The sequence below is a fragment of the Agarilytica rhodophyticola genome (genome assembly GCF_002157225.2).
GTDB classification, from domain to species: domain Bacteria; phylum Pseudomonadota; class Gammaproteobacteria; order Pseudomonadales; family Cellvibrionaceae; genus Agarilytica; species Agarilytica rhodophyticola.
Genome location: NZ_CP020038.1, coordinates 1764729 through 1821298, shown reverse-complemented (window position 1 = coordinate 1821298; position 56570 = coordinate 1764729). Strand labels below are relative to the sequence as shown.

At 40.0% G+C, this 56570-nt stretch carries 68 protein-coding genes and 2 pseudogenes (1 of these 70 only partly in view); 26 read left to right on the top strand and 44 right to left on the bottom strand.

All coding sequences use genetic code 11. The annotated features are described in order from the left end of the window. From BVC89_RS07690 to BVC89_RS07585, 22 genes are all read right to left on the bottom strand, one after another. On the bottom strand, positions 1–521 hold the 5' end (the start) of the coding sequence (locus BVC89_RS07690; protein WP_086930628.1) for a phage tail sheath C-terminal domain-containing protein. 634 nt of this gene lie to the left of the window's left edge; the window shows 521 of its 1155 coding nt (coding positions 1–521); its start codon is at positions 519–521; its stop codon lies off the left edge, out of view. 129 nt (positions 522–650) lie between these two features. Continuing rightward, positions 651–1007: a hypothetical protein gene (locus tag BVC89_RS07685; protein WP_086930627.1), complete on the bottom strand. Its 357-nt coding sequence runs from the start codon at positions 1005–1007 to the stop codon at positions 651–653. Positions 1008–1013: 6 nt separating this feature from the next. After that, on the bottom strand, positions 1014–2180 hold the full coding sequence (locus BVC89_RS07680; RefSeq protein ID WP_086930626.1) for a phage tail-collar fiber domain-containing protein: 1167 nt from the start codon (positions 2178–2180) through the stop codon (positions 1014–1016). A 109-nt stretch (positions 2181–2289) separates the two neighbouring features. Continuing rightward, positions 2290–2922: a phage tail protein I gene (locus BVC89_RS07675; protein WP_086930625.1), complete on the bottom strand. Its 633-nt coding sequence runs from the start codon at positions 2920–2922 to the stop codon at positions 2290–2292. A 24-nt stretch (positions 2923–2946) separates the two neighbouring features. Then, the gene (locus tag BVC89_RS07670) at positions 2947–3843 is read right to left on the bottom strand and encodes a baseplate assembly protein (protein ID WP_086930624.1); all 897 of its coding nucleotides are present in this window, start codon (positions 3841–3843) and stop codon (positions 2947–2949) included. Positions 3844–3846: 3 nt separating this feature from the next. Further along, positions 3847–4173, bottom strand: coding sequence for a GPW/gp25 family protein (locus tag BVC89_RS07665; RefSeq protein WP_245929359.1), 327 nt, complete (start codon positions 4171–4173; stop codon positions 3847–3849). A 14-nt stretch (positions 4174–4187) separates the two neighbouring features. Beyond that, a complete protein-coding gene (locus tag BVC89_RS07660; RefSeq protein ID WP_086930622.1) occupies positions 4188–4472 on the bottom strand; it encodes a hypothetical protein in 285 nt (94 codons plus the stop codon). Positions 4473–4510: 38 nt separating this feature from the next. Continuing rightward, a complete protein-coding gene (locus BVC89_RS07655; protein WP_086930621.1) occupies positions 4511–4885 on the bottom strand; it encodes a hypothetical protein in 375 nt (124 codons plus the stop codon). A 2-nt stretch (positions 4886–4887) separates the two neighbouring features. After that, positions 4888–5592, bottom strand: a complete 705-nt coding sequence (locus BVC89_RS07650) for a hypothetical protein (RefSeq protein WP_086930620.1) — start codon at positions 5590–5592, stop codon at positions 4888–4890. Between the two features lie 294 nt (positions 5593–5886). Further along, positions 5887–6468, bottom strand: a complete 582-nt coding sequence (locus BVC89_RS07645; protein WP_086930619.1) for a phage baseplate assembly protein V — start codon at positions 6466–6468, stop codon at positions 5887–5889. Then, entirely contained in the window at positions 6465–6950 is a 486-nt protein-coding gene (locus tag BVC89_RS07640) for a hypothetical protein (RefSeq protein ID WP_086930618.1), read from the bottom strand. The genes BVC89_RS07645 and BVC89_RS07640 overlap by 4 nt, the downstream gene beginning before the upstream one ends. An 8-nt stretch (positions 6951–6958) precedes the next feature. Beyond that, on the bottom strand, positions 6959–7492 hold the full coding sequence (locus tag BVC89_RS07635) for a phage tail protein (RefSeq protein ID WP_086930617.1): 534 nt from the start codon (positions 7490–7492) through the stop codon (positions 6959–6961). 58 nt (positions 7493–7550) lie between these two features. Further along, entirely contained in the window at positions 7551–7865 is a 315-nt protein-coding gene (locus BVC89_RS07630) for a head-tail joining protein (protein WP_086930616.1), read from the bottom strand. A gap of 42 nt (positions 7866–7907) precedes the next feature. Beyond that, positions 7908–8354, bottom strand: a complete 447-nt coding sequence (locus tag BVC89_RS07625; protein ID WP_086930615.1) for a hypothetical protein — start codon at positions 8352–8354, stop codon at positions 7908–7910. A gap of 16 nt (positions 8355–8370) precedes the next feature. Next, positions 8371–9402, bottom strand: coding sequence for a major capsid protein (locus BVC89_RS07620; protein ID WP_086930614.1), 1032 nt, complete (start codon positions 9400–9402; stop codon positions 8371–8373). 417 nt (positions 9403–9819) lie between these two features. Then, a complete protein-coding gene (locus BVC89_RS07615; protein WP_158657838.1) occupies positions 9820–10155 on the bottom strand; it encodes an RING finger domain-containing protein in 336 nt (111 codons plus the stop codon). 295 nt (positions 10156–10450) lie between these two features. Next, positions 10451–10837 carry a head decoration protein gene (locus BVC89_RS07610; protein WP_086930612.1) on the bottom strand — a complete coding sequence of 129 codons (387 nt, stop codon included), beginning with the start codon at positions 10835–10837 and terminating at the stop codon, positions 10451–10453. After that, complete coding sequence (locus BVC89_RS07605) at positions 10834–12132, bottom strand: S49 family peptidase (RefSeq protein WP_086930611.1); 1299 nt, start codon at positions 12130–12132, stop codon at positions 10834–10836. The genes BVC89_RS07610 and BVC89_RS07605 overlap by 4 nt, the downstream gene beginning before the upstream one ends. Then, positions 12116–13723: a phage portal protein gene (locus BVC89_RS07600; protein WP_086930610.1), complete on the bottom strand. Its 1608-nt coding sequence runs from the start codon at positions 13721–13723 to the stop codon at positions 12116–12118. Before BVC89_RS07600 ends, BVC89_RS07605 begins: the two co-directional genes overlap by 17 nt. A 48-nt stretch (positions 13724–13771) precedes the next feature. Further along, on the bottom strand, positions 13772–13999 hold the full coding sequence (gene gpW / locus BVC89_RS07595; RefSeq protein WP_086930609.1) for a gpW family head-tail joining protein: 228 nt from the start codon (positions 13997–13999) through the stop codon (positions 13772–13774). A 39-nt stretch (positions 14000–14038) separates the two neighbouring features. Beyond that, positions 14039–16024 (bottom strand): phage terminase large subunit family protein, encoded by a 1986-nt coding sequence (locus BVC89_RS07590; protein ID WP_086930608.1) that lies wholly within the window; start codon positions 16022–16024, stop codon positions 14039–14041. Beyond that, the gene (locus BVC89_RS07585; RefSeq protein ID WP_086930607.1) at positions 16014–16577 is read right to left on the bottom strand and encodes an elements of external origin; all 564 of its coding nucleotides are present in this window, start codon (positions 16575–16577) and stop codon (positions 16014–16016) included. Before BVC89_RS07585 ends, BVC89_RS07590 begins: the two co-directional genes overlap by 11 nt. 149 nt (positions 16578–16726) lie before the next feature. Between BVC89_RS07585 and BVC89_RS07580 the strand changes: the two genes are divergently transcribed. The 9 genes from BVC89_RS07580 to BVC89_RS07540 all read left to right on the top strand — a co-directional run bounded on the left by BVC89_RS07580 (position 16727) and on the right by BVC89_RS07540 (position 20982). Next, complete coding sequence (locus BVC89_RS07580) at positions 16727–16966, top strand: hypothetical protein (RefSeq protein WP_086930606.1); 240 nt, start codon at positions 16727–16729, stop codon at positions 16964–16966. A gap of 99 nt (positions 16967–17065) precedes the next feature. After that, positions 17066–17491, top strand: coding sequence for a DUF3489 domain-containing protein (locus BVC89_RS07575; RefSeq protein WP_158657837.1), 426 nt, complete (start codon positions 17066–17068; stop codon positions 17489–17491). Between the two features lie 124 nt (positions 17492–17615). Beyond that, a complete protein-coding gene (locus tag BVC89_RS07570) occupies positions 17616–17969 on the top strand; it encodes a hypothetical protein (RefSeq protein ID WP_158657836.1) in 354 nt (117 codons plus the stop codon). A gap of 104 nt (positions 17970–18073) precedes the next feature. Continuing rightward, on the top strand, positions 18074–18424 hold the full coding sequence (locus BVC89_RS07565) for a hypothetical protein (RefSeq protein ID WP_086930603.1): 351 nt from the start codon (positions 18074–18076) through the stop codon (positions 18422–18424). A gap of 213 nt (positions 18425–18637) precedes the next feature. Next, positions 18638–19009, top strand: coding sequence for a hypothetical protein (locus tag BVC89_RS07560; protein WP_086930602.1), 372 nt, complete (start codon positions 18638–18640; stop codon positions 19007–19009). A 165-nt stretch (positions 19010–19174) separates the two neighbouring features. Beyond that, on the top strand, positions 19175–19516 hold the full coding sequence (locus tag BVC89_RS07555; RefSeq protein ID WP_086930601.1) for a hypothetical protein: 342 nt from the start codon (positions 19175–19177) through the stop codon (positions 19514–19516). A gap of 82 nt (positions 19517–19598) precedes the next feature. Then, the gene (locus BVC89_RS07550; RefSeq protein ID WP_086930600.1) at positions 19599–19853 is read left to right on the top strand and encodes a hypothetical protein; all 255 of its coding nucleotides are present in this window, start codon (positions 19599–19601) and stop codon (positions 19851–19853) included. Between the two features lie 117 nt (positions 19854–19970). Beyond that, a complete protein-coding gene (locus tag BVC89_RS07545; protein WP_086930599.1) occupies positions 19971–20471 on the top strand; it encodes a hypothetical protein in 501 nt (166 codons plus the stop codon). A gap of 232 nt (positions 20472–20703) precedes the next feature. Further along, on the top strand, positions 20704–20982 hold the full coding sequence (locus BVC89_RS07540) for a hypothetical protein (protein WP_086930598.1): 279 nt from the start codon (positions 20704–20706) through the stop codon (positions 20980–20982). A 3-nt stretch (positions 20983–20985) separates the two neighbouring features. Here the strand turns inward: BVC89_RS07540 and BVC89_RS07535 are convergent, their stop codons facing one another. The 11 genes from BVC89_RS07535 to BVC89_RS07480 form a co-directional block, all read right to left on the bottom strand. Beyond that, positions 20986–22236: a site-specific DNA-methyltransferase gene (locus tag BVC89_RS07535; protein WP_086930597.1), complete on the bottom strand. Its 1251-nt coding sequence runs from the start codon at positions 22234–22236 to the stop codon at positions 20986–20988. An 842-nt stretch (positions 22237–23078) separates the two neighbouring features. Beyond that, complete coding sequence (locus BVC89_RS07530) at positions 23079–23438, bottom strand: hypothetical protein (RefSeq protein ID WP_216825107.1); 360 nt, start codon at positions 23436–23438, stop codon at positions 23079–23081. A 160-nt stretch (positions 23439–23598) separates the two neighbouring features. Further along, positions 23599–24009, bottom strand: a complete 411-nt coding sequence (locus BVC89_RS07525) for a DUF6362 family protein (RefSeq protein WP_086930596.1) — start codon at positions 24007–24009, stop codon at positions 23599–23601. Next, positions 24009–24479 (bottom strand): crossover junction endodeoxyribonuclease RuvC, encoded by a 471-nt coding sequence (locus BVC89_RS07520; protein ID WP_086934550.1) that lies wholly within the window; start codon positions 24477–24479, stop codon positions 24009–24011. Before BVC89_RS07520 ends, BVC89_RS07525 begins: the two co-directional genes overlap by 1 nt. Before the next feature lie 573 nt (positions 24480–25052). Then, entirely contained in the window at positions 25053–27239 is a 2187-nt protein-coding gene (locus tag BVC89_RS07510) for an AAA family ATPase (RefSeq protein WP_086930594.1), read from the bottom strand. 28 nt (positions 27240–27267) lie between these two features. Next, positions 27268–27612: a DUF6511 domain-containing protein gene (locus tag BVC89_RS07505; RefSeq protein WP_086930593.1), complete on the bottom strand. Its 345-nt coding sequence runs from the start codon at positions 27610–27612 to the stop codon at positions 27268–27270. Beyond that, positions 27613–30096, bottom strand: a complete 2484-nt coding sequence (locus BVC89_RS07500; protein WP_086930592.1) for a DEAD/DEAH box helicase family protein — start codon at positions 30094–30096, stop codon at positions 27613–27615. A gap of 27 nt (positions 30097–30123) precedes the next feature. After that, the gene (locus BVC89_RS07495; protein WP_086930591.1) at positions 30124–30843 is read right to left on the bottom strand and encodes a hypothetical protein; all 720 of its coding nucleotides are present in this window, start codon (positions 30841–30843) and stop codon (positions 30124–30126) included. Positions 30844–30867: 24 nt separating this feature from the next. Then, complete coding sequence (locus BVC89_RS07490) at positions 30868–31761, bottom strand: ATP-binding protein (RefSeq protein WP_086930590.1); 894 nt, start codon at positions 31759–31761, stop codon at positions 30868–30870. Then, complete coding sequence (locus BVC89_RS07485) at positions 31761–31973, bottom strand: MerR family transcriptional regulator (RefSeq protein ID WP_086930589.1); 213 nt, start codon at positions 31971–31973, stop codon at positions 31761–31763. The genes BVC89_RS07490 and BVC89_RS07485 overlap by 1 nt, the downstream gene beginning before the upstream one ends. Before the next feature lie 229 nt (positions 31974–32202). Then, positions 32203–33336, bottom strand: coding sequence for a hypothetical protein (locus tag BVC89_RS07480; RefSeq protein WP_086930588.1), 1134 nt, complete (start codon positions 33334–33336; stop codon positions 32203–32205). 334 nt (positions 33337–33670) lie between these two features. Here BVC89_RS07480 and BVC89_RS29625 point away from each other — a divergent pair, with 334 nt between their 5' ends. The 4 genes from BVC89_RS29625 (at position 33671) to BVC89_RS07465 (ending at position 36193) form a co-directional block, all read left to right on the top strand. Beyond that, positions 33671–33835 carry a hypothetical protein gene (locus BVC89_RS29625; RefSeq protein ID WP_158657835.1) on the top strand — a complete coding sequence of 55 codons (165 nt, stop codon included), beginning with the start codon at positions 33671–33673 and terminating at the stop codon, positions 33833–33835. An 80-nt stretch (positions 33836–33915) separates the two neighbouring features. Then, entirely contained in the window at positions 33916–34398 is a 483-nt protein-coding gene (locus BVC89_RS07475) for a DUF2924 domain-containing protein (RefSeq protein WP_158657834.1), read from the top strand. 15 nt (positions 34399–34413) lie between these two features. Next, positions 34414–35772 carry a recombinase family protein gene (locus BVC89_RS07470; protein ID WP_086930587.1) on the top strand — a complete coding sequence of 453 codons (1359 nt, stop codon included), beginning with the start codon at positions 34414–34416 and terminating at the stop codon, positions 35770–35772. Beyond that, on the top strand, positions 35765–36193 hold the full coding sequence (locus BVC89_RS07465; protein WP_086930586.1) for a hypothetical protein: 429 nt from the start codon (positions 35765–35767) through the stop codon (positions 36191–36193). The genes BVC89_RS07470 and BVC89_RS07465 overlap by 8 nt, the downstream gene beginning before the upstream one ends. Before the next feature lie 226 nt (positions 36194–36419). On the opposite strand, the gene BVC89_RS07460 is transcribed toward BVC89_RS07465, so the two are convergent. The 8 genes from BVC89_RS07460 to BVC89_RS07420 form a co-directional block, all read right to left on the bottom strand. Then, positions 36420–37010 (bottom strand): IPT/TIG domain-containing protein, encoded by a 591-nt coding sequence (locus BVC89_RS07460; RefSeq protein WP_086930585.1) that lies wholly within the window; start codon positions 37008–37010, stop codon positions 36420–36422. Between the two features lie 58 nt (positions 37011–37068). Then, positions 37069–37302 (bottom strand): hypothetical protein, encoded by a 234-nt coding sequence (locus tag BVC89_RS07455; RefSeq protein WP_086930584.1) that lies wholly within the window; start codon positions 37300–37302, stop codon positions 37069–37071. A 329-nt stretch (positions 37303–37631) separates the two neighbouring features. Continuing rightward, positions 37632–37955, bottom strand: coding sequence for a hypothetical protein (locus tag BVC89_RS07450; protein ID WP_158657833.1), 324 nt, complete (start codon positions 37953–37955; stop codon positions 37632–37634). A gap of 69 nt (positions 37956–38024) precedes the next feature. Next, entirely contained in the window at positions 38025–39689 is a 1665-nt protein-coding gene (locus BVC89_RS07445) for an AIPR family protein (RefSeq protein ID WP_086930582.1), read from the bottom strand. Positions 39690–40067: 378 nt separating this feature from the next. Continuing rightward, positions 40068–40619, bottom strand: a complete 552-nt coding sequence (locus tag BVC89_RS07435; RefSeq protein WP_086930580.1) for a YfbU family protein — start codon at positions 40617–40619, stop codon at positions 40068–40070. A gap of 11 nt (positions 40620–40630) precedes the next feature. Next, entirely contained in the window at positions 40631–41143 is a 513-nt protein-coding gene (locus BVC89_RS07430) for a hypothetical protein (RefSeq protein ID WP_086930579.1), read from the bottom strand. Between the two features lie 408 nt (positions 41144–41551). After that, positions 41552–42238: a DNA-processing protein DprA gene (locus BVC89_RS07425; RefSeq protein ID WP_158657832.1), complete on the bottom strand. Its 687-nt coding sequence runs from the start codon at positions 42236–42238 to the stop codon at positions 41552–41554. Between the two features lie 11 nt (positions 42239–42249). After that, positions 42250–42798 carry a phosphoribosyltransferase gene (locus tag BVC89_RS07420; RefSeq protein WP_086930577.1) on the bottom strand — a complete coding sequence of 183 codons (549 nt, stop codon included), beginning with the start codon at positions 42796–42798 and terminating at the stop codon, positions 42250–42252. Positions 42799–43016: 218 nt separating this feature from the next. On the opposite strand from BVC89_RS07420, the gene BVC89_RS07415 reads away from it, so the two are divergent. From BVC89_RS07415 to BVC89_RS07385, 7 genes are all read left to right on the top strand, one after another. After that, positions 43017–43517 carry a hypothetical protein gene (locus BVC89_RS07415; RefSeq protein WP_086930576.1) on the top strand — a complete coding sequence of 167 codons (501 nt, stop codon included), beginning with the start codon at positions 43017–43019 and terminating at the stop codon, positions 43515–43517. A gap of 131 nt (positions 43518–43648) precedes the next feature. Further along, positions 43649–44530 carry a hypothetical protein gene (locus BVC89_RS07410; RefSeq protein ID WP_086930575.1) on the top strand — a complete coding sequence of 294 codons (882 nt, stop codon included), beginning with the start codon at positions 43649–43651 and terminating at the stop codon, positions 44528–44530. A 273-nt stretch (positions 44531–44803) separates the two neighbouring features. Continuing rightward, a complete protein-coding gene (locus tag BVC89_RS07405) occupies positions 44804–45037 on the top strand; it encodes a hypothetical protein (RefSeq protein ID WP_086930574.1) in 234 nt (77 codons plus the stop codon). Positions 45038–45122: 85 nt separating this feature from the next. Then, entirely contained in the window at positions 45123–45572 is a 450-nt protein-coding gene (locus BVC89_RS07400) for a hypothetical protein (RefSeq protein ID WP_086930573.1), read from the top strand. Beyond that, positions 45565–45918 carry a hypothetical protein gene (locus BVC89_RS07395; protein WP_216825106.1) on the top strand — a complete coding sequence of 118 codons (354 nt, stop codon included), beginning with the start codon at positions 45565–45567 and terminating at the stop codon, positions 45916–45918. The genes BVC89_RS07400 and BVC89_RS07395 overlap by 8 nt, the downstream gene beginning before the upstream one ends. 310 nt (positions 45919–46228) lie before the next feature. Next, on the top strand, positions 46229–46510 hold the full coding sequence (locus BVC89_RS30280) for an ECs_2282 family putative zinc-binding protein (RefSeq protein WP_086930572.1): 282 nt from the start codon (positions 46229–46231) through the stop codon (positions 46508–46510). Next, on the top strand, positions 46510–46983 hold the full coding sequence (locus BVC89_RS07385; RefSeq protein ID WP_086930571.1) for a hypothetical protein: 474 nt from the start codon (positions 46510–46512) through the stop codon (positions 46981–46983). Before BVC89_RS30280 ends, BVC89_RS07385 begins: the two co-directional genes overlap by 1 nt. A 537-nt stretch (positions 46984–47520) precedes the next feature. Here BVC89_RS07385 and BVC89_RS07380 read toward each other — a convergent pair. Genes BVC89_RS07380 through BVC89_RS07370 form a run of 3 tightly spaced genes read right to left on the bottom strand, consistent with a single transcriptional unit; the run spans position 47521 to position 49272 of the window. Continuing rightward, complete coding sequence (locus tag BVC89_RS07380) at positions 47521–48126, bottom strand: DUF4326 domain-containing protein (RefSeq protein WP_086930570.1); 606 nt, start codon at positions 48124–48126, stop codon at positions 47521–47523. Further along, positions 48126–48578, bottom strand: coding sequence for a DUF488 domain-containing protein (locus BVC89_RS07375; RefSeq protein ID WP_245929358.1), 453 nt, complete (start codon positions 48576–48578; stop codon positions 48126–48128). Before BVC89_RS07375 ends, BVC89_RS07380 begins: the two co-directional genes overlap by 1 nt. Further along, positions 48571–49272, bottom strand: a complete 702-nt coding sequence (locus BVC89_RS07370; RefSeq protein ID WP_086930569.1) for a dual OB domain-containing protein — start codon at positions 49270–49272, stop codon at positions 48571–48573. Before BVC89_RS07370 ends, BVC89_RS07375 begins: the two co-directional genes overlap by 8 nt. A 1168-nt stretch (positions 49273–50440) precedes the next feature. Between BVC89_RS07370 and BVC89_RS29620 the strand changes: the two genes are divergently transcribed. From BVC89_RS29620 to BVC89_RS07345, 6 genes and pseudogenes are all read left to right on the top strand, one after another. Further along, on the top strand, positions 50441–50602 hold the full coding sequence (locus tag BVC89_RS29620) for a hypothetical protein (protein WP_158657831.1): 162 nt from the start codon (positions 50441–50443) through the stop codon (positions 50600–50602). Between the two features lie 30 nt (positions 50603–50632). Next, positions 50633–50926: a DUF2924 domain-containing protein gene (locus BVC89_RS07365; protein ID WP_086930568.1), complete on the top strand. Its 294-nt coding sequence runs from the start codon at positions 50633–50635 to the stop codon at positions 50924–50926. A 585-nt stretch (positions 50927–51511) separates the two neighbouring features. Next, positions 51512–52119, top strand: a pseudogene (locus BVC89_RS07360) (IS6 family transposase). 158 nt (positions 52120–52277) lie between these two features. Beyond that, positions 52278–53726 (top strand): serine hydrolase domain-containing protein, encoded by a 1449-nt coding sequence (locus BVC89_RS07355; RefSeq protein ID WP_086930567.1) that lies wholly within the window; start codon positions 52278–52280, stop codon positions 53724–53726. A gap of 101 nt (positions 53727–53827) precedes the next feature. Further along, positions 53828–54119 (top strand): annotated as a pseudogene (locus BVC89_RS29615) (IS6 family transposase); the annotation flags it as partial. Between the two features lie 1245 nt (positions 54120–55364). Further along, the gene (locus BVC89_RS07345; protein WP_158657830.1) at positions 55365–56066 is read left to right on the top strand and encodes a hypothetical protein; all 702 of its coding nucleotides are present in this window, start codon (positions 55365–55367) and stop codon (positions 56064–56066) included. Positions 56067–56570: the final 504 nt, after the last annotated feature.

The following is a 56570-nucleotide window of genomic DNA, read 5'->3' as shown; positions in this document are numbered from 1 at the left end:
GGACTACCAAATAAATTTCTATAGTCAATAACATCGGTATCCGTAGTATTAGGGCCATCAGCAATGACTACAGCGCGTAAACGCTCTGCCACAGTTAATAGTGATTCTACATTCGTTTGAATATGCGTAAATTCAGGCGCGACTAAAATTCTTGGTGTAATACTAAGTTCACTTTCTGAGGATAAAAACGCAGATACACCAATATATTGGCCCGTAGTATCATCCACACCGTCAGGTAAGGTGGGCGGTGATCCTGCCGTAGACTCAGGAACACGTATCACCACAATCATTGCGCCTGTTTGGTCAAAGATATCATCGATAGCAGCAGGTAAAGTACCTGTAGTCCCTAGCCCTATAGTATCGCCTCTGCGGCCTGCGATGAGCTTAGGTGTATGTAAGGGCCATCGTTCGTCAGCGTCAGGCGCTGTACCAATTAAGCCAATAATAGAAGAGCGTGCGGTACGTATAGGCCGTGGCCCTGTATCAATCTCTACGACCTCCACACCATGTAAAAAAGGCATTGTTAAGCCTCCCTAGTAAAATAGAAATAACTATAAAAATAAATAATGGGTTAAAAATAAGACGATGGATGTAAAAGAACAAAAGGTATAAAAGAACTAAAAACTATCTAAGGTCTGTGAATCTCACAACTAAGGGGTGATGGAATGAAGGACTGATAATTCTTGTTTGCGACTATTTACCCAGTCTTCACAATGCTCAATAAAAGCATTCATTTTTTGAACGTCAGAATCGCTCCCTTTACGTAGGAGGCTCACTTGTTTTGTGAGTGGGTAATACTTTTTGATATGTTGTTCACATAAGCGAATTCTCACATCTTTATTTTTGATGTCTTGCTTATCATTTGCCGGAACAACCTTACCCTTAATATAATAATCCCCGGGTATGATATGCTTATCGCCCTCGTATTCTACCCACGTATTACTAGAGGAACATTGATGGCTATGTATACCTTCAATCCTATTATCGTTGTTAATTTCTAACCACATGTGTATTTATCGTCTCCATATTGCTAAATAATTAATATAAGAACCAGCGCCCGCGCCGTCCGCTCGGTTTTCTGAGTTCGCACAGATTACACGCATACTGTCTCGCCGTTGTGTCCAGCGGCACCATAAAATGTCATTGCCGTCGACGGTTCCCCCGAATAAGATAATGCCGATACTGGCTATAAATCCTTGTAGATTTGCCATCGTAAATCCGGCAGGTGGGAATACATCCGCAAAATTAGCATTAAAGTTATTTAAATCGTTTGGGTCTCCTGATTTTCTGGCAATAGTCCTCACAAACCCTTGTGTCATGATCGTATCCGAGCGTTGTAAATATCGACTGTCATGATGGTGATTAATAAGGCTATAGCGCTGGTTGTTGCGGCTATCGTGATTATGATTGATATCACTGTATTGGTTATTATGATTGTGCCCTATACGACTATAACGTCCATCATTACGTGTATCGTGATTATGATTAATGGCACTGTATTGAGTATTGTGGTTGTGATTAATTAGACTGTACTGCCCGTTATGATTATGACTAAGGGCACTGTAGCGTTGATCATTTCGCGTATCGTGATTGTGATCGATGGAGCTATAAATAGTATTGTGATTATGGTTACTTAACGCATAACGGGCATCACCATGTGCTCTGGTAACAGCAGGAGACATAACAACCGTCTCTAATGTTCCGGCAATCGCTTCTGCTTGCGTCGCAAAACGTACTACGCCAATCACCGTCTCCGTAGCTGGGGGTAAATTAATGCCCCCCGTGCCTACCACTTCCACACTATCTTCAGGGAGTGCAGACAACACAAAATCAAGCGCTAACAAAAGATCCACATCGGCAGCTTTAAACGCTAACGCTTGCGTGGGATGGCTCCATACGGCTAATACAGTGCCATCATCTAAAATAAAGGCGATTTCTCTCACCCAATATTCCACAGCCCCATTTTCAATAGCTGTCACATGAATTTGTGTCGGGCTAATGCGGCTACCGTTACTTATCGGTACGCGTGTGCGTTCATTTTGTAAAGCCGTTGCGGTGTTATCGGGCTGCCAGCCGGTATCGCCGAAAGCGACATGCGTTAGCCTAGCGGATAGTCCATCATTAGTAGCATTAAATACAGCGCTTAATCCGGCAGTCGTAATAATAGGAATTAAATTCATACAGTGAAAATCTTGAAAGTAAAAAAGAAGAATAAAAAAGAAAAAGGAGTAAAATAAGAAAGAGTAAGATAATAAAAAATAAATAAAAGTTATCAGTAGTAGATAGAAGTTAACTGTCTAGCTTTACACGCACAATAGATACAATATTCGTTGCAAGTATTGTATTTGTTTGTGTGATTAATGACGTTTCAACAATGGGTATTAATGTTATGCGTTTATATATTGTTGTTGACGATACCGCCGCTAGACCAAGGTTTAATTCAAACCGAGCGGCAACTCTAAAATCGTAATGGCTTCTAACAGGTTTTACATTATCGATAGCCCTAATAACATTGTTATAAAGAACTGGATCTAAAATGACGTCTCTATCTGGTGCTGTATTATCATTCACATAAGCAGTGACGTTAAATGTGTGCGATGGCGAATTCGTTTCAAACCATTCCTGTATCTCAACAATAATACCAATATCATTAAGCACACGTTTTAAGGCACCCAGTGTCCCTTTTTTTCTATGCACCGAGACACTATTAGCAATAACCGTTCTTTTTACTGACTCCGGCCAATCACTATCCCAGGTATCGACAGAAAATGTCCATGCGAGCCAGGGTAATAGTGGCTCGGGACATAAATTAGGGTTCCATAGTGTATCGATGAGTACAGGAAGATTAAAAGCGCGGTTTATTGATTTTTCTAATGCTCGTTCAAGTGGACTGGCATTACAGGGTAAAAGAGATTTTTCCATAGATGATTGTATTTACACTATCATTTAGTTATCGCGACCTCCGAAAGTAATTTCGATACTATCTGGCCATGGTGCTTGATGAGATTGAACTACGATATCACTCGTCGGCTCTACTAAATTAACACGCTGAACGCCGGGCTGATGTAGCGCGGAATAAATACCCGACAATGTAATGTCTCGACCTAACTGATGCTGGGCTTCAATATAAGTATTCAATGCTTTATTTGCGGCATCACTCACTACGGTACTGTCTGGGCCTGAGAACAAAATCAGTTCAGCAACAACGTTGTAACGCACGATTGTCGCCGCTTGCATAGTTACATGATCCGTTAAGGGCCTCACATCTTCCGAGTTGAGCTGTGACTCGACCAGCATTAAAACTTCACTAGTAGGAACGCCAATGTTTTCCGTTGATAAAACTGTAACTACGACTTCACCAGGGGTAGGACTGGCAATATCCACATCTTTTACTCGTGGATCAGCAGCTAGCGCATGAAAGGTATAGCTCCCGATAGGCCCGGCTGTACTATGGCCCTCTAAGCTAAGTTGTGTCCTTGTTCGCAAGCGACTATCCAATTCAAATACGGGTAGCGTTGGCGGGATAGTCGTTGGATCTCCAGGATGTACTAACTGTCTTTCGACATCAAAGAATACTGCAAGATTTTCTAGATCATCATCCGTGGCATACGCGAGCATAACCGCACGACAAGCATCATTGACGCGTGAGCGCAAAAGTACTTCGCGATACGCCGCAACCTCCAGAATTTTATAAACAGGATCGCTTTCTACATTTACCGTGAGTTCTGGAGCACGTTCTCGTAAATCATTGAGCATACTTTCTAGGATAGTTTCAAAATCTAACGCCTCAACAATATTAGGAGCAGGTAATTTTTCTAGATCAATAGCGCTAAACGATGTCATACATTAAATAATAAGATTTTCTAAAATAATAGGCTGTTGTGTTGGTTTATATTCACCTTCTAAAAATATCCTAATCTCACCTATTGAAGCCTTTTCGACTTGTACTCGGTTTAATACAAAACGAGGTTCCCATCGAGAAATAGCCTCGGCAGTAGCCGCATAAATATCAACAATCGTTTGAGTATTAATAGGTGCATCGATAAGCTCATATAGGCGTGAGCCGTAATGAGGTCGCATAATACGACTACCTATGGGAGTTGTAAGTATATCGATAATAGACTGGCGAAGGTGATCAATACCAGAGAGAAATTCTCCAGTAACTATACTCATACCTTGCATAACTTTTATTGTTTAAGGATTTTTAATATGATTTCTTGGCGTTCTTCTTCAGATAGCGCTTGCCATTCTTTTTGGAGTTCTAAAAGCTTAACTTCTTTTTCCAAGTGAGCCATCCTTCTTCTCACTGAATGAAATGAATTGCTAAGAGAGTTCCGGGTTTTGCCTACCTCTTTTGCTGCATCGACGATACGCCAACCTTCAAATAGAACTAGCCGAATAGCAGCAATAGTACTATCAGAGTAATTAGATTTCTCAATGACTCTAGCAAAAATTTCTAACTTTAAATCCATGCTGTTACTATGAGAATTAAGGGATTTTCACCAATACTCTATAGCTTAGCACAACGTGACGATGGAAGGTGTTCTATGACTTCAAATCTTCTACCATCCGGATCAATATTGAAAATATTAATATTAAATAGATAAGGTTTACCTAAAAGGCATAAGTTTTCTTTTTTCTGTAGAGATATATCAATCAATGTTTCAATACTTAAGTTCGAAGACAAAGGGATAATTATCGTATCATTCATTTTTTTGTCGTCACTCACCTCCACTTCCATATGGTAGCACCGTTCGCATGCGAGTTGTAAATATCTCGCACCAACAACGATTTCTTCGCCTTTTAAAGACAGCACAAACAAAAGTGCCAAGCTTCCACCTAGCACTATAAAAGCGTTTATAATAATAAATAACTTTTTCTTCATCCTTATCTTCCTGATATCTTTCCTTGTATCGTTGTATGCTGAATCACACCGCTTTTTTTCGTTTGAAAAAGGAGCTTGCCATTACTGTAAATAGAACGTTCTCCGTGGCGATAATCCTGTTGTTTAATGGTGGTCTTCGTCCCATAAATATTGGGGTTGGATTTATCGGTATGCCCTATGACATACGCATGCTTTTTCCCTGCGCTATACAATTCTTTCGACAAAGCTTCGACAAGCGTATCTCCCGGCATACTGCCACGCGCCGTATTACACCCATGTATCTGAATACGTGCACTCTTATCAAAAACGTTAAAATCTATCTCAGAGACATAACGGCTGTCCTTAGAAAACGTATATACACCGTCATCCCAAGAAGAATAGTAAGCACTGAGTGCTTGTTTGGCAAACCACCCTGTCACTAATCCCGCATTTTCATTTTCTTTAATAGAAAAGTTAAGAGAATAAGGCGTTCCATGACATAAGATGTCGAGAGATGTAATGCTATTCGGTGCGTTTTTATTAAGTTTACTGACAAGATCTGCTGCTGTGATAATTTTTACTGTCTGTATTTTTCCATTTTTATAATCTCTTACAAGATTTTTCCCCGCGAATTGAAAAGCGCTGTTATGCGCAATACCTATCTGTCTGATACGACCATCAGCATGGCGTTCACGTGTGCCACCATAAAATATATACCGTATATTCAAACAAGACTCCTTCTACAAAAGTTAGATAAAAACACGACATACAAAAAATGGTGTATGCCGTATATCTTTAACGCATTCCAAAAAACTATGAGTGAATATAGTAGTAATGGCTTACAACTAATTTAATAAATTAACGCGTCTCTTTTGAAAAAATGACGTAGTGTTTTTTATTTTTTCATCACGATTATTGTTGTCATATTTTTAAATACAAACATGAATATAAAAAAATAATACGATAATATTTTTTATAAACTACAAGCTTAAATACATTCGTCTTTTATTTTACTTTTAGCACTATTGTCTTTGTTGTGTTGTGAGTGTCGCGGCGCTACCCGATGTGACACCGGCATGATTATGTGTATTATAAATTTCTCTATCTTCTGCCATGGATCGAACAGTATCGCTAATATCCCCACTGGCTTTTATATTACCCTGTATAGCCACATCTCCAACGACAGAAAACCCACCATTGGCAATCAGCTCTATTGTGGCACCTTCAGGTAGTTGCATTTTTAAGTGGTGGGATTCTCGATTGTATTCTAAAATTGCGCCATCACTGTATGTGACTTTATGAGTGCAAGTACTATTGCTCTGGCTGGGGAATTTGTTTTGGTGTATTGAGCCTAAGACAACGCCTTGGCAAGTATCGCCGCTGGTGGATAAAACAAGTACCTGTTCACCTACTTCTAACGGCCACCAGTGACTATCCGGCCCAGCCCTTAATTGCATCAATGGGAGCCATGCACTTTCTAGTTCTCCCATAGACACTTTAACTACCGGTAAAAAATCATCATATTTCGTGGCTTTAATGGTGCCTATTTTTATTAGGTTAGACAGGCGTCGATTAATTTCTGTTATTTCATATTCAAATGTCATGAGAGTATTTCCTCAAAGTTATTCTCCCCGTATGACACCGTGATTCGTGTCGGTGTTATGCTGCCGTCGTTGCGCCATATATTGTCCCCTACCCGAATTTCTTGTACCCACTCGACTAACCACACACGGTGCCCTTGTAACTCAGGATTAAAATGATCAGGCGCTGCTTGCTTTAATTTCGGGCGTCCGATATTGATATTGGGCCACGCAAAATTAAAGAGCCACAGCATAAGACTTTGCACAATATTCAGGTGGATAAACAGATTGTCTTTTTCTAATGTAACAACACGCGCTTCCCAATGAGACAGTAACGTCAACTCACCTGTGCCCGAATCCTTTGCCGGTTCCAGTTCTACCATATCTAACATAATGGCAGGCAAGGTGATGGTATCTTTACGCTGCGGTGTATGCGTCACCGTTTCCACATGGCGCAACTCAAAAAGCCCTTCCATTAAGGTGCTATGTAATCGTTCTAGTAACATACGTTGTTTTAGTTTATTCCTCTTAAAAACCGTAATTCACGCTCAAATACTTTTTGAAATTGTCGGATACCTCTTCCCTCTTCCATGATTTCAAGCTGTTGGGCTAACTGGCCTGTGATGACAACCTGTAGCTCCTTGATCGGTAAGCGTGGTTTTCTTTTTCGTTCAAAGACACCCCTGTGGCCATTGCTCATCGTCGCAATAAATGCATGATTAAATTGCCGCCTTCCCACTTTAACACCACGAGCATTTTGTCGAGCATTGCCGAGGTCAATGGCTTTAATCACACCAGAGCGATGACCTAAACTCACAATGGACTCCAAACTAGTGAATGTGGCTCTCTGCAGTTTTAAACTATTCCTTACTAATCCCACTTTGATATTTAATGCCTGAGCGGTACTACGGGAAATATCCGTGCGTAACCAACGCGCTGTTTTATTGAGTGCACGCACTGCTGCTTTTTTTACAAGGTTTTGTTCAATATGCAGAACATGATGAAATTCCGCCAAGGACGGTTCAGGTGTGATGGAAAAATGTAGCATGGTGATTTTTTATAGATGCTTTTTTAATTGACTTACTTTTTCTACTGTATATTTTGATTTATACAGGAAGGGTCTCCGTATGCCAGATCAATTGATGCTGATCCAAGCGAGGCTCTTCCTCAATACGATAGGTGCGACCATCGACAATAATTTCATCCCCTTTCACCGGGGACGGTATTTCAGAGACACGAAACTCTATATGGGGATCTTCTGTATGAACCCGGTGTTCCCCCAACGACAATAAATGCTCGGGTCGCCGAGGAATCACTCGACATTCATAAGGGGGAGAAGCTGAAGAAACATACATAGCATCGCGTCCTAATCGCGTAAATTGACTGTCAATCGCACGAGAAAATATCATGCGACTATCCATACAAGACCTCCTTAGCTGTAATATTTATTGTTTTAAAAAATATTAATTATCTATGGCGCTATTATTTTCTTGGTCTTGGGCATTGTCATGGAGTAGTTGCTGATATAACTCCCACGCCCTATCCCGTTCTAACGCTGAGATATTCTGCTCTAGGATTTTTTCAATGGCTCGAACAGACGGCTTACCGTCTTTACCAAAGTCGCCTTCCTCTAATTCTGCCATTGCATCAATAATGGCATCTATCCTATCTACTTGAGATAGGGTAGGAGCTGTCAGTGTCTGTGTTAATGTAGGAGCTGTCAGTGTCTGTGTTAATGTTGATGTGAGTGATGCTAGGTCAGAGTCATTTAGGGCGTGGCTTTTTGCTATCCTTTGTTGAATTAAATACTCCGCTTCCTCATCAGGCAGCTCAACACGTTCTCCCGGTCGGACGTAATGGATATTTTTTGGCTCGCCTGTGCATAGCGTTATATGAGAGGTAATGATCATATTAAAAAACCCTCCCTTATCGCACGGTGGCACAAAATGACGCATTGGGTCGATACGGCACAATCAGCGGGGCCGATTGCATTAATAACCAGCGCAATGCGGGATCTTCTTCCAACCAGGATTTAGTAAAGTAGCGACTCGCTCGGTAGCCTGCCTTCTCGTCTTGGATAACACCATAGGCCCGTGTGCCCTCAAGGAGGGTGCGGCTAGCCACAATAACGGTGTACGGTGGGAGCATTGTTTGGGCTTGTCCCGCGTCATCCACATAAGCATCGTTGTACACCCAAAAATCGAAATCCCCAATAGAACCCACGTAACGTGCTTTTTCACTCCCCTGCCCCCGTAAAATTGGATCAATAATTAAGGTGTTGGCCGTACCACGACGAATCTCTAATAATTTTTCGACTTTGTCATCGTTCTTAAAAATACGCCAAGCTAACGGGTCCATCACCACCGTCCTCGCAGCGGCACCTGATGCCTGATGTACCATACCTGCCCAGTCTTCCACATTGTCTAACACACGCACTCCTGTCTCGCCCCAACGTGTGGCTCCCGTTAAAACTTGTGTTAATAACGGGTCTCGCTGAAAATCGACTACCTGCGTGGGGTAATCGTCTCCGCTTACCGTCACTTGCCCCCGTCGTAATACTTCGGAAGCCATGACCTCCTCACGACGGGTAAGGTTTTCTAATTGATTGGTGAGGGCACGATTTAACGCCACTTCACGGCGATTCATCGGCGTAAGATTACCCCCAATAGTTTCACCTATCTGGCGTTTAAGGGGGCCGTTGGGATCAAAGCGACGTTTGTCTTTAGCATACGCCGGTTTAAAGCTGCGAGTTTCAAACCCTTCATTCGCCACCACTTTGCCTTCCACTAAAGGCGATACAAAAGGCACGAGTCGAGGTTTTGATGTATCAATATCAAAGTAAATTTCTTCGGCATCATCGGTTTGCACAGACGGAAAAAAAGTATCCAGCAAAAACGACGATGGGCGAGGCAAATACGCAACGGTACGATTGAGCACCGTGGTCGTAAAAACATCCATACACTATAAGACCTTGTAGAAAATTGTTAGATATAATAGGAGAATATCCACTTACTCATTAGTGAACATCGTGAGATTAGATAAACCCAGTAACACTCGAAGTGTAAATTGATTTTTTAAGGATAATTTTCTAATTCTTTAAAAAGCAAGAATTTATTTATAATACTTGCTTAGAAAATAAATCTGAGTAAACCACAGCAATAGTTTTTCTATGAACAATAATTAACTATTGATATAAATTAATTTCAAAAATTCTAATTATAAATAATTATGATCAAAGAATAAAAATTGTATATTTGAATGGCAAAATGGGAGAAAATTGACCTCATATTTTATGCTAAATACAAGACCAATTTTTAGTTAATATCACTCTTTATACATAGTTTAACTATGTAAAAGATAGACTTGGTATTTTTATTATTTTAGCCGATACGGAGGAAAGCTGTTTGACAGATGTAAATTCTGAGGTGGATTTAGAGATGCAGAACCGCTTGCACGACGAACAGCTTGAGCTTGGCCCGGTCTACTATTTGTAGGAGCTTTAATAACCGTATGCGTCGAGCGAGCATTTTGTCCAGCAATAGATTTCTTATCAAGAGGACATTTGGGATGGTTTGTGCGAAGTAATGTGTGTGCACAATGCGGATGTATCGCATGAGCATTTCGGCAGCGCAGCATGGTAACACGCTCATTCTTTTTTATTGGTTGCAAGCAAATTGGGCAATCTTTATTTTTTATAATAGCAAAAGTCATAGTTAATCCTAAAGTAAATGGTTGTTCATTGATTTTCATAGACTTAGTAGAAATTTAAAAAATATAGTTTTATTTGTTTTTATTATAAATAGTCACTTAAAACTTTATTTTCCTAAAAAATGAATATAAGGACATTAAGAATAACAACTTTATTTAATTAAACATGAAGTGATTTAGTGTTACCGCTCATTTTAATATCTTAACTTTAGCAACCTAAAAATAAAAAAAGTTATTTTAATAAATGTAAGCATTTATCTTAGTTCTGAAAAATACGAATGATTTATTTAAAGCTTCTCTAAGCGGGTACATTGTCTCGTAAAAAGATACTGCGTAAACGTAAGAGAGGTTCAATCGCCGCAACGGTATAACCGGTGCCTAGCTGTAACGCCAAGCGATTAAATTCTCCCGAAAAATACACGGGCGCTTGTACATCACCTGAACGCGTATCCACAGCTTCGGCTAAAATCGCATCGGGTATTTGAGAGCCATCAGTACTGGCTGCCGCACTGAGTTGATATCGGCTATCCGCCGTTATCTTACCCAACACCGCACCGGCGCTAAGAGCTGTATTACCTGTCACCGTAACATAGCGCGTAATACGAGGAAATTCACCAGCAATTAAATTGTTAGGGGTATAGCGGCCTTGATCAATAAATCCCTCAGCAATGCCTTGTCCGCTCATCGATCACCTCCTGAAGCACTAGAAACAGGGGCTAACGAATACTGGGCAATACGCCTCGCTACATCATCGGTGTTCTCTTCCTCACTACTCTCATCCGCCTTCGGTACTATCTTAGGATTATCAATAGTGGCCATCATCTCTGAAAAACCACTGGAAGCTTCCGGTGTATTCTTTGGTGGAGTAGAGTCTTCTTTGATAGGAGTAATAGGAATTTGCTGTAATGTCGAGATCACAATCTTGTGGGAAAGATCGGTATTGAGTGCAAGATGCTGTGCCAGTGCCGTTTTTTCTTTGGCCTCATCATCCTCTAAAATATCGTGAATACGTTGTCGTTCTTGTGTAATGCCTTTTACCAGCACTTGCTGATACAAGGTAAAATGGTCTTTTTTAAGTGTGTCGATATCCAATGTATTGTCCTCAGATATAAAAAAGTCCGGCGACTCCGGTCTAGTTGAAAGTGGTTGTGACTGCGGTTGTGATGATGAGGGTGAAGGCAATGTCGATGTGGTTAATTCATGAAGTAATTTTTCGTAAGTGCCGCCACTGTCGGCAAGTCCTCGCTCAATGGCAGCTTGCCCAATCAATACATCGCCCTGGCCATAATCATTCGTCACGGTATCAGCAGAGACATTTCGGTGTTGTGCAATCGAGTTAATAAAAACGTCAGCAAGGGCATCAATTCTCGCTTGAATCTTTTCACGGCCTTTATCATGGCTAGGATCGATTCTCTTAAACGGGGACTGTGACGAGACGATTTCTATTTCTGCATCCTTACCTTTGCTATTGTGGTACACCGCCACCACGCCAATAGAACCTAATTGCGCAGTATCCGATACCACAATCCGATCACATGCTGATGCAATCCAATAGGCACCAGAAGCACAGTCCCCTGACGCATAAGCAATAATAGGTTTAGTACCGCGAGACTCGAAAATAAGATTCGCTAATTCTGAACAACCATTGACTTCACCCCCTGGGGAATCAAAGTCAAATACAATCGATGTAATGTCTGGGTTATGTAATGCCTGCATAAAATCGTGGGCAATACGCTCATAGCTGCTCGCACCAAAAAATGACGTAAAAAAGTTTGAATAGCGAAACAAGGGGCCAGTAATAGGCAGGACAGCCACACCATCACGTTCTGTCACACGATAGGTATTATCGAGGGCTTTTCCCATTTTAGCGGCAATGGCTTCTGGGGATGTATTATGCTGTGCAGCTAGCTCAATAATGGTCTCAAGCACATGTGTCGAAATCGCCCAAGCTTCGTGAGACGCTCTATTCCAAAATTTCATCCATAGTCTCCTGTGGGTGAGAGGGTGTTGTTTTTTTTGAAGGGGCTTTTTGCTCTTTTTCTTCACGCTCCTTTTTTATGTCTTTATTGCTATTGCTATCGTTACCATTATCGACTTCCATGTGGTCATGGTGTAATCCCAGGTCTTTCATTTTTTGAATTTCTCGTGCACGCTGCTCCAACACTTCCTCCCAGTCCAAACCTTCCGCTGCGCATTCAATTTCCAACGTGGAGGTATTAATGGCCATACGTTTCTCTGACGCATTGGCTTCTTTAAGGGGATCAACAGAGCCTCTTCCTGGCCCAATCCACTTTGCTCGAATCCACGCATTTTTATTTTTATAAAAATCTGGGGCCTCAATCAGACCTTTGTTAATCGCTTCCTCTAACCAAAGGGCATAAGCCGGTGTTGCCCAATAAGTAGCAAGCCACGTTCGGCGTCCAAGAAAAAACCGCCATGCCTCCAGTAACGCTGCACGTGCTGAAGAATAGTTGGTTTTTGAAAAGTCTTTTAATAATAATTCATAAGGTAAGTTAAGCCCGGTACCGATATGCCGCATAATATTCTCGACAAATGTGCCATAGGCGGCATTAGGGCGACCGGGCGTAAAAGGGGCGACTTTATCTCCTGGGAAGACAGGTATCACCGCACCGCCTTTTAATTGAACACTCCACTCTTTACGTGCAGATAAATAATCCTCAGATGAACCACCAAATAAATCATTAATCGATTCTGGATCTAAAGGTGTTTCAATAAAAGCCGCTATCATTGCGTTAACTACAGCAGCTTGTAACTCACTTTTTTCATAGTGGTCTAGCATCTTGAACATCGGCATAATAGAACTAAGAATAGGTTTACCTCTATTTTGTCCGGAGCGCTCTTTATCATGGATATGGATCACACGTTTACGACCAAAGCGTGTGTATGCCGGAATACGTTGCCATTGGTCTTGCGTGTACGCCATAGCAATCGTACCGTCACCAGGGTGATGCTTCGTCACCCAATACGCGAGAGGCGCACCATAGCGATCAATTTCAATCCCTGCTCGCAGTTTTGTTGTATTCATTCGCCCTTGAGGATTACATAAGCGATCGGATTCAATCACTTGAAACTTGGTGGCAAACGATTGTGCCCTCTTAGGTAACCATAAAGGCAAACATAAAGACTCGCCATTGACTAACGCCGAGCGAAACACCTGTGCGGTCAATCCTGAAAACGTCAGAGAATTCGCCGCATCGCAATCGGTGGAGTCGGCATAGGTTCGCCATAAAGCTTCTGTCTGTTTGGCCCATTCGTCCGCCCATTCTTTTGTTTTACCCAGGGCAACATAGTCGGGGCGAGCGGATAGCCGAAGGCCACTCCCGACCACATTATCACTTAAAGTTTGAATCCCGCCAGCAGCCACGCCGTGATTTCGAACTAAATCGCGAGAGCGTGACACTAATGTGGGCAGCTCATGAATTAAATCACTATCGGCGGAACCTAATGCCGGTTGCCATGATGCCAACTCACGTGCTTGTAATGATGCCCCACGATGGGCAGAGTCTTGAACAAGCGGTGTGCCGTCCGCGCCGAGTATTTGTACTCCCATATAACATGATCACTTATTATCTTGTGGCTTTTTATTTTTCTTAATATCCTAAAATCGCATTAATATAGGCCGACGACGAGGTTTTCCTTCTGTATGAGCAATGGCTTGTCTTAGGTGCGCAATATAACGCTCTAAATCCCGCACATTGACTTCGGAAAACTCTGTCATACCAAAGTCATCGACTCGGACTTCCACTTCCCTTGCCCCTGTATTGAGCTGATGCAATGCTAACTCGGCTTCTTCTAAACGTTGTTTTAATATGACTAAACTCGGCATAGTATTTTTTCTTGGTTATTTTACTTAGACAATTAAATATTAAAGATAAGGATCATCGGCATGTGTAGCGCCACGTTGCATGAGCGGTAACATAGAAGAAACAACACCTGATGATGTCTTCTTTAGTTTTTTATTATCCTTAATGGTATCCTGTCTTTTTATTTCCTGCTCACCCAACGCCTTTTCCATTCGCCGCCAATGAATTTCCTTAAAACGATCCAATCCATAAATAGTGGCAGCGGCTCTGGCGTAGATACGACAATCTAATGCTTCGTTGTTCCGCGTTGGATCTTTTTCCCAAACAGCTTTGGGATAGCCCTTAACTATTTTTATTATTTTCTTTTCAGCCGTCAGCTGCTTAAAATATTCTTCTCCGTATTGCGGATAGAAACAGCTTCCATGGGGCGGTTTTTCATTTTTTTTACGTTGCTCATCCGTCAGTCTTGGCAGCTTCAACCAACGATACAGCTCTGTTTTTGCCACAGGGCCACTCACACCCCAGACACGCAGACCTTTTCGCTTGCCTCCAGTATCCGCTTTCGACACCCCTAAAATTAATGCCGTATCATTATCGCGTCCTTTGATGGCAACAGCCGTTCGTGGTTGTGATGCTCGAGCACCAACAGCGCCCCACACCGGTTGAGGATATTGACGTACCCAGCTATACACATCTTGTGTTGCAAATCCTGAATCCACACACATAACACGTATCGGTAATGTGGCACCCGTTTCTGTTGGCCAATCTTTCGCTAATAGCTTATCGAGTTTATTCCACGTTTTTTGTTGCGCCGTATCACCATCTAATACGTGGTAATCCACCGACCAGGAAATCTTATCGCGTCCCCACGCGACAATTTCACATTCGATTCTATCTCGCTGAACATCCACACCCGCTGTTAAAAAGAGACCACCTTTTGGAACGACACCTAGAGGGTAATCATCACGACGTTCATAGAGGCGTTCCCACTCCGGTGCATCATACTCGTCCTCGTAAGCCTCACCTAAGACCGTATTAATAAACCCTTTCATTAAATCAGGATTTAATAGCGCCTTTTCATAATCACTGGCCACATCTTCCCAGCTGTACCAACCAACCGGACTGTAGAGGGAAGAAAGGTGATAGCCGCGTGTTGTATCATTTCCTTCTGAGGTGGCAATCCATTCTCCCTTGAGCAACATGTGTGTTTTATGATGTTCGTAGATTTTTTCTTGGCAGTGCTCACAGATATAGTGAACACTTTTGTAGTTGCCTTTTGTCCAATGTAGTTGTGTAAATTTTAGGGATTGTTTAACACCACAATGGGGGCAAGGAACAAAGTAGTAGCGCTGATCAGAGGCTTCAAACTCCCGCAGAATTCGAGACGTACTTTTTACTGTTGGTGTACTTACCAGTAATATTTTTCGGCGACGTCGAAACGTAGCTGTTCTTCGTTCTACTAGAAATTGTGGATCACCTTCACCATCTAAATCACCTACGGGCCAGCCGTCAATTTCATCCAAAAATAAATAACGGGCGGACATGGAGCGTAAGCCAACAGCACTGTTAGCCCCAGTGAGAACTAACATCCCCCCTGGGAAATCTTTACTCAGGATCGTATTGCCTGAATCACGACTGCGTGCTGGAGCGATGCGTGCACGTAATTCAGGACAATCATTAATAAGGGTTTCGATACGTTGTCGTGAATTACGTTTAGCCATCTCAACTGTCGGTGAAACGGCCATCGTAGGGCCAGGGGCAATATGGATGATGTATCCTAAGAGGTTGTTTCCTGTCTCGGTCCCGCCCACCTGGGCACCTTTCATAAATGTCACTTTCTCGATAGGCGATGACGGCGAAAGGGAATCCATAATTTCTTTTAAATAGGGGGTTCGCTGTGTTCGCCAACGCCCCGCTTCGTCGGAGCTTTTCGCGGGTAATACTCGGTATTTGTCTGCCCACTCTGATACAAGTAAAAGCGGATCGGGTGTGAGTCCATCAGACCACGCCTTTTCAATATCAACAAAGCCATCATAATTATCGACCATCGAATGTTACGGTTATATCAGCCAGTTCAGAGAGATGTTGTAGGACATAGCGATCCAGTAATGTGTGTAAGGTGTGTTGGTCGACCGCTAATTGTGAAGCCATTTCAGCAGCAATACGTGACGGCCATCGTTGCCATGCATCGCGCTCTTCTCGCGCAAGTCGAAACACATGCGCCACGGCTTTATCTCGATTGACCAGTTCTTTTTTTAATTCCGCTAATTTAACGCGTTGTGTCTGCGCTTTAAGAATCTCGTTTGCTGTCCGTGCTTGCACATACGTTGTTGTACTTCCAGGTTTTTCTTTCAGCGTATCGTCAACGGCGTCCATCGCCTCTTGAGAAATAGGACGCGACTTCGGCTTATTCGCTTTGCTAACTGTTTTCGATAGATTTGAAAAAGTAGACTCCGTATTTATTTGCCATTCTTTATCGGCTTTTTCTATATCGATGGAACCATCGCTCTCTTTTGTAATACGACCTGTTTTTATAGCTTTGCGCACAGCAGTATCCGACACCCCACGGTGGCGGGCATAGGCACGAATAGAGATTCCCATAGTCATGTTCCCTGGATAAAAAATACATCACTCAAATGACGAAAGAAAGCAAGTCATCGTGACTAAAAAAACAATAAAAAACCACTTGATGTGTTCGGCAGTTGAAGGGTTAATGTCCCTACAAACACGCAATACAAAAGGCAAATATAATGATTAATTTTGACGAACCCAAAAGCCCCAAAGCAACGTTTACCGCTAAAAAAAATCAGATTGATAAGGCGCTACAACGCCTGCAACAGCACAGCGATGAATTCTTTAACGTTAATCAAGACAAAATACATTGGGGACATGTGACCGACATTACCGATTACGCCGAATTACTAAAGCATCTTACCGATAGAGTATTTAAAGAAGGCGAATATGCGCCAGGAAACGCGGCTAAATACTAAATAAAAAGAATGAGTATAAACAACATCATAAGAGAGCGGCTACAACATGTAGCCCTTCATCGTCTCAAACTTATGAGTAAAAATAAAGAGATATCTATCATGATAAAACTTACAAATACACAAACCACCATTTTATCTAACGCGGCGCAAAGAGAAACAGGCTCGATTTATCCACTGCCGAACACTATCAATAAAGGCATCGAGTCGCGTGTTATTAACAGCCTGCTCAAAAAAAAATTTATTGACGAGAAGAACGGTGACCACACTATTAACGCCAATGGGTTTAAAGCCATTGGCCTTGCACCTAAGGAGAAAACTAGAACAAGCAAGAATGATATTATTCTCCAGCTTGTGAGCGCCAAAGAAGGGGCAACGCTTAAGGCTTTATGCGAGGCCACCTCCTGGCAGAAACATAGCGTGAGGGGCGCTATAAGCACTTTAAAATCTAAAGGGCATACTATTATTTCCTCTAGAGACAGCGATGGATCACGCAAATACACACTAAAAAAAGACAACACGCATTAGATATTACTCCGTCATTAACCTATCCCAAAAAATATAAAAACAGCGCCTCATTTGCTTGATCTTAGCGGTAAGTGAAGCGTGAATGAAGCACAATATTATGCTAAAAACAAAAGGAATGATGATAATGATATCCGAAAAAGAAAATCAAACAAAAACCATGTTGTTAGTTAAAAATAAAAGCGCCTATCACACGGTCTATTGTTTTAATAATCACCACTATGATGACGATGCGCTGAGCGATATTTTACATCAACACTACAACACCCCCGAGCGTATTGATCAACTTATTCGTAGTGGGAACATACATACACTATATCCCGATAGTATACGTCTATTTACACTTGGCCATAAACTCTATCACCCCCATATCACGTATAAGGATCTCGGTATTGCAGTTGACGAGGGCGTTAAAGCCAATGCTCACCATATGTATATACATTGCAATGAAGCGTGGCGGCACACAGCACTCACCATTTGATGAGGCTTAAATAAAGGCACTAAAGACTTGATGTGGCAGTCGGATAGCGCTTCGAGAATTGCATTGATAGTCTCATACAACAACATACAAGGGTAAAAATTCAAATGAAAAATGCTGCCATTCAACACTTCATGATTGCTGTACAGGGAAAACACTCTATTAAGACAATATATTGTCACCAAGCATCGTCTTATAGTGAACGAGAAGTCGATGAGATACTAAAAAAATATTACAACTCTTATTCACTAGCACAGAAACTCATTAAGCAAGGCAATCTGATTTCGCTAAAAGAAGACTACGTAAGTACGTATTTTCTACATGACAATAGAGATTGGAAAGAGTGCAAACCCAAAATCTGCCAAGATATGGCCAGCGTTATAGCATTAGCCATACATAATACGGCCAATACCCTATGCCTTTATAGCGATAATACATGGAAAATAATGAGGTTATAAAAAATCATATCGCTGTTGGTGTATCCAACATCGTTAAAGGATGAACGATTTTTAAGATACATTTACCCGGAGGCTAATGTTTAGCCTCTATTAATAAATCATTAAAAAATACAGCCGCGCTTCCTACCTAAATATTTATCTATCATTGACTTGATGTGTTCTGCGAATGAGGCGTTAATGTCCCTACCAAAAACAACCCAAGGAACTATCACCATGACTGAATTACGATTAGCGCTTACTAATAAAGTGCTAGAGGTTATTTACCCAGAAGACCACAAACATTTCAAAGAATATATCGAATACTTTACCGATGATGACCTTAAAAATATTAACGATGCAGGACAATACAATGAAATCTATAAACATAAAGCTGAAATTAAAGCAACCTTAAAAGGTTTTGTCGGGTCAGATGTATTTAAAGCGGAATATATTGCTAATACCAACAATTGGGCAACTCAAGCCCATTTGTTAATAATTAAGAGGATGACAGCAATGCTCGATTGCTTTGATATTCATACACTCAATGCTATTGCGAATCGTAGTGTTGATATACCTAGCATCGTTAAAGAAATGGACGATGTCTAACGATACAGATATTTGGAGGCTAATGTTTAGCCTCCATCAATAAATAATTTAAAAATATAGCCGCACTTCCTATCTCAATATTTATCCATCATTGACTTGATGTGTCTCGCGAATGAAGCGTTAATGTTCCTACTTAATTAAATAGCAAACGAAACGGAGATAACAATGAGCACACGATCAAGAATAGCCATAAAAAAAGGGGATTTTTTTTACGCAGTCTATTGCCATTGGAATGGATATGACAATATAGGCGGCGTAGGGCCGACATTACGAGAACATCATAATTCCTTTGATAAGGCAGACGCCCTCATTGCTTTAGGTAACCTATCTTATATAGAAAATAAAGAGGTCTGTGCGTATCACCGGGATCGCCATGAACCCTGGAGCCGCTGCAAACCCCAATACGCTAAAAGTATGGAGCAATTGATAATAGCTGCCGAGAGAAACGACGCTAATTTTCTTTATGTCTACGACGATAACCAATGGCAAACACACAAACTTTATTAATTTAATAATGCTTCATCTACTTGATCTAAAACGCAGATGAAGCGTTAATGTCGTTAGATAAACAAATAAATAAGGCATTGATATGACAAAACTATTTGGCAAAGATACACTTAATTTAAACGAAAGACTGCGTTTGAAAAAGTTTACCGAAGAACTAGAAATCATAACAAAAAAATATGGCGTCGTCTTAACGCTTTGTGACTCCGATAGCTCGGTTGAAATAACCTCGCCTAGTAACCCAGAACTTACTCATGTTGAATATAATATAGAACCCTTTGATGGTGGCCTAACGCCAGTCAACTGGCAATTTTCGTATATTGACTTAGAACTCGAATAAATATTTTCAGAAGCTGACCTTAAACAATAATAATCGACTTGATGTGTCTCGCGAATGAGGCGTTAATGTCCCTACAGAAACACACACCTACCACCTAACTATAAGGATTTAACTACGATGAGAAAATACAACGCAGAAGAATTAGCCTTTATGTCCCAATATCATATAACACAACGTCAATTTAATTATATAAGCCTCCTGCTTAAAGATATGGAAGCGGCCACGGACAATATCTTCAATGTCGCATTACTCAATAATGGTATAGGAAAAGATATCAGGTTAGCGGCTTTAAAACTGCGGCCACAATTTTTAACTGATCCCTTTTGCGAGTTGAGTATTGATGAAAAGGGTTTAAAAGTAATACCGATGACTAGCGACACATACTCAGGCATAGAAAACGACACTGAAAAACATGTACAAAAAGAACAATACTCGCAAGACGAACAGTTCAAAGCATTCATAGAAGAACTTACACGCTTATCCCAAAAACACGGTGTCGTATTACACGTTACTGGTGGTGTCACATTTGTTAATCCAGGAGCACCTTGTTTGCACGACCTTCAGTATTCGAGTGATGCCACGAGTGGCGATTTGGAGCCAATCAACGGGTACGATTAACCCAGGGATATGCCATATTATTCTCTAAAATAAATATTTAATCCGCACATCGAATGAGAAATAAAAATATTAATAGAATAAAGGTTTTTTAAGGATAATGGTAAAAGTTCGCATTCCTAATGTGTGGGATTTTTCTAGTAAAAAAATAAAAATATATGCATCAATGACTTGATGTAGTCGTCGGAACGAGCGTTAATGTCCCTACAGAAACACATCAAGCGAGGAAATTAAAATGGGCACATGGGCATTACCTAAAACAAAAAAAATCGCAAACGACTTACAAGTATTGATGAAAAAGCCAATACCTTGCAACCAAGCAACTCATCACTTAGTCGACATTATCGGCGACGATGATTTATACGATCTTCTCGATGAATTGGAGGGTGATTTTGATATACGCCCCATCATTCGAGACTTTTTAAGCGAAGTCATCACACAGCGCATCGACTACAACAATAATGACTGGGATAAGGAAGCCCTCCGTATTTGCACACGGCTAACCTCACCTTAGAGGTTAAGCCGACGTTACCTCTAGGCTGTTAAAGGTAAGAGAATCCAACAGCCTTGTCGCTTCCCCCCCTGAATATTCTTGCCAACGACGAATAATAACGTCCACATATTTAGGATCAAGCTCTACTAGCCTTGCACGGCGGTTCGCTTTCTCACAGGCAATTAAGGTACTGCCAGAGCCACCAAACGGGTCTAATACAATATCCCGACTTTTACTGGAATTTCTTATTGCTTTCTCCACAAGCTCGACCGGCTTCATCGTAGGATGTAAGTCACTCTTATTAGGCTTATTAAAAAACCATAGATCGGTTTGATTTCTATCACCGCACCAGAAGTGGTCGCTGCCCTGTTTCCATCCATAGAGAATCGATTCGTATTGCCGCTGATAATCGGAATGGCCTAATGTAAAATGATTTTTCGCCCAAATAATAAATGTCGACCAACGGCCACCGGCATCGCGAAATGCCTTTTGTAAGGTATCCAGCTCGCTGGAGGACATACAGATATAACACGCGCCTTTAGTTTTATCGAGGATATGCGTTAGCGCGTCTTTTAAAAATGTGTAAAAGCCCTCGCCTAGATTATCATTGAGTATAGGGCGACTATTAAAGCGTATTTTATCGCGCTGGTTGCTCCCATAATCCACATTATAAGGCGGATCGGTAAAGGTCATATCGACCAACTCATCCCCCAGTAGCGTATTAATATCCTCACGGCTAGTGGCATCTCCACATAATAATTTATGATCGCCTAGCAACCATATATCACCGACTTGACTGATCACACTTTCTTCTGGCTCAGGCACCTCATCCTCGTTACCCTGGCTATCCGATGCGCTATCAAAATCCAGTAATTCATCTAGCTCGTCATCCGAAAAGCCAATGATATCGAGATTAAACCCTAGGTCTTTTAAATCATCAAGTTCCAAGGCAAGTAGTTCGTCGTTCCATCCAGCGTTTTCTGCGAGTTTATTATCTGCAATAACCAGCGCCCGTCTCTGTGATTCTGTTAGATGATCTAGAATAATCACAGGGGCTTTTTCAAGTTGTAATTGTTGTGCGGCTAGTAGGCGGCCATGGCCTGCGATAATCGTTCCGTCACTCGAGACTAGGATAGGATTAACAAAACCAAACTCGACAATACTGGCAGCGATTTGAGAGACTTGGGTATCGTCATGTGTGCGAGCGTTACGGGCATAGGGAATAAGTTTTTTGAGTGGCCAGTGCACCACCGAATCTACAGCGATGTGCGCCATATACAAACCTTAGTAAATTAAAAAAAACAGCAAGAAAAAATGAACGGTGAAGTAAATTAATACGTTATGTCGCGAGTGCGAACCTAAGTTAAAAATGCGAACCGCGAAGTGCGAACCACTTAACAACATCTATCGCTAGCGAAATTCGGCGGTCTTGCCGCCCGCATGGCGTCCATTTCTACCAAGTACCTTTTTGATATTTTTCGAAGGATATCGCAGACGTTCGGCGAAGTTTGTTTAAGTGTTATGAGCTGGTTTACAAATAAGACTGTGGTAATTAATAAAAGTTTCAATCAAATTAATTTTTTTCAAAACTAATATTAATTTAAGAAAATAGTAAATAAATTACTGTAAAAAATAACGCGAGAAAAATATTCCACTAAACACAAATGTTACATATGTTTAATCCCATCGTAAATAATAAATCCCGCTCCTCCAATCACTGCGATAAAGAATAAAATTAATAACGTGAAAAATGTTTGTTTAATCATGAGGAAGATCTCTGTGTGTAATTAACACCGTAAGTCCGAGTGTATAACGCCGCTGAAGCCTGGAAAGTGCCAGTATAACGGGGGTTCAATAATTTAATCGACTTGACCTAGGTTACCCTACTGCTTAGGTTATTAAAAATCTACAACCCTGTTGTATGAGCAGGTTACAAAGCAATGCTAACGAGCGTCATGCAGAGAAGCTTTTTCCTGCTAAATCACTAGGATGTTGTCATGCTGGCCTTAAACTCTATGATATAACGTCGCTGACGCTTCAAAAGTGCGACTACAAGAGGTATTCAACGATTAACCCCTATCGACCTAAGCTACCCTACTGCTTAAGCGGCCAAAATGCTAAACCCCCGTTATTTGCGCAGGTTTTTGGGTAATCTCAATGATAGGGATATCAGAATTATTTTTCGTCTTAGGATACTTCCCAAAACGGTAATGCCATAACGTACATTTCGTCGCTGGACATAATCGCGCTTCATGGGCTGATTTAGCACAGTCAAGGCATTCAGCACGAATGGCCTTAAGCGGTGAACGATAGCCTTCGGGTTTTTCTTTCCCATAAAATATATTCTTACCCATGCGATAGGTGTGTAACGGGCAGGAATTAAATTCACAATGTTTTACCTGAGTACGAGTTTCCGCACAATCCAAGCATTTTTGTCGAATTGTTTTGATCGGTGATTTTCTAGCGGTAGTTTCCATAACTTTTCTCAGGCATAAAAAAACCGCAGCGATAGTATCAACTGCGGTTTAATAATTTGTTAAATAAATATTTCGAGCGGTGCTTGCTGGTTCTTGTCTCAGGATAGGGCAAACTATACGCCCAAACGTCAAATTTGTCCCACCCGTTTTTTAAGACTTCTTACCAGGAGTTACCGCGACTTACCGGTACTTCTAAATTATCACTAATAGTCCTAAGCGCTTCATTCCAATACCGCTGTGCCGTTGTTTTCGGATAGCCCACCTCTCGTGCAATGGATCGCCACGACATACGCTGCGCCCTAAGCCAAATTAATTTACGCCGCTCTGGCTTATCGACTAACGTAATCCAAGACAAGGTTTCTTCAGCGCGATCAATGGCATCGGGGAGTGGTTGTAATATCGTGTGTGTTTTAGTTTTTTCCATCCGAGCAATTTCACGTGGGGTGTATTTAATTTCAGGCCAATAATTTCTATGGCCTAATGATATATTTCCTGGTAACTTGCTTAACACGCTAACACACTCCTCAAAACGCTGTGCTACGGTTTTATTATCCCAGCTACGCCGATGCATTAGTGTCTCCCTGTTTGTTGATCCTGCGCCCACATGAGCAGTCCTAGCGCATCTGCCTCGTTATCGTCAGCAGGTTCATAGCCTAAATTTTTAATATGTTTAATCATTTCGCTTTTGCTCGCATTACCTTTGCCTGTGATATGTTTTTTAATTGTCCCAACAGGCACACCTTGGTAAGGAATATTTTCCTGCTCACCAAACGCGGTAAGTGTTGCTAAGAATCCGCCATACACATGCGCTGCGTCTGTCCCTATGTGCCGCCTCACCTCCTCGAAATAAATCACGTCTATGCCATCGATGGATGTATGTAAATCTCGTAGCCAAGCATTAAATTTTAAAAATCGCATCCCACCCCCGTCGTAACGACTATGCTTGAAATTAGCCGTGCCGCTGATAATACATTCCTTCGACTGTGCCGCCCATCCAGTCGTTGTGCCGAGATCCAGTGATAATACGTTTAAATTATCCATTATTTTTTTCTCCATGATGATTTATATCGACTAGGATTAACTCGTTTTCCTGGTGCGGTATGTTTTTTACATCGACGGTTAAATGATTTAATTTTTAATGGTGTGGTTGTTTCAAAGGGTGTTTTGCATTTCGCACAAGGTGTTTCCCACACTAGCAAAAAAGTTTTTTCTCCATTACGCACTTTTCTGTAAGGTTTTATATGTTTCAGTCGATAAGATTGGTTATCGTAAATCAACAATGTCCCTAGATTAGGGGTTGTTTTAAACTCATGTATCGTCATCAGATCTCCATCATGAAAAGAATACCCCTATTTCAAGTAAGTTAGTAATACAAGTGTAACGTAGTATTACTAACTATACTTTAAGTATAGGGGGCTGTGTAGTTATCTAAAAAAAGTAGCTAAAGTCACGTAGCACTAAGGCTAACGACCAGTTTGTAAGGTAAATTTTTCTGTTAGAATGAAAGGCACTATATTTTATTTACAAGCCACTGATTTTATTAAAAAAATATGTAAGCAATAGAATACAGAGCGTAAATGTAATCTTCAAAATGCAACACATTTTTGTGTATCTTTATTCATCATTTTCTGTATCGCTATATACCCATACATCAGGATTTTCGACGGGTAAGACTGACCCTGATTGGGCGCATTTATAGTGTGTTGGTTTGACTCTTTTATAAATAGTTTTTGTGTCTCCGGTATCATCATCAATAATATTTTTACTGGGTAGTCTCATATCCTCCACACACGCATAGCCGAACTTACTACGCGCCGCTTTAGGTAAATCATAATCATCTGTATTTTTAAAGAATTTAATCCAACCTTTAGTTGCATTAACATTTATGCGTTCAACAATAGTTCTATTGCCCCCTAAACCCTCAGTGCCTTCGAATTTTTCGGCAAATTGAGCAATGGTATACACTCGACCTTCTAGTGATTCGTCATAAATAAGCTGTATAATTTGATCTCGTTTTCTTATACGTTCAGCATCAAGTTTCTCTCCATGTTTTTGATTAACTAGACGTTCACTTTCAGGATCTACCTCTACCCATTGCCCATTTTTCTTATCGATGTATTTGTCTTTAATCCCTATACCATTACGTAATTCAAAGGTAAGTTTTCGTATCGCTTTATTTTCCTCTGGTTTATATAACAATGCTCCTGTGGTGTAGTAACTACGTAAACTGCTCGCGCCAGAAAAAGATAAGAAGGGGTCTTCGATTAATTGCCGCTTCTGTATTTTTTTTGTGTGATGCACAATAACAATGCCAGCATTAGGATTAATTTCATCACGTAATCTTTCGACACGCTCCTTTAAAAAATACATCATAGTGTTGTTATCATTTTCACCTGCGCCCTCTTCACCCCCATCAAAAACATTACGTAAGGGATCGATCACAATAACGTCGATAGGTTCCTTCTCAGAGGCTTTTCGCATCAGATTTTTTACGGTACTGTAGCCCTCGTTATTTAAAATAAGGTTTAACCGAGGGGTAATAAATAAATTATCGGACGCACGCCAGAGCATGAGTTCCTTCATATTCATACTTCTAATACGGTCACGCAAATAGTAATACTGCACTTCAGCTTGCAAATAAAATATACGTAATCGTTTTGTTGGCTTCAGTCCTATAAAAGGCTCACCTGCAGCCATATGCATGAGCAATGATAAAATAAAGTCCGATTTACCCACCTTAGGGGCACCCCCTAACACCATCATACCACCGGGGGTGAGTACGCGAGGCTCAATTAAATCATCTGGCGTAGGCGTTTCATCCGCAAGTATTTCACTTACCGTATATGCACGTGTAGGTGCAGGCACATCAATCGTTATCTTAGGTGTGTTTTTAATAAACTCGTTAACGTCGACACCGTCATCAATAGCGTCTGCCACATCCCACTTTTCCGGTTTATCTTTAGGGATGTCCAAAATACTCACTGAAAGCGCCCCTACAGCGGCGATAGCCCGTGCCGCATTGTTAGCATAGGTGCGTCCTGGTTCGTCGTTATCAGGCCATATCATCACGTGTTTGCCTTGAAGCGGCGACCAATCTGTTTTATCTACCAGTGTATTAGCACCTCCCATGGCTGTTGTTGCAATATTACCGGTAGCGGATAAGGCATCCGCGCACTTTTCACCTTCAACAAAAATAACGTAGTCGTTAATTGCGATCGCGGGCTGTTGATACAGTGGTCTTGGGTTTGGTGCCTGTTGTTTCCGGGCTTTTACATCCCAAGGTCTAAACTCCTTCCCGCCAGGAGGATCATAGCGGTACACACAAGCAATTAAATTACCCTCACTATCATGGTAATTCCATTTCGCTGTTACTGGACCTAAGTCATCCATTGGGGGTGCTTTTTTTCTTTTCGGTGTTGATGAAGAGGACGTCGGTGCTGTCCCCAACCACTGTGACATGGATTCAATGACACGTGAAAAATCCCGACGAATATCAAAGCCTTTATGATGCGCCCATAAATCAAAAATATCACCACTCTCACCCGTCGCAAAATCATGCCATACGCCTGCTTTACTTCCGTGCAGCTCGATCACAAGACTTTTACCTTTATTACCGTCAATATCTCCCACAATAAATTGTTTTTGTTTCTCTTTGCCTTCAGGGAATAAATAGTTCAACACATGAGGCAATTGATCCAGTAAACGTGACTTGACCTCATGAGTTGAGAGTTGTGCCTCTTGCTCATCCGGATCGATTTGGTCATTCGCCGAACTAAAATCTAAAAAGTTATTAATGGTCATAATAAAATGTGTGCTCCTTAAATCGTATTTAGAATGGGATATCGTCAGAATATAAATTCTGTAATCGTGTTGTGTAGGTGTGAATAATCGTGTGTATCAGTCCGTGTATTTCCTCTTTGGTATAGTCGAATAACGCTTTCTCAGAGCCGACGTTACAGACATAGGTAGCGAGTGGATTAATAACGGCTTCTCTTGCTATTTTTTCAAATTCGTTTTTTTCACTTTCTGTCACGATGATGCCTTGTGTAAAGTAGTGGTAATGAATATCTTGGCAACGCTTTGAGCAAAAACGCTGCCTCTTTAATGCTTTATTTGGATCTCGCCAGCCAAATCCACGTGATCGGGCGCAGCAAATAGCACAGCAATAGGACAACTACGCCACCTGCTCTTTTTGCTTAGCGGCAGTAAAAATAATGCGTTGAATATCGTTTTTATTAAAATTAAACGCAATTAAACAACTAGCGTGATAACGCGTTAAACTAAAGTTATAGGTGTATGTTGTTGGTAAATACTTAAGCTGTTGTGGTGTCGCGGTTTCATTGAGCCATTGACGCGATTTTTCGGCACCCCCTTCGGTTTCGTTAAGATTGAGCCAGTCATCACACGCAGCGATACATAACGTTCTCTCGCCAACGGACAGCAGTCGTGTGTGTTGTTGTCGAGCACCCGCTACCGCATACCAATGGCCATATAAATAAAAGGCGCCTGCCCACGCAGCAAACCCTGTGGCCATCATGGCTGTACTATCGTGGTAAAGATCCACCCATTTAAAACTAGAGCGTGAAAGTAAGTCGACCTCTGTCATGACAAAGTCACTGAGTTCAGCACGGCTATCATTAGCGGCGGCAGTATTGTCAACAGGAACACTGAAGGAATAACCACATAAGGGACACAGTCGACACCCTGCGGGTATAGCAGCATCACATTCAGGACACGACTTTTGAGGGGCATCCTCACCCACCCCCTCTCCTTCTAGATTAACGTCTTGTTCAAGCTTGCCGTGAATAAGCGAGCTAGTTCCAAAGTCCAAGATAATACAATCTGTTTTGATAATGTTAGGATGCTCATTCGGATCGACCGTGCGGAGTCCTCGCCCCACCATTTGAATCATGGTGCCTTGATAACTGTTCGGACGTAATAGCACCACACAACTGGTGGGGGTGTAGTCATAGCCTTCGGTTAAGACATCCACATTAACAACCACTTGAGATTCCCCTGACTCGTAGCGTTCGAGCCTTTCTTTGCGTTCTTCTTTGGTTAAGCCTCCATAAATAACTTCTGTATTAATCCCGCCTTTTTGAAACGTTGACGCCACATTCTTAGCATGACTGACCGTGGAACAAAAAATAATTGTGGGCCGGTCTGACGCTTTTTCTTTCCAATGCTTTAGAACAGACTCATTAATTAATGTTTTATTCATGATGGCGTTAACGGCATTCATATCGAAGTCATTGGCCGTTTTTTTCACTTGCGATAACTCACCTTGCGTACCCACATCAATCACATAGGTCACAGGTTTAACAAGATGGCCTGCTTGAATTAATTCACCTAGCGTGATTTGATCGGCAACATTGGAAAAGGTATCCACCAACCCTTTTTTATCACCACGATTGGGGGTGGCGGTGACACCATATAAAGCAAGATCGGGATTCTTCGCTCGCGCCGCATCAATGATTTTTTGATAGCTGTCTGCTGCCGCATGATGAGCCTCATCGATGACCAATAAATCTAACGCGGGTATTTGCAGTAAATTATTTTCTCGTGAGAGTGTTTGCACCATCGCGAAAGTGGTATCACCTTGCCAGGATTTTTCGTTCGCATCAAATACAGAGGTTGTGAGCGTCGGATTAACACGTAAAAATTTAGCCTTGTTTTGTTGTGTTAATTCGTCGCGGTGCGCCAACACACAGGCTTTAGCCCCTTGATTTTTTCTAGCCCATTGTCCTACCAGTCCCGATAACATAATTGTCTTACCGCTATTGTGTGTGACAGTGAAATCTCCCATCACATACAAGTGATCCTGGTCGACCGAAAAACCATAGTAGTCGCCTAACCCCACTTCATGCACGGTAAAGCCTGTATGTAAGACATTCTCCTCGTGAGCACTGTCGGCTATCGTCAAGCTATAGTAGGGTATTCCATTGACCGTTTTAGATGTAGACGATGGATATAGCCCTAAGCTACGGGAAATAAAAGTCACGTCATCCGCAAGCTGTTTTGATGGGGTAGAAAACGCACGGCAGCTTTTAACAGGGTTGCTATCAGAATCAATTAACCCTTCTAGGATAGCCCCACGTGTTTCTCGTGATCCTACTTTATAATGATGAGGAATCGGCGGCGGACAATGCATTAAGTGTTTGTCACCTAACAATAACCCGAATAAATACGGATCGACAGAAGGTGCTTCTTGTTGAGGAAAATCAATTGCTGTTCGGTAAAGTTTGTGTATGCGTTTAAAGGTAGCACTTTGTTCCAGATAAGCGCTCACACTAATATTCACAATGCTGTCGGTGACATTATCCGCTCGTTTATTATCGGGGATAACGTTCCCAGTTTTGACTAACGAAAGAATATGATCCTTATTGACAGTAAACGGCTCGCCTTTTAATGGACGTATCTCATACATCCTATTGGTTCCCTGATATAAACGTTGGACATGCCGAGGGCGACTATCTGGCCCCATAAGGGTATCGCCCACCTGAATGTCTTCGACAGGTTTTAGTGTGCCGTCATACATTAATAACAATGTGCCGGGTGCATGACATCCTGTAGGTGCCACACCTAGTGTATTTTTGTGTTTCTCGAGCGCAGCGAGGCTCCGCTCGACAAACGTGGTTTGTCGAGGTCTTAGTAACATGATTAAAATCCGTCGTGTGTTAGGTGATTAACCTGCCCAAGGAGGACGGCCTGTGGATGTTGTCGTCTTTTGCTGACTCATCACTTGTGGCGGTACAGTAGTATGGTGTTGTGGTAGAGCGTTCGTGTACGATGACACGTGTTGTTGCTCCTGTAGTGTTTGCTGCTGACCATAACCTACGTGAGATGTATTCACCGGCATAGTATTGTGCTGAGGCATAGAGAAAGTAACTGGCACATTCCCCATGATTGAAGCATAGTGTTTATTCTCTGGCGTCACCGCAACATGAATAATATTGCGCGGCTCATTATTTTCATCTCCCTTATCAATACCAATTTTTGCCACAAACTCAAGGCCATCTAAGTCCGCAAGACCCGTAATGGAAAGTGCTTGCATCGCATGATTTGAGAAATCGTCTTTCTTTATTCCACGGGCAGAGCATAAGATCGCTTTCACAAAGGCGCGTCCCATCTGCGACCATTTTTCGCCTTTCCGACTATGCAACCCCACGAGTGACCATATTTTTCGGCGAGCGTATTCCCCTTCTAAAATAATAAATTCACAATTTAAATATACGGCTCCCGTATCTTCACTCTGTGTGGCATAGTCGCCCGTCCAGCCCATATCAGGATTATTATACCCCCCCGGTTTTATTGTCATTCTCACTTTCGCTAAGGTGCCTTTAGGAATAATGTCAAAATCCACTTGATCATCGGCATCATTAAAATTTGTCCAGTTGTTATTCATCAAATAATCTATTCCTTCAATAAATTAGTGTGTGGTGTTGCGTGTATTTTTAGGTTGTAACGGTGGTTGAGTGTCTAGATGTGCAGGCGCTTTAAGACCGTAGTCAAGATGGTGAACCATCATGTCTGCAGGCCGTTTTATTTTTTCCATAAGACGACCTAAATGCGGCTCTTCAATGACATCTAATTTGCGACTTCTATCCTTCGCCGGATAACCAAAAGGGTTTAAGGTATGATTGATAAAAGCACGATAGGGGGTGCCGTCTTCAGAAGGCAGGTCTGCCATAGTAATGACCTGATCGACAATCCCAGGCAATTCTAATCCGGTTTTAGACCCTTCGATTTGTGGCTCAAAAACGCGACGATTAAATTCATCCACCTTTTCATCGAGTATTCCCACGAACCAGACACTTTTATTACGTGTATGCTGTAAGTGCGTTAACCATGCAATCATCTCCTGGCCGTGTAATCCGTAAGCACCACGAGTATCGGGTTTACCAGTGCGCTCACTAAAGGCTTGCGGTTGACCTTTACACCATTGAAAACATAAACGACCGGCAACAGTAATCGAGTCAATAAAAATAATATCGTAGGTATTTAATTGTTCCGGATGACCATACTTTTTACAGACCGCATTAAAGTGCGCTTCACTATAGGATTGTTCGTCACGCAGCGCGTAATTAGGCCCACCAATAAACACAGCAAAGTCTCGACACTCTTGCCATGTCTTGGGCCTAAAGGCATCACCATTCCAATCCTCCACGGCAAGATCACCGGCTTCGATATCAAAAAATAATGTGGACGATGTCGGGAGCGTTAACAGTAAAGAAGTTTTACCGATACCACTTTTACCAAAAATACAGCCTTTAACACCCCGGTGCTGTGATCGTCGTTGCTCTGCTGTAATAAGAGGAAACATTAAGCATGCACCTCCTGAGCTTTTTCACCGGTGCTTTTACGCAAAGACTGTGCTTCATACGCGATAATATCTTCCTCGCGATATACCACACGGTTATGTAATTTTAAAAAGGCAGGGCCAATCCCTTTTGATCGCCAATTCGCGATCGTGCTTTCACTTAAATTCCAACGAAGGGCAAGTTGTTCTTGATTAAGATGTGAGGCTAACGTCATAAAATCTCCTACAGTATTCAGGAGGTATTATGAAGAAGCGTTTGTACTGGCGTCTAGTGGGCTTTGTACTGCAATTTGTACTGTAATTTGTACTGCGGCGATTTTTTTTGAAAAAAGTCGTATAAATATATTGTATACGACTATTAATTGCACAAAATTAAATGGTGATAATATTACTTAACATTAGCTCCGGGTGAAAATTATCGTAGTCATAAGAGCCAGTTTTTATTTAAATATTAAAACAATAATATCCTCTTTTAGGACTCACGATATAGTCTTCCCATTCCAACGAGTTACTAAATAATGATTGCATGCGTGTTGCGCCACCTCTTTGTCCAGGTATTTTAGTTGCAGCTAGAATTTCTTTAGCCGGTAACTCCCAACGTCCTTTTTTGGCTTGCTCATACATATAACGAATCGCCAAAGGACGACGTTCGCCACCAATATACCAATCTGGCTTCCCTTTTATTTTTAAGATACGTCTCGCTGCATCATAGTGCACGGGGAGATAAGAGGCGTCTGATGTAACATAATCAAGTTTAAGGGTAGGTTGCGCGTGATTAACCTGACGTAGTGCCTGACTATCCACCGACACCTGGTGAGAGTTACCTGTCAACAATTGATAACGATAGGGCTTAGGGTATTGTATTTTTCCTACGTCGCTGATATTGAGAAGATAACGGGCAAAAAATACCGTATTCATTTTACGTGTATATAGCGTACTGGCCGTCACATCCGTTATCCCTGTTCTAGGATCGTAGACGATACTGACGGCTTGCGACCATGATTTAGAAAGTAATGCCGTGCGCCTATCAATGGGATAGTCATTGGCTTTGGGTAAGCGATTAAGGTACACAAGAATTTTAAAATTATAAGAATACTCTGAGAGTAAGCGCTTGACGACTTTTATATCAATATCCTCTTCAGCGTATCTCAGCATGCCCGCTAAACTGCGTTTATAGTGTACGAGCGGATTCTGACCTTCGTTGAGAGTCAACAGTGGCGGCAACTGAAATACCGTGGTATTCGGGTCAGAAAGGTGATCCTCTGCTAATAATACAGCGACGACTTCATGAAATAGCTGTTGATGGTGGACATAAAGCCAAAGACTTTGCTCATGTTCGTTGTGGATAGAATAAAATGTCTGCCGTTCTCCGTAAGACATCGCAGAATTTACTGAGGAAAGATCAAAGCGTTTAATGTTTTGAGCCACTAAAAAAATCGAGTCAGCCCACATATTCGCGGGATTCACACCGCCTTGAGTATCATGAGAAGCGGCTATTTTAGAATGGATAAGTGAATGATAAGTATCGGTGTTAACAGCATGTAACAAACGCGTACACGGATCAAGAGACATAGGCATACTATCGTCCATGGTAAAAAAACGAATCTAATAAAGCGTAAAAATTTAAAAACCAACTACTGAAAAGCTACCACGACGTGATATCAGCATGATGCAAACAAAAAATAAATAATAAGAATCAAAACCAAATCGCTTTTATTTCACTTGTTAAGTGTATTTCTTATTAAAAATAGAAAAATAAAAGCTTTAAAAAACCTCCTTAAAATTACTTTCTCTTACCAGCAGTTATATATTCTTATAATGCAATACAGAGAGTTACTAATTGTCTTATCGCATCCCCCCTCATTTATTTCCTACAATAAGAACATCGGTTAATAACAAAGGTTCCTCACGCGTGACAAACAACAAGCGATTACCTCACGACATGACTGCCGAAGAGCGGATAAAAGAAATTGCTGAAATACTATCAAATGGATTAATACGTAAACGATTTCAAGCATTATATCAAAAAGGCAAGCGGATTCATGCAGAAAAGAAAGCTTTAAGCGCCAAAATATAGCGAAGACTAACTAACTGCTTGCTTCGTCTGCCTACCTGAGCGTACATGGAAAACCTATTATCAACGCCCAAAGGACAGCCATGCCGATAACAGAAACACCCCCTTCTACACTAACGCAGATTATGCAACTTGAAAGCATGACCATGAAAGAACTGTTAGCTATGTGGCAGGAGTTCAACCCAACGCCACCCCCAGTACGCGCACGAAGCTATATTGAACGACGTCTAGCTTATGCATTACAAGTTAACGCGTTAAGTACCCAAGAGAAAAAAATAGTGGCTAAAAATACACAACGTATTGAAAGCATCAGTAAATCCTATGCACTCAATAAAAGCAAAAATAAACAAGGAACTTATATTCCAGTACCGGGCACCATTTTGAAGCGGCTTTACAACGATGTGGAATACGAAGTGATTGTTCTATCAGACGGACAGTTTGAATTTCAAAAACAGCTCTATAAAAGCTTATCCAAAATTGCGAAAGAGATTACCGGTACACATTGGTCTGGGCCTGCGTTTTTTGGTTTGCGTAAGCCCAACACCCCATCGAAAAATAAAAAATGAGCGAGAGAAAAATAGATGAGCAAACATGTTATACCTAAACGCCGATGTGCTGTCTACACACGAAAATCCCACGAAGAGGGACTGGATCAAGATTACAATTCTATTGATGCTCAAAAAGATGCCGGGCACGCGTATATTGCTGCGCACAGAAGTGAAGGCTGGATTTCAGTGAACGATGACTATGATGATCCCGCCTATTCTGGTGGGACACTGGAGCGCCCTGCCCTAAAACGCTTAATGAAAGATATTCAAGAAAGTAAAGTTGATACGGTAGTGGTATATAAAATAGATCGCCTGACCAGAAGCCTCCATGACTTTTCGCAGCTAGTGGAGATATTTGAGCGAATGAATGTATCCTTTGTTTCTGTGACACAGGAATTTAACACGACTAGCTCCATGGGACGCTTAATGTTAAATATCTTATTATCCTTTGCACAATTTGAGCGTGAGGTCACAGCAGAACGTATACGAGATAAAGTGGCCTCGAGTAAAAGAAAAGGCTTATGGATGGGAGGTATTCCACCGTTCGGCTATGATGTTAAGGATAGGCTATTAGTGGTTAACAACAATGAGGCTAAGACAGTCCGTCATATATTTTCTCGCTTTTTAGAGATAGGGTCAGCCACACTGCTTGTAAAAGAATTACGCCTTGACGGGATATCAACAAAATCATGGACAACGAAGGATAATAAATATCGCCCTGGGAAGCCTATCGATAAAGGCTTTATTTATAAGCTTTTCCAGAATCGAACATACTTAGGTGAGATTGGGCACAAAGGCCAATGGTATGAAGGTAAGCATGATGCCATTATCGATAAGACACTCTGGGAAGCCGTCCATAAGAGGCTTGCTGAGAACTATAAGGCAAAAGGCAACACTACGCGTGCTAAAGTTCCTTTCTTATTAAAGGGATTGCTATTTGATGCAGAAGGTCGTGCTCTCACCACGTCGTTTGCCAATAGTCGGCACAAAAATGGTAAACGCTATCGTTATTACCTCAGTATACGTGATGCGAAAGAAGGCGCTGGCACTTCCGATTTAACCCGGTTTCCGGCCAGTGAAATAGAAGCTGCTGTGACAACACAGGTCATGACTCTATTAAAGTCGTCAGAGATCGTCAAAGAGGTCACCACTATCGCTCAGGTTCACGACGATGAATTAGACGAAGCTATGGTAGCGGTAGCACTCACAAAGATGACGACTATTTGGGAGCAACTCTTTCCTGATGAGCAGGCACGGCTCATTCATCTGATGATTGAGAAAATTATTATCACCCCTGATGATATGGATCTAAGGCTAAGAAAGAATGGACTCGAACAGCTGGCACAAGAAATAACACCGAAAACTTCGAAAGAGAAAGTGGTCAATGGATAATCAAACAATACCTATGTCTCGTATAATTGAAAGCAGCGACGGTTCCCTCTCTATAAAGATCTCACTTAGACCTAAAGTGCGCAGTGGCCGTAAAATTATTACACTACCCGGTAACACAGATAGCGACTACCGCCCTTGGGATAGCGAACCCACGCCACTTCAATTAGCGCTAGCGAGGGCTTATGAGTGGGAGCAAAAACTCAACAGCGGCGTCTATGGCTCGATAAAAGAGTTAGCGAATAAAGAAGGTGTGGATAATAGTTACGTCAGCCGTATCTTAAATCTTAACATATTGGCGCCAGATATAATCAAAGCGATTCTTGATGAAAATATATCCGAGGGGGTGACGCTCTTTACCCTGGGGGCGAATACGCCTATGGTATGGGAAGAGCAAAGAGTGAAGCTTGGTGTCACCAAATAATATTAACTCCGCTAGTGGTGTTAACGGTTGCCACACTATACCATCAATAATACGTAGATGAAGAACCAAGCACACCCTTTTCAGGCCAAATATTCAAAGATAACTTTTCGAATCACTTTATGTAGATCATTAAATCACACAATTTTTTCCTCAATAGATTAGAATTGCAATCAAAACTCTATTTGATGTATTACTAGTATAATACGTCAATTAAATTCCTGAAAAATTAAGGTAGCTGTGATAAAGCCCAGTGCCCTCTCACAATATCACCATTGTTATCAACTGGAACTGAAGCCCAAGCACGAGTCGGTCTGTTAGTTCGCGGGCTACAATCCCCAACAATAGCTCGATATTTCCAACTTCCGTCATTTGCAATAACCACCATAGACGAACCGACAAAGGAATAGCCGCTTGTGTTACCTGTATATCTATCTAATCGTTCAAATGCATTACTACATGCTATGTTCGAAGTAGGTAGCATTTTATACGAGATTTGACGAGAAGCATTTGTATAAGTGTAGTCATAGGTAGCAATTGGTATTCCATCAGAGTATAACTTAATTTTGTAATCACCATTGCCCAGGCTTGGTGGCATTTCAGCAGTAATTTCTGTGTTAGAGAAACAAAAAGAACAAATTTGGAGTTGAACGTCTGATATTTTAATTTCTGGTATATTGTCATTATATGTTAACCCTCGGCCTTGAATAATCAGTGTTGTTCCATCTGATGCAACCTGCTCAATAGATGTTCCTTCTATATCTAAAGCTTCACATGAAAACGCAATTCCTATTGTAAGATATAAAATTAGCTTAAACATAAGTTTATTACCTTTTAATACTTTGATATTTTAGTAGATCAGCAATTGCTGTTTATAGCTATCCTGCACAAAAGTTAAAGATAGGAGTCTTAGCGAAAAAACCATCACTAATCACTATCTCTTCGTTTTGATAGTTAAAAACAAGATTGCTCAATTTAACAGAAACTGTACTTTCCCATACAGGAGTTGTATCAATTCTCTTAATTCGCACATCACCATCTGACGCTGGAATAACTATTTCTTTATTAGGTTCACAGACAATGTCACTACCTTGATACACGCCATAGCACAATTAATATCTTCATATTCATTTAAGCTGATGAGTTCGACAAACCTAGCGACATCATATTTACCAGACTTGAGTGGAATTTGAACAATTAAAAGCCATCGGCTATCTGATGTCTTTGAATAGCTATGAAAACAGTAATTCCAAAACGAGACAAACTCTAGTGATTTAGAATTGGCAATATATGATTCGCGTTCTTCTAATGGTACGCAGCCGTTTAATATATAAAAAGATATAAATATTGATATCAATCTTATCATTAGGAACTCGTTATCTTCATAACAAAGAGCCAGATAACAAGTTCTTTGCTGTATACATTATTCGTTTTAGTAAAATTATCTTACCAATTTAAGACAAGTATCCACAGGCAAACGATAACCGGTGATTATCTGTATTTGATTACAAGCTTGTCTTTTCGCCTCATTAAGTAAATTGTTACCCCATGGGGTCTCTAAAAGTAGCTTCATTTCTAAGTCGTCTTCCAGCATTTCATCTAGAACTATTAATAAACCCCAACTCAAAAATGTTATGCTCCCAGCCTCGTTTCCATTTAACCATGATTCAAATCTAGTAATATCTCTTCGAACACGTGATGAGTCAATATTATTTTCATCTACTGACCAAATTAACACTGATTCTTTTTGTAAATTATTAATCATAAATTTTTTCTTATGGGCTGAATTACAATCAAAGATCAGCCGCAAAGCGGACATTTAGTTAGACTCGCTTTACGAAAGTAGATCACTCAACGACTCAGCCTTTCCCCGAGCAACATCTTTTTTGAAAATTTGCAATAGTTTGCTTCTTAGATCTCTCAACTTTGTAGGACTTTTCAAATCACTTTTATAATCAAATTTATCGCCCATATTTTCAACCTCGTAATTAAGATCCATAACAATTAGTTTAAGTATTGACTCTATCGCGTCCATAAATTTTTCAACTTTACCGTCATCAAAAAGTTCAGCTGGAGACCTCGAATAAACCAAAGCCACTTCATCAGATTTTATTAGCTCTGAAATAACGGACATTAAAAAAAATCTAGTCAACCCATACTTTGATAACGGTGTTGGCTGAATTCTAGGAGTAACTATCTTGATCTTCTCCATGATCAAATAAAGAAATATAATCCGATAAGCCGTTACAACGGGACGAGCAAAAATATCAGAATATTTATCATCAAAAAGCCTGTATACTTGATGACATGACTCCGGCTCCATTAAGTCATATGCAAGTAATAACTTGCCCGCCTCTTCATTAGTAATTAATGTTGTACCTTCCGATTGTTCTTGTCCTCTCTTTATTTCCAACTCGTAAATTCCATTTTCAATGTGAGAGAACTCTTTCTTTAATCTCAACTGGACTTCGTTAGTAGACTTCAAATCCCTCGGTTTAATGGCGTTTTGATTATTGCTATTTATTGTAATTTTTTTGGAAAGTTCTGGGTTTTGAATTTGAATTACTTTTGCAATAACTCTCAAATCTTCTGATAGCTTATCGGATAACTTTTTAAACGTAGATATGCTTTGAGCTCCATTTACAACCACATAATTAGCTATATTTAAACTATCGCCTTTCAGTTCTGCTTTTTCACATAATATATTTATTCCGTTATGATAGAGCGTGAAGTTTTCATGCTCTTTCTTATCATTGACACTTTCCATTAACGCTTTATTAACTTTAGTATTTCCCAAAGATTGCCTTACATTCTGTGAAAAAAGCGTTCCGTCATCTATACCCTGCATACCTATGAGTTCAAGAGCTTTAACTGGTAATATATAAGTTGTTGCGCGGTCAGACGTATGAAGTACAATTGGCGTGACATAGCTCGTATCAAAGACGTGCTCGCCTTCAATACCACCTTCAGCTTCAATATCAATATATTTACTAACAATTGCGCGCCTATCGTATACAGTGATAGAACTATCTTGTCTGACAAATTCTTCTCCATTCTTATCCAATGGTTGATTAGAAATGAACACCCCTTCTACTTTATAGCCCTTCGAAATCAGATCTTTCACGTTACTTCTCTTAAGAATTTTTTTTAATTCTTCATTTGCACCACCATCAATTAACGCTTGAACTGAATCGACGTCAGATAATTGTGTAATAGTTCCTGCTAATTCTCTAAGTGACGCATCACCAATTGAAGACTCTTTCTGTTTTATTTTTCCTTGAAGAACTAATACTTTCTTAAGTGTATGTTCAACCACTAGACCATCTATTCCGCGATCGTTTGCTCTATCACATATGGCATCGTCCGCAGCGACGCTATCTAAGCGAAATATATTTTCTAAGAACCAGTTTAAAAAGGCTATAGACTCCCCACGCCCTTTTTCCTCGTAGGAAATGAGAATTTTTTTTAAATTTACGTATTCTAATTCTTGTAAGAACACTTATAGCTCCTGTCTATCAATAGTTATGAATTTTATCAAATGACACTTAGTTTATAGATCGCATTCCAGGTCACCATTCAGGGTCGTTTTCCACCTCACTCAATACAACATTTTAGCTGAAGCACTAAGCGGCTGCTTCGGACAATTTTCTGATCCAAATAATATCACCTTGTATATCCACTAAAGTTCAATTCGACGCCATATCTTTTTGGATGCCAATGCCAAAAAATTCCACTAAGTCGGGGGCTAGAAAATTAGAGTGCGCACTATTGAAGTCTATAGCGCAGATATTTTTAGTGGCACTCCGTTCTGCAGCTGAAAAATAAAAGCGAAGGCCAAAACTTTTACTAGTAGGATTAGAGGGCATTTGTTAGGTCATTACCTATTCTCAGGGTGTACTTTTTCTTTAAGTATTTGGACTAGTTGCTCTGCACTTAAAGAATCTAAATAGAAGTTATTTCTCATCTTATTGAAAACCGTCAACATCCTGCGATAGCTATCTACTGATGGAAGGTGCGAATTAAAGTTTCTTCCTTTAAACTCTTCAAAGCGATCAAGTTGATTCACAATAAACGATGCAGTTCCCATATAATCAGTTTCATTGTTGCCATCAAAACCTCTAAACTTTGGATCTTTGCCAAATGGTGATGCTTCTTTCTCAACATAAGCCCTATCTTCGTCATTAAGCTCGCCGTAGCTATACTCAATAAAACTCCACATATCTAGAATATCTAGTACTTCTTTTACGATTCCAGGTGTCTCTTGATTTTCAAAGGGGATACCGGAGTATTTCCATGGTATACTCCACGTTTTATCGCTATATATTGCAGAACGAATAAAGTCAGGCTCAATTTCACCATCTACGTCTAAAGTATCATAAAGCTCGCTGAGCATTAACAGTATTAGTTTTTCACCATCTGTAATTTTCATTGTTATTTCCCTTAATTAAAGCGGGTTGTAATACTCTCTCTCTTTTCGTCAGAAAGAGTCTTTACGGTTGGCATAAAATCATTGATTTTGTAGTAAATACTTTTGCCTGCCGCCTTTTTATCTTCAAACGATTTAGCTTCAGACAACGCTTCTATGTCATCATTTAAAGCCGCACACAGCTCTTTAGCTTTGTTATCAAAGAACTCTGTAAAGTGCGAGCTTTGCTCATTAATAAAGCGGGAGAACTCTTCTACCTCCTTTGCAATGCCTGCACAATTTACACCACGAAGCATTGTTGGGTTACATGAAGGCCCAACCTTTGAAACAGTTTTCAAAACCCTGCTCGTTTCTGCATGAACTTGAGATACTTCAGCCAATTTTCGTCTGTCAACAATCTCATTTTTGACGATTTCGGCTTTTTTTGCGGATGTTGATGCCTTACTAGCTTCAACCCAAGCCCAGATCGCAGCACCAATAGAAGCAATGCTCCCCAGTACTGATACCCATTTTTCTATTGAATCCAAAACATTATCCTGCTTGACTCCTGATAGAACCTAACAGCAGGTTATGTCGGGATTCCCGAATATCCACTGCTGTTTTTCAATTAACATTCTAAGTAAAACCCCAACAACTTCAATGAGCAAAAAGAATCTACTTAAACAACCTCTACTCGCAATAGTAAGCCTCTGTATTTAACGAGACTCTGGTGGTCTTTTACGCGAGCAGCAGAAGTTAGAATATCCATCCGTTTCGAACGTTCGCTCTTAAGAGTTTCTTCGTCATTCTAGCTTTTCCGCTAGTGGCCGCAAGGTGCAAACTCCCACCATCAACGTTATCATACAACTCATCTGCTATTATTTTATTCAGTGCCAAGCTTGATCCATTTTCACCTACTAAATAATAGGTAAAGTTAGGAAAACTTACATTTGCAGTTATAAATTCAAAGCTGTTTTAATAAGTGAGTAGTCGTCTTTAGTAACAAGCGCTTTCGCCCCCATATCTCTCACCATCATTTCTGGCCCTTTACAATGTAATTTTAGAGGGTTTCCTTCTTGAGGAATAACTGCAAACAGTGGATGTTTTTCCTGAACACAGAATTTAGCATGCGTTGTTGTGCCGCTTCTAACATCAGATTCGACAATAATGGAACACTTAGATAATCCGACTTGTATGCGGTTACGTGGCACAAAGTTTTGTCTACTCGCTCGAGCACCTTCTGGATGTTCTGAAACCCATAGACCACCAGATTCCAATATTTGGTAGCCTAACTGTTGATTGGCCTTGGGTTCCGCCGTATGTAAACCATGGGCCAACACAGCAATCGTGTTTCCAGCTACGTCTAGACACCCCCTATGGGCTTCAGCATCAATACCTAAAGCAAGCCCACTGACCACTGTCGCTCCCAAGCTAACACAGTGGCGAGCTATTCTATTTGTTATTTTTAAGCCATTAGTTGTGGCATTACGTGTGCCAACAATGGCCACACCTAGAGAAGACACGAGCAAATCTAAGTTGCCTCGAGCGTAAAGTATGCGTGGGGGACTCATGATATTACGAAGACTGTCTGGATAATAATCAGAATCTTGGTCTATTGCATGTATTTCTGTATTTTGCTGCACAGTTGGCTGCTCTATCCTCTCATTGTTCTGCCTAACACTACCGCGATTCTAACTAATGCACCAGCATCCGTTAATACATCAATGCCTGCTTTTATTGAATTAGTTGTTGTCGTTACATCGTCGAGTAGGATAACAGATCTACCTCCAATCTTTCGTGCAATATCAATTGGAATAGCTGTCGATGCTAGTGCATCCTCTTTCCTCCGACTACCACCTTTGTGAGCCGCTAGCTTTGTCTTGGTGCGTAGGATTAAGTTATAATCGGGGTTTTGGACTGAAAACTCAAAGGATAGGTTCTTAATTAGCTTAGCGAAGCCTGCATGAGACCTACCGTGTGTTGACGATGGAATCGTTGCAATAAAGACGGGTTGGCGACCTAGTCCTTTTCCGCGTAAGTAGGTAATAAGTTTGTTAGAGAAGACAGAAACGGCTTCATCTTTACCGTCTTTAAAATCAAGAATCTGACGGCTATGAATATCAACAGAGCCTGAACTAACTGGATAGTAGTTACCCATTGCCACAATTGGAATACTCTTATAAAAATCAACGTGAAATACCATTTTCAATCCGTTTGTCAGCTAACAATTAAGGCAACTTACCATTAACGAAAAAAACTTTGGCGACAAAAAGACTTTATTTGCGACTATATTGTTCACCCGTAGCAAATCTATCATCTAGTTACAGCTTTTAATAAATGTATAATGGCAAAAACATTAATGATTTAGCAATAGGGCAATCAATGAATAAATTACGTATATTTTTAGGAGTTTGAAAAGGGATGTTTGCAAAACTCCAAGCCTTAACATTAGTAATTACTATTCTTTTCTACTCTGAGATCTCATTCTCGTTTACGGAAGAATATGATAAATGGAAAGCAGTGTATTTTACATGTAGTCGAGAAGAAGCAATAAAACTTCTCCAAAATCCTCAATTTAATAGGAATAGTATAATTGCATCCAAAAAAGCAAGCGATATTTGTACATTTAAATTAGGAAGCCCACCTCAGCGCTTGTATGATTTTGAAGAAGTCTTTTTTAAGAAGCTATCTAAAATAGATCCTAAATATCGACAAGGCGCAAAGACTTATAACTTCATCAGGGAATTGAAAAATTTAATTCGCAATGAACCCCTCTCAAATAAGACTCACATTCTTAATAAGGCACAAAAAATTTATAGCACAAATTTATGCCAAGATATTAATATGAGTTATTGCAAACCATCATTGTACATAGGATTGATTAGCAACTTAATTGACTCTTATCAAGACGTATTGAAGTAGAGTTTAAAAAGACTAAATAGTAGTGATATGTTATAACTTGAATAGCATTTAAAAGACACTAAGCCTTGTTTATAACAGAGAACAACCATAAATAAGCTGTTAGGATTATGAAAAAAAATAGGAAATATATCATGAAATTAGAAAAAGCTTTTTCAGAGGATGTGAAGCTAAACATTACTGCCCGACAAGCAGACATGAAATTTGCTGAAGGAGTTATACAGTCAAAATTTAACTTCCAATGTCCGGGTAAAAACTGTGATGCACCCGTTACTTGCGCTAATCTAGATCGTCCGCTAGAAAAGAGAAAGCGTGACCCTTACTATATAATCGTTGGTGAACATAGCTCTCAATGCAATATAGCAAAAGATATTGATAATCAAAAGAAAGCCTCAAAAACAACGATGGATATATACAAAGATAGTGACGAGTATATAGATCATGCTATTCGAATAAATCTCCAACCACCAAGTACAAAAAGGCTTGAATCAGGCGATCTTGCAAAGAATAGTGAATATAGTGAAAGTAGGATTAGTCGCGGGAGGGTGATAGCTGGAAAGCGTAAAATCCAGCGAACAAAAACACTTTCTTCATTAATCGACGCATATTTAGCAAAAGAATCATTGATCGTACAGTTACCAGAAACAGGGTTGATTGACCTCAACAATCTATTTATTGAAATTAATGGGCAAAATTTAGCTGATTTTGAAGATGAATTTCGAATTTATTACGGAAAGGCATGGTTTAATAAAAAAGAGCATGGGTACTCTATCGTTTTCGATAAAACACTTACATCAGGTGATATCATTAAGCGCCCGTCAACCTATATTCCAATAAGTAAACTGGAAGTATCAGGTTTTAAACGCTTTAACCTAGACACATTAGAAAGAACTGCCGATAACAAACCCAAGATGGTTTTTTTAATTTCAGAGACGGGGCCTAGAGTTAAAGATGGGCATATCAATATATGGTGTGAAAGTCCTGAATATTTGGATTACAGATTGTTAGAAAAATAATATGTAGAAAAACTGGACACAAATAAAGGGGGTACTTCTCTGTAAATACTCTGTTTAGCAGTGTGTATAAACTCTTTCCTGGCATCTAGTTAAATATAGTGGCTTATTTTTTCTAGTAAATTTTTTTAAGTGTATTGTTGCACCCCCTTTAACCTGTTAGAGTTTTATCTACAACATTAATTGAAAGACCTCTGTGGGATAAACGGGAATTCTGACTAATATACTTATGTTTACTAAAGAACTCTACTCATTAACTAAGGTTAGGAGTGTGAAATGTCGAATATCGAAGTTACTCTTCCAGCAGTAGATGGAAGTCTTTATTGTCCTCATGAGTTCGGTGAATCCTGCAAACTAGCGATTCATACCCTCATTTCCGATGATTTCGCGGCACCACCCCAAAATATGGTAATTGAAGTAAAAACAGAATCAGGAAAATCAGTAAAAGTCTATGTACCTTATGATCGTAATCTTAACGCATCAGTAACTGTAGATGGTGAAGCACTATAAACATGACAAGCCAATTAAACTAGGACGCCGTAAACTGCAGCCTTTGTTGGAACGTTAAATAAATTATGGATATATCGAGATAACTATGAGTGATGGAATAATTGCCGAAGCACGTTATATTTGTTCAAACTGTGGTCATGAACACACTTTGAGTAAAGATGAAATAATGTTTGAAGCAGAGTCTGCGTCTGAAAGAGGTATGGGAAAAGAATGCCAGTACACTGCTTATATTGATTACCCATGTGATAATTGTAATGAAGATATACATTTAAAATTTGAAGCATGGGAATACCCTAACGGTATCCTTAATGATACTAGTCATGAAGCATCTGGGGCAAAAATACTCGATGTCAGTTTTAAAACTTACCATCGACCACCTGATCCAGAAGAAGATAATTCCAGAGTATTGGGGGCAGCCGCAGGCGGGGCAATATTTGGCGCTTCGGTTGGCGGACCTTTTGGTGCCCTCATTGGCGGTATTGTTGGTGGATTAATCGGTGACTCTGTAAAAAATGGTGGCAAGAAGAATGGATAAAGCCATATTCATACCTTCAGCCATTATTGGGGTCATATTGATAAGTATCTATGCATACAGATGTCATGCAGCAAAAAAAGAATTCAATCAGGCTGTCATGGTTAATGCCATTCTTCAGTCAAGTGGCGTTGTGTGCGGTGCACTTTTAGTAGCCGGTACAATAAATGAAGATGCGAGAGAGCTTTTAAAAGAAATCGACCTTTACATTTTCATTGCCGGGATGGTGATTGTAGCCGCTTCATTAAAAGGTATTTATTCGGATATATTTTTATCCACTAAGGCAAATGGTTCTAAATTACCTAACAATGCAAGCAGTACGGACGCAAAAGGTCGCACCACCTATTAAGCTATTATATCAAATGAAGCTAATAGGTCATAGTTTGGTTTCTTGTTTGCGAGCAAAGTAGAGTTTCTTGATATTAGCATTCAAAACTAGTCTGATGTCTAATTAAGATTTAGTAGACTCACAGAGTGATAGTATGAAAGGCAATTAGCGGCTTACGTTTGCCAATCGAGGCTGTTTAGGTGTATTGTTGTGTTGCAACTCCTTGAGCCTGTTAGAGTTTTATCTACAACATTGATCGGAAGGCCGTTGTGTATAACTGGAAATTCCCACTGGGGTAGTTTTACGCACCCTTATAATTCGGAGAGATAGGATGAATTCTGAGAAATACAATAGAAGTATTAGGTTACTATGCCCAACATGCGGGTGTTCTGATTTTTCGTATGATGAGGGCGCGGATGAAACTATTCAGATTATGACCTGTGCCTTATGTGAAAGAGAATTAAACAAAGACGAGCTAATTCAAGAGAATAGCGAAAATATTGATGAGCACCTCTCTGAAATTAAGAAAGAGGTTACGGAAGGTATTGCTGATGAACTTCGCAAATCCCTCAAAAAAGCATTTTCAGGTAGTAAAAATATTAGGATCAAATAATGCCAGTAACTATTGATGCAGGTGATATTATCGCTGGTTTGGCATTTCTCCTATCAGGCTATGCAACTTGGCAAACTGTTAGTTTTAACAAGAAGCAAAAATCTCTTGTTGAAAGCCAAGAGAAGTTAAACAATCTTCTATTAGAGAAGGGAAATGAGGACTCATTAAATGAAAAAAGAGCCGATCTTGGAGCATCTTTCATTAAACTGGGCAGCAATAAATATCGGCTTAAAATTTGGAATAAAGGGGCTTCAACTGCTAGAAACGTAAAAATAGATTTTCCAGAGGGGAACGATGTAATAATTGATTCTGAAGTCACTGATAAATTTCCAATGGAAAGTTTAGAGAGACATCAGTCGGTCGAATTGATAGCTGCGGTTCACATGCTGACCAAATCTAAGCATGTAATTCGGCTTATTTGGGAAGATGACGCTCAATCTCACAATGAAAAGCTGTCCTATCCAACACTGTAAACATGTAACAAGCTCATGCTAACGGACTGGTTTTCCGCTGTTCTCCAAATCAGTCGTAAATACGAGCGCTATATAGAATGACCTCATTGTAAATACTATACGTCATAGCTTGTTTTTTGTGCGACAGTGATGTGGAAAATGTGCACATTCGTTATCTCTACTAAGCTTGCTTTTGTGACAAAAAACTCTAGACGTCAGTCACGCGTCCAATATTTATGTATTGGACACTTACAACTATTCACAGAACCATTGCAAAAAAAGATGACAACTATCCGTGAGAGCAAACAGCTTAGGGAGCTTTTGATTGACACCAAAAGCATTACTTTGTCAGCATCACTTTATTTATATGATTGTTTTGCCTTTTATATATAGTCGGTATTCAAAACCAATCTGGCGCAGGATAGAATTTAAGTAAATGTAGGTATAGTCGTGCAGCTTCTTCGAGACGATCAGGGGCTAGGTGCTCTTATCTTATTGTTTGGTTGTTCGAGTATTCGTTTTAACTTTCAGTTTCCGCAGCAACGCTTTGTTAAGTACCTACTTACCGTCGTCCCACGAATTCAAAAAATCAGCAAGAATATCGCCGTGGCAAGCTTCTGGTTTACAAAAACACCCCAGACGCTTTCCTGCTAATTTATACACTTCAGATTTTTCTTTGTTAGGAAATTTTTCATAGTCAAAATCGTATTTATATTTACGTATGACCTCGTTTCGATCATCTCCTTCACTATACATTGAGTAAGGGTTTCCCCAGTAAGAACCTCTTCCAATGTACTCATAATTCGGCGTACTCTTCTCTTTTTGGTATTCTGGCTCAGTTTTTATATTTACAACTCGTGTTATAGCAATACTAATAACTCTTAGCGGCTTACCGCTATCCTTTATTTTTTTTATTTCTTCTCCGAACTCTTCACCATCATCAAAAATAATTGCATGAGTTATATCGTCAGTTGTCCAATTAATTAATTTTATGCTCTTCAATTTTCCTGGGTTTTCATCACACAATCTCTGTATAAAATCACACGGATCGTTTGGATAAGTTAAAACAACATCTTTGAGACTTGAAGATATTTTCTCTACTTTTCTAGAAAACTTTGAGTAGCAATTAAATAGTTTTGGATAAAGAATTAATACTGTCGCCATTAATACAAATGCTTCACTTTTAGATCTAATTCAGAATTCTCATTAAGGTACTCAACAACAAGCCTCCTATGACATAAATGCGGTTCATGCTCACTACACAATAAGCAACCTTGATCTAGCAATGCAGGCTTTACTGACCTTTCTATATTTCTTTGCCCCATAAGATTTAGAAATTTATCTTCATACTCTTCCCAGGGTATTTCACCTTTTTTATAAGCATTCAAGATGTCTTTTGTTGGAGCAAGCTCTGGAACATGCACGTAATCCGTATTACAAAGCTCTTTTAAGAAAAATCTAAGGTCATCTCTCTTTGCAAAACCGGCAAGTTGAGAAATATTGTTTAATCGCACATCCAAAAGTGTACTTATTTCTGATGTGCGAATGAGGTTAAAGAATGTTTCTGCGTTCTTTTTAGTAAAACCAATCGTGTATATATCTATTTCATTAGCCATAGCTTCTTATCTCATCGTGAAACCTTGGAAATGTATAGATTCCGTTAACCTGCAACCAGTATCCATTCCTCTCTCCAATAGCCCAGACTCTACTTAATCCCACTCTTAGATAGACTGAATCCTGTTTATTTATTAAATCAGTGACCTCGTGTAGCCTATCATCATTTTGGTGCTTTTTCGCATAGTCATGAAATCCCCTATCAGTGATTGAAAGATAGTTGTACTTATGTCCACTATCATCTGTGAAAGAAGCTTTAATTTTTCCTGGTTTAAACTGGTCTTCATGAATGCTTAACTGACGTGGCAAGACCTTAATCGTGATTATTGAACAATTTGCCTCTTGACCGTAGGGAATATGTTTCTGATTAGAATCAAAATCAATACCAAAACCTTGTGACACAGAATCACTCGATGAGTTTTCTAGTATTTGAAGGAACTGCTCACCATTGCATGCACCATAAAATTTTAGGTCGGAATAACTAGCATCCTCAACATGAGGATTATCTCTATTTTGCTGCAAAGAAATATTCCCTTTCAAGATTGCACCAGGATGAATACCTAATTCCTCACATTTAGTGCTTTTTAAATAAGGCATTGGCCGGAAACATTCGCCTGTCTTCACATCAATTACGGCTGTACAGACATTATCACCGGTAGAAAACCTTGTTAAGTCTGTGATTATTACTTCTCTCATTCTCACTCCTTAAGCTTAATTTTTTGTACTCTAGTTTTCAATTTTGATGCACAAGCTACCAGAGAAAAACCCAAAACAAATAATATAAACATTATTATTATTAGATTTCAAAGTCGCAACTTACTCATAGCAGATATTAGGTATTAGGCAAAATTTTGAGTATGTAGCATGTTTTATTGATTATTTCGGCCTGTCAATTAAAAATAACTCATCACAAAATCAAGGACTTTTATATGCATAGAAATACTTTCCTAATCTGATAAGCGACTATAACAGGCAAGTTAAGCATATATAATTCTTCGTGAATGTCTAGGTTAACTGACGTCAAAAGGCTTAATTCGATATAGAACTAAAAACTACAAGCAGATGCACCACATTGATGCATAACAACTTTACCAATTCTTACAAGGACTTACCACTAAGCCTAAATACATCACAGAAAGGGTTTGAACCGAGTTCCCTCCCCTCCACCAATAGATAAAAGCCAACCCCTATCAGGTTGGCTTTTTTATGCCTGCCCCCCGCGCTACAGCCCAGTAACGGCAAGGGTTTGCGGACTTCGGCTATTTTTTAATCCCGGACTTCATAGCATCAAATTCTCTCTTCTCCCCTATATTCTCTCTCACTATGCCACGCACCACTTTCGAAGTCCGTCGATGACGAAAAATTATTTCCTTATAAATCAATAACTTAGCGACGGAATTTTATGATGGTTTTTTGAGGGCAATGGCTACCCAAAAAGAAATACGCAAACCTTACTCAGAACGGAGAAAACCAGAGGGGTTTATAGTTAGCTAAACCAAAGAGGTAATTAACTGTACTAATAAAAACCAAATACAGCCCATAGATATAAGGAATAAAATCAATATATTAAGAGTATTTTTCAATCTTATTTTGTACTAGAAGAGAGATATCAGGCATAGGTTTATCATTCATTCATTTATTGCTAGGTATGGAAGTAGCAACAAACCTATATTAAGTATATTTCCACTCAAGAGAAAAGACTAAATATCAACCATAGGAATTGCTCAGTGGACAACAATGTGGCCACTAATCAGCAACCCTATTATTTTAAGCTGCCTATACGGCAGTAAACATACTGGAAGCGCTAGTCTGCCTACCTGAGCGTACATGGAAAACCTATTATCAACACATCCAAAGGCCAGCCATGTCGATAGCAGAAACGCCCCCTTCTACACTAACGCAGATCATGCAGCTTGAAAACATGGCAATGAAAGAACTGTTAGTCATATGGCAGGAATTCAACCAAACATCACCCCCAGTGCGAGCAAGAAGTTATATTGAGCGGCGTCTGCCTTACGCATTATAAGTTAACTCGTTAAGTGCTGATGATAAGAAAATTATTAAAAGAAATACACAACGTATTAAAGAGATTAGCCAAACATACGCAATCAATAAAAGTAAAAATAAACAAAACACTTATATTCCAGTACCGGGCACCATTTTGAAACGACTTTATAACGATGTGGAATACGAGGTGATTGTGCGATCAGATGAACAGTTTGAATTTCAAAAACGCCCTTACAAAAGTTTATCCAAAATTGCGAAAGAGATTACCGGTACACATTGGTCTGGGCCTGCATTTTTTGGCTCTCGACAATCTAAGAAAATAGTGAAAAAATCATCAACATAAAAATAATATTAAATGCTAAAATATTTTGGTATCAAGGTTACACAAAAAGGTGTAGTCACAAAGACTTTACCTATAGTAGGAGGCCTTATTGGAGGTGGCTGGAACTATATTGAAGTTAGTGTAATAAAAAAGAACAATTTCATCTTTTGAAGCAAACTAAGCATAACAAGTTGCTGATAGATACAAGACTACTGTGCTTCAGTTTTTTCAAAACAAGGCGTTATATCGAATGATCGCACTGTAGATACTAATGTGTCATAGCTTCTTTTTTTGTGCGGCGGAAAACTGAAAGAAGCACACGCTCGTTATCGTTGACTAAATATCTGCTTGTGATAAAAAGTTCTAAACGCCAATCATACTTCCAATACTGACCAGTACTTGACTTAATGAAGGATATTAATTCACAAAAATAAACTGCAGTGAATAGTTAAGTGTGTGTCCACAATAGTTTAGCACAGTGAAAATTATCCTTCATACCCAGACACACGCTTAGACCAATTTTCGACGGTTTTGTCGCATACCGGACTTTTGAAATTTTACCCTTTATACTGCCGGTTCATATTTAGCCACTAGTCTAAGTAGCCAATGATCATTTTGCAAAGTGTTCGCTGGTACTGCGCTTATGCACTCGGTTACCGAAATATTGATGAGATAATGGCTGATCGCGGAACTGACGTTGACCACAGTACTTTGAATTGTTGGGTAATATTCTACGCGCCGAAATTAGAAAAGCTTTTCAAAAAAAGAAGCGTCTACCCGGGAATAAATGGCGGCTTGATGAGACGTATCTCAGAGTTAAAGGCCAGTGGAAATATTATTGTGCCGTTGGTAAACATGGTAATGCCGTTGACTTTTTACTGACCGCCAAGCGTGATAAGAAGGCGGCTCAACACTTTTTCGCAAAAACGGTTAAACACAATGGAAAGCCCTGCTTATTAAATATTGATAAAAGCGGCGCCAATAAATCAAACATAAGACAATTCAGCCAAGGTAACAATGAGCGTGTTAAAATCTGTCAGTGTAAATATTTAAACGATGTCATTGAGCAGGATCATCGGCGAATTACAAGACTCTCCCGCTCAATGCTTGGCTTTAAGAATTTTCATTGTACACAAAAAACATTGGCAGAAATTGAAGTTGCGGTAATGATCAAAAAAGGGCAAATGAAGAAAACTATTGCTAACGGTCTGTAATGCACTAAACAATTCTATGCTTTGGCTGTGTAAGCCGCAAATCCCCTTTTAACTTTTGACGCCGAATTAATTAGTTGCGACGAAAATTTTTAAAAACACCCAATCAAATAATGTTTGGGATCAAACCAATAATTGCACTAGCGAGTTGAATCTACATTATGAAAGACAATATATTTAGAAACAAAAATAAATGGTTTTACCTTTTCTTAATGATGTGTATTACCTTCTTTAGCCTTCAGTCTCATGCGGGGAGTAAAAAGTTACGGTTTGGTTCACCTGAATCCGCAGGAATGGATTCAGAAAAAATTAAGCAGGTTGCTCAGAACCTGCAAGTTCTTGTCGATGAAGAACGTTTGGCGGGTATGGTAACCATCGCTGCGCGTCATGGCAAAATAGTTCATTACGAAACCATGGGCTATCAGGATATTGCGACAAAAACACCTATGGAAAAGGACACCATCTTTAGAGTGTACTCTATGTCTAAACCGATAACCGGTGTCGCGATGATGATGTTGTTTGAGGAAAAAAAGTTTCGTCTTTCAGATCCTGTCGAAAAATACATTCCTGAATTTGCTGATATGCAAGTTTATGTGGGTTTGGATGATGACGGTAATATGATCACTGAACCTGCTAATAGCAGCATAACCATTCGTCAGTTGATGAATCACACTGCTGGTTTTGGATATGGCACAATGATGGGCAACCATCCTGTTCATGTTATGTTATCAGAGGCAAATAATTTTGATGCTGACTCCAGCTTACAAGACATGATCACTAAAATGTCTACCGTCCCTCTTTTATTTCAGCCCGGTACAAATTTCTCTTATAGCGCATCAGTAGATATTCAGGGTTATCTTGTAGAAAAATTGTCTGGTCAGCGTTTTGGTGAATTTTTGCAAGAACGAATCTTCGAGCCACTGGAAATGAATGATACCGCTTTCTATGTTCCAGTAGAAAAACATGATCGCCTTGCAGAGGTTTATCATTATGACATCAACAGTAAGCTGGTAGAACAAGAGTTATACGGCAATGTTATTCGTTTTAAAGAAGAGCAAATGCTGGAAGCCGGTGGTTGGGGCCTGGTTTCAACCGCGATGGATTATTTAAGATTTTCACAAATGTTACTCAACGGCGGTAAATTAGATGGCGTAAGACTTTTAAAACCAAAGACTGTAAGGATGATGCGTACAAATCAGCTCCCGGAGCATCTGGTTAATAATTTGGATCCATTGCTTGGTGGGCAGCCTGGAGCAAGTTTTGGGCTTAATTTTGGCATTGTTGAAGATCCTGAAGGTAACCCGGTTGGTGGCTATTCTAAAGGGGAATACTATTGGGGTGGAGCTGCCGGAACCTGGTTCTGGATTGACCCAGTTGAAGACTTGGTTTTCGTTGGTATGGTTCAACAGTTTGCCGGTCAGCCCCAAATTCCTGATGTTAGAATGATATCGAAACACGCGTTCTATCAGGCAATTACAGACAGTGAGTCTGATGACGACGATACAGACAGTGAGTCTGATGACGACGATACAGACAGCGAGTCTGATGACGACGATACAGACAGCGAGTCTGATGACGACGATACAGACAGCGAGTCTGATGACGACTAGATAGAGGACTACCGGGTTTTGTGGTTTTGTCACATACCGGACTTTTGAAATTCTACTCATTGTACTAGCGGCTCGTATTTAGCCGCTAGACTAAGTAACCAATGATCAGTTTTAAATCTCGCCACTATCCCCAAGAAATCATTCTGCAATGTTTTCGCTGGTACTTTGCCTATGCACTGAGCTATAGAAATATTGAAGAAATGATGGCGGAGCGAGGCATTGATGTTGACCACAGCACCTTAAATCCTTGGGTTATATTCTACGCGACGAAAATTAGAAAAGTCCTTTCAACAAAAGAAGTGTTTACCCAGAAAGAGATGGCGGCTTGATGAGACTTATCTCAAACTTAAAGGCCAGTGGAAATATTATTATCGTGCCGTTAATAAAAGCGGCGCCAATAAATCAGACATAAAACAATTCAACCAAGACAACAGTAATCGTGTTATGAACTACCTTTAACTCACTAGACGTTTTTTAGGCGAGAATAATACGTTTGTTCATACTGATTTGACGGCATGTTATCACAGTAACTGTGATGACGTGTGGCGTTGTAACACCATTTGCAGTAAGACAACCACAGTCCTATATAGACTACCAATCAAAGCCACCTTCTATGAAAGTGGCTTTTTACTTTTTTCCTGTGCTTAACAACCGAGTAGTGTCGATAGCTTTTAACAAGATGGCCAGTTTAAGTGTACTACCATCATTGTTCTATATATCGTCCAGTATTTGCAAGTTAAAAAGTATTGACTTCTAGCGTTGAGGGCGTTGTATGATGTTAAGGATCTCTCGATCACTAGGACGTAGTTGTTCTCTAGTTCTTCTTCGAACAGATGATCTTGTAGTTGGTGTATTTGCCTCAGGATGAGAATTTTGTATCAGACTTTCGATGGCATTTTGACTAGGGCGCGACTGTGTTTCGTGAGTTCGTCTACGAACACTATAATTCAGCAATGGTTCCCTAGCGGTAGTTCTTCTATGACGATTTGTATTTGTATTTGTATTTGTATTTGTTTGACTTACGGGTCGATGTGAACTACGTGATGATCTGTTTACTGGCATTAAAACTCCTATTTTATAATATTAATGTCGATCTGTAAGTATGCTATTAGCGGAAAAAGTTCTTAAAATCGACATCATATTATTTGGGATAAGGTAAATATACCAACCAACTTAATTTATAGCGGCAGAAAATAATGCACCCGCGCCTATAAAATCAGCTCTCGATAAAAGTTAATATTGTAGAAGTAATAGATTAACTCTAGTTAATGTGAGCTTTGTATCAATATCATCTACTATTTTTTTTGTTAAATCGTGCTATTTTCAGTGTGTTGTATTTGTCAAACATACGAAACTCCAAAATCAGTAAAAAAGTGTGAGTTATAATCGAAAAACAAACCAAAATAGACTCTAGCTAATATATTTTTAGAAAAAATTTGGAGCATTGAAATAGGCTTATTACTATTAGCACGTCATTTACTGTAATTTATATTGAAATATTCTCAAACTTTTAGCTGAGTATAATTACTCATCATATAATTTAAAAAAATAAGAGAAAAGTATTTATGCCCATCAGGTATTCCAGGTGCTTATTATTGTAATAAAGGTCATTGCGTCAACAGACTTATAGACAACAGAATGAGGGAAAGACACAATGATTATCATCACAGTCATTCAACACAATCAGTTTTTCCTTCAACTCATAATTCGTTAACTCAATCGCAACCTTCGTCTATAGCGTTGAGATTACGCTTGAAGCCAAGCCCAACAAAAGCTAGCGCTAGCTCGTCATCTAGAATGTCAAGGTCGACACAGATAGGAAAACAAATTTTTGATAAATATTCTCCCTCGCAATTTACTTCTCTTCGTAATGATCAAAAATCTTATTTACGATCTTACTATGATTATATGAAATGGCCTCATCATTCGAGCCTTGAAATAAAAAGATTAGTCAAAAGAGACTCGTCTGAAGTAGAAGATCTTCTTGGTCAGAAGAGACAACATCTCTCCAGAAAAGAAAGCGCAAAGTTATCTCGATTAGCCAGCGGTCGAGACAGCTATAATAGTTATCTATCGAAGACTAAAACAACATTCACTCTGAGAGAACGGCAATATGCACGTGAATACTTAATATCAAAAGGTAAAGATATACCATCTGTATTTGCGAAGGAAAGATATACAAGAGATGACGCAACTGCCAAGCCAGCGGCATATGATAGCGCAGACTCTCGACGACAAGCCTCATATCGATACGAAGCTCGGAAAGCAGCGGAAAGATCTACAGATTCAGCAAAAAGAGCAAAATTAAACGATCCGAATTGGTGGGCATACTTACAGTGATAGTAATGTTATCAAATTACTTATTTTTTGATAAATGAAAAAATATAAGTTTAACGTTAACATTTTTCTAAGCTGCCTATACGGAAGTGAACAACAGTAAAAATCCCCAGTGGACTTTAATTTCTGTGACTTAATAAAGTCTATAAAATAATATAGCAATTGGTGTAACTCTGCGTTTTTGAACTATAAGACAGAATTAGCTTTCTACTTACTCTTGAATTTATAAGATTAATTACAGGGAACCATTTTTTTCTTTATTTCACATATTTATTACTATTGTAAACACTGCAACTGATTTTAAAAGAGAAAACAATGCCTAGACGTATAGATCGAAAAACAAGCCCTTTGATACCTCTGCACCATAAGCATTTGACACTTAATAAGAGGTTGAGGCACACAGAGCCAAGACCTCCAGTAATGCACCGGCGCCGCTCGTTTCACCACACGGCTCCAGAAACTAGAGCATTAAAAAGGCGGCATTCCCATAATCGTACAAGGCCACAA

Coding starts and splice junctions, on each gene's coding strand:
- BVC89_RS30280 (WP_086930572.1), top strand. CDS start 46,229: ATGAATTCTGAGAAATACAATAGAAGTATTAGGTTACTATGCCCAACA.
- BVC89_RS07520 (WP_086934550.1), bottom strand. CDS start 24,479: ATGGATAATTTAAACGTATTATCACTGGATCTCGGCACAACGACTGGA.
- BVC89_RS07540 (WP_086930598.1), top strand. CDS start 20,704: ATGGGCACATGGGCATTACCTAAAACAAAAAAAATCGCAAACGACTTA.
- BVC89_RS07495 (WP_086930591.1), bottom strand. CDS start 30,843: ATGAATAACAACTGGACAAATTTTAATGATGCCGATGATCAAGTGGAT.
- BVC89_RS07640 (WP_086930618.1), bottom strand. CDS start 6,950: ATGTTACTAGAACGATTACATAGCACCTTAATGGAAGGGCTTTTTGAG.
- BVC89_RS07605 (WP_086930611.1), bottom strand. CDS start 12,132: ATGAAATTTTGGAATAGAGCGTCTCACGAAGCTTGGGCGATTTCGACA.
- BVC89_RS07345 (WP_158657830.1), top strand. CDS start 55,365: ATGAGGGAAAGACACAATGATTATCATCACAGTCATTCAACACAATCA.
- BVC89_RS07545 (WP_086930599.1), top strand. CDS start 19,971: ATGAGAAAATACAACGCAGAAGAATTAGCCTTTATGTCCCAATATCAT.
- BVC89_RS07685 (WP_086930627.1), bottom strand. CDS start 1,007: ATGTGGTTAGAAATTAACAACGATAATAGGATTGAAGGTATACATAGC.
- BVC89_RS07535 (WP_086930597.1), bottom strand. CDS start 22,236: ATGGCGCACATCGCTGTAGATTCGGTGGTGCACTGGCCACTCAAAAAA.
- BVC89_RS07590 (WP_086930608.1), bottom strand. CDS start 16,024: ATGGTCGATAATTATGATGGCTTTGTTGATATTGAAAAGGCGTGGTCT.
- BVC89_RS07600 (WP_086930610.1), bottom strand. CDS start 13,723: ATGGGAGTACAAATACTCGGCGCGGACGGCACACCGCTTGTTCAAGAC.
- BVC89_RS07460 (WP_086930585.1), bottom strand. CDS start 37,010: ATGTTTAAGCTAATTTTATATCTTACAATAGGAATTGCGTTTTCATGT.
- BVC89_RS07370 (WP_086930569.1), bottom strand. CDS start 49,272: ATGAGAGAAGTAATAATCACAGACTTAACAAGGTTTTCTACCGGTGAT.
- BVC89_RS07400 (WP_086930573.1), top strand. CDS start 45,123: ATGAGTGATGGAATAATTGCCGAAGCACGTTATATTTGTTCAAACTGT.
- BVC89_RS07470 (WP_086930587.1), top strand. CDS start 34,414: ATGAGCAAACATGTTATACCTAAACGCCGATGTGCTGTCTACACACGA.
- BVC89_RS07670 (WP_086930624.1), bottom strand. CDS start 3,843: ATGACATCGTTTAGCGCTATTGATCTAGAAAAATTACCTGCTCCTAAT.
- BVC89_RS07580 (WP_086930606.1), top strand. CDS start 16,727: ATGATTAATTTTGACGAACCCAAAAGCCCCAAAGCAACGTTTACCGCT.
- BVC89_RS07585 (WP_086930607.1), bottom strand. CDS start 16,577: ATGGGAATCTCTATTCGTGCCTATGCCCGCCACCGTGGGGTGTCGGAT.
- BVC89_RS07500 (WP_086930592.1), bottom strand. CDS start 30,096: ATGTTACTAAGACCTCGACAAACCACGTTTGTCGAGCGGAGCCTCGCT.
- BVC89_RS07395 (WP_216825106.1), top strand. CDS start 45,565: ATGGATAAAGCCATATTCATACCTTCAGCCATTATTGGGGTCATATTG.
- BVC89_RS07375 (WP_245929358.1), bottom strand. CDS start 48,578: ATGGCTAATGAAATAGATATATACACGATTGGTTTTACTAAAAAGAAC.
- BVC89_RS07420 (WP_086930577.1), bottom strand. CDS start 42,798: ATGGTATTTCACGTTGATTTTTATAAGAGTATTCCAATTGTGGCAATG.
- BVC89_RS07530 (WP_216825107.1), bottom strand. CDS start 23,438: ATGGAAACTACCGCTAGAAAATCACCGATCAAAACAATTCGACAAAAA.
- BVC89_RS07570 (WP_158657836.1), top strand. CDS start 17,616: ATGATATCCGAAAAAGAAAATCAAACAAAAACCATGTTGTTAGTTAAA.
- BVC89_RS07615 (WP_158657838.1), bottom strand. CDS start 10,155: ATGACTTTTGCTATTATAAAAAATAAAGATTGCCCAATTTGCTTGCAA.
- BVC89_RS07575 (WP_158657837.1), top strand. CDS start 17,066: ATGATAAAACTTACAAATACACAAACCACCATTTTATCTAACGCGGCG.
- BVC89_RS07660 (WP_086930622.1), bottom strand. CDS start 4,472: ATGGATTTAAAGTTAGAAATTTTTGCTAGAGTCATTGAGAAATCTAAT.
- BVC89_RS07550 (WP_086930600.1), top strand. CDS start 19,599: ATGACAAAACTATTTGGCAAAGATACACTTAATTTAAACGAAAGACTG.
- BVC89_RS07410 (WP_086930575.1), top strand. CDS start 43,649: ATGAAATTAGAAAAAGCTTTTTCAGAGGATGTGAAGCTAAACATTACT.
- BVC89_RS07635 (WP_086930617.1), bottom strand. CDS start 7,492: ATGCTACATTTTTCCATCACACCTGAACCGTCCTTGGCGGAATTTCAT.
- BVC89_RS07465 (WP_086930586.1), top strand. CDS start 35,765: ATGGATAATCAAACAATACCTATGTCTCGTATAATTGAAAGCAGCGAC.
- BVC89_RS07385 (WP_086930571.1), top strand. CDS start 46,510: ATGCCAGTAACTATTGATGCAGGTGATATTATCGCTGGTTTGGCATTT.
- BVC89_RS07680 (WP_086930626.1), bottom strand. CDS start 2,180: ATGAATTTAATTCCTATTATTACGACTGCCGGATTAAGCGCTGTATTT.
- BVC89_RS07645 (WP_086930619.1), bottom strand. CDS start 6,468: ATGACATTTGAATATGAAATAACAGAAATTAATCGACGCCTGTCTAAC.
- BVC89_RS07610 (WP_086930612.1), bottom strand. CDS start 10,837: ATGAGCGGACAAGGCATTGCTGAGGGATTTATTGATCAAGGCCGCTAT.
- BVC89_RS07380 (WP_086930570.1), bottom strand. CDS start 48,126: ATGGCGACAGTATTAATTCTTTATCCAAAACTATTTAATTGCTACTCA.
- BVC89_RS07355 (WP_086930567.1), top strand. CDS start 52,278: ATGAAAGACAATATATTTAGAAACAAAAATAAATGGTTTTACCTTTTC.
- BVC89_RS07475 (WP_158657834.1), top strand. CDS start 33,916: ATGCCGATAACAGAAACACCCCCTTCTACACTAACGCAGATTATGCAA.
- BVC89_RS07655 (WP_086930621.1), bottom strand. CDS start 4,885: ATGAAGAAAAAGTTATTTATTATTATAAACGCTTTTATAGTGCTAGGT.
- BVC89_RS07510 (WP_086930594.1), bottom strand. CDS start 27,239: ATGACCATTAATAACTTTTTAGATTTTAGTTCGGCGAATGACCAAATC.
- BVC89_RS07555 (WP_086930601.1), top strand. CDS start 19,175: ATGAGCACACGATCAAGAATAGCCATAAAAAAAGGGGATTTTTTTTAC.
- BVC89_RS07525 (WP_086930596.1), bottom strand. CDS start 24,009: ATGCATCGGCGTAGCTGGGATAATAAAACCGTAGCACAGCGTTTTGAG.
- BVC89_RS07620 (WP_086930614.1), bottom strand. CDS start 9,402: ATGGATGTTTTTACGACCACGGTGCTCAATCGTACCGTTGCGTATTTG.
- BVC89_RS07480 (WP_086930588.1), bottom strand. CDS start 33,336: ATGCCTATGTCTCTTGATCCGTGTACGCGTTTGTTACATGCTGTTAAC.
- BVC89_RS07630 (WP_086930616.1), bottom strand. CDS start 7,865: ATGGATAGTCGCATGATATTTTCTCGTGCGATTGACAGTCAATTTACG.
- BVC89_RS07675 (WP_086930625.1), bottom strand. CDS start 2,922: ATGGAAAAATCTCTTTTACCCTGTAATGCCAGTCCACTTGAACGAGCA.
- BVC89_RS07485 (WP_086930589.1), bottom strand. CDS start 31,973: ATGACGTTAGCCTCACATCTTAATCAAGAACAACTTGCCCTTCGTTGG.
- gpW (WP_086930609.1), bottom strand. CDS start 13,999: ATGCCGAGTTTAGTCATATTAAAACAACGTTTAGAAGAAGCCGAGTTA.
- BVC89_RS07625 (WP_086930615.1), bottom strand. CDS start 8,354: ATGATCATTACCTCTCATATAACGCTATGCACAGGCGAGCCAAAAAAT.
- BVC89_RS07415 (WP_086930576.1), top strand. CDS start 43,017: ATGTTTGCAAAACTCCAAGCCTTAACATTAGTAATTACTATTCTTTTC.
- BVC89_RS07560 (WP_086930602.1), top strand. CDS start 18,638: ATGACTGAATTACGATTAGCGCTTACTAATAAAGTGCTAGAGGTTATT.
- BVC89_RS07450 (WP_158657833.1), bottom strand. CDS start 37,955: ATGATTAATAATTTACAAAAAGAATCAGTGTTAATTTGGTCAGTAGAT.
- BVC89_RS07565 (WP_086930603.1), top strand. CDS start 18,074: ATGAAAAATGCTGCCATTCAACACTTCATGATTGCTGTACAGGGAAAA.
- BVC89_RS07490 (WP_086930590.1), bottom strand. CDS start 31,761: ATGTTTCCTCTTATTACAGCAGAGCAACGACGATCACAGCACCGGGGT.
- BVC89_RS07435 (WP_086930580.1), bottom strand. CDS start 40,619: ATGAAAATTACAGATGGTGAAAAACTAATACTGTTAATGCTCAGCGAG.
- BVC89_RS07405 (WP_086930574.1), top strand. CDS start 44,804: ATGTCGAATATCGAAGTTACTCTTCCAGCAGTAGATGGAAGTCTTTAT.
- BVC89_RS29620 (WP_158657831.1), top strand. CDS start 50,441: ATGTCGATAGCAGAAACGCCCCCTTCTACACTAACGCAGATCATGCAG.
- BVC89_RS07665 (WP_245929359.1), bottom strand. CDS start 4,173: ATGAGTATAGTTACTGGAGAATTTCTCTCTGGTATTGATCACCTTCGC.